Here is a 56,115-nt window from a genome sequence, read left to right on the forward strand (position 1 = left end):
AACATCGCCTACGTGAAGGACGGCGTGCCCCTGCGTGGCGTGGTCTATGCCCCCGCGCGGTCCCGGATGTTCTACACGACCGAAGACGGAAATGCCGTGGAAGAAGTCGGCGATTTCGACATCGACCGCCCCGGCCGCATCACGCCGATCTGCGTGAACGCGGAACCCGACAACGCGGCGCTGATGGTCGTGGCCTCGAAAAGCCACCGGGATCAGGCGACGGACGACTACATCAACAAATACGCCGTGAAAGACATGACCAGCGCGGGATCGTCGCTCAAGTTCTGCCTTGTCGCCACCGGCGAGGCGGACATCTATCCGAGGGTCGGCCGGACGATGGAATGGGACACGGCTGCCGGACATGCGGTGCTTCTAGGTGCCGGCGGCAAGGTCGTGCGCTTCGACAACCACGAGCCGCTCACCTATGGCAAGCCCATTTTCGAGAACCCGTTCTTCATCGCCTGCGCACCCGACGTGGAGCTCAAACCCGCCTAGATGTCGGTTCTCGTCGTCATTCCGGCCCGCTACGCGTCGACCCGCTTTCCCGGGAAACCCCTGGTCGCGCTGACCGGTGCGACCGGGATCGGCAAGTCGCTCATCCAGCGAAGCTGGGACGCGGCCTGCAAGGTCGAGGGCGTCGACCGCGTCGTGGTCGCGACGGACGACGGTCGCATCCGTGATGCCGCCCGTGCTTTCGGGGCCGAGGTGGTGATGACGTCGCCATCCTGTCACAACGGAACCGAACGCTGCGCCGAGGCTTTCGACGCGCTCGGCGCGCGCTACGACATGGTCGTCAATTTCCAGGGCGACGCCCCGCTCACCCCGCCGTGGTTCGTGGAAGACCTGCTGTCCGGCCTTGGTGCGCACCCGAATGCCGAAGTCGCCACGCCCGTGCTGCGTTGCTCCGGCCGCGCGCTCGCGGAGTTCCGCGAAGACCGCCGCAATGGCCGGGTCGGGGGGACGACGGCGGTCATGGGGATCGAACGACAGGCGCTTTATTTCTCGAAGGAAGTGATCCCCTTCACCTCGGACGACTATGCGCCCGAAGCCCTCACCCCCGTTCACCATCATGTCGGGGTCTATGCCTATCGCCCCGCGACCCTCGCCGCTTACCCGCGTTGGTCGCCGGGGCCGCTGGAACAACTCGAAGGGCTCGAACAGCTCCGGTTTCTTGAACGCGACCGCCCGGTTCTCTGTGTCGAGGTGGAAGCGAAAGGGCGGCAGTTCTGGGAGCTTAACAATCCCGAAGACGTGCCAAGGATAGAGACTATTCTGGCGGAACAGGGCGAAGAATGACCATTCCCGCTGTATCGGTCATCGTCGTGAGTCGAGGCCGCCCGACACTCCTGCGCCGTGCCGTTCTTGGCCTGTCGCAGGTCTGGTATCCGAACTTCGAGATTGTCGTTGTCGCCGATGGCCCAGGATGTGCCGCGCTGGAACATTGGCAGGGCAGTATAAAGCTGATCCCCTTCGATGACGCGAATATTTCGGTGGCGCGAAACCTCGGACTCCGACACGCCGCCGGGGAGGTCGTCGCCTTCCTCGACGACGACGCGGTCCCGGAACCCACCTGGCTCGGTCATCTCATTCCCGGCTTCGTGGACCCGGACATCGTACAGGCCGGCGGCTTCGTTCGCGGTCGCAACGGCATCAGCTTTCAATGGATGGCGCAGGCGGTCAACGGTTCGGGCGTCACTCTTCCCTTGGAAATCCCCGGCGACCGAAGCGTCGTGGCAAGACCGCCGGCGGGCTTCGTGGCGAAGACGGAAGGCACCAATATGGCCTTCAGGCGGGACACCCTCGCCGCCTCGGGCGGGTTTGACCCGGCATTCCGCTTCTACTTCGATGAAACCGACGTGAACCTGAGACTTGCGCCGGGAAAGACCCTCATCGCGCCCCGGGCGCAGGTGCATCATGGGTATGCGGCCTCGGACCGTCGGGATGGCCAGCGACGGGTTCTGGACCTCTTCGAAATCGGCGCATCGACGGCCGTCTTCCTGCGCAAACATGCGCCGGGAGCGGACATTCCGCCCCATCGCGAGGCGCAGCGAACGCGCCTGATCGGCCAGATGATCGAAGGCCGGATCGAACCAAGGGACGTGAAAACTCTCTTGGCCACCTTCGATGCCGGGCTGGCCGAGGGCGCGACGCGACCGATCGTGCCGCTCGCGCCCATCGGGCCCAGCGCGACGCCGTTCCTGCTCATGGCCGCAGCCGAAAACCGGGCGCATCGGGTCCTGGCCGGGCGACCGTGGCAGGTCCGACGCTTGCGTGATACGGCGGCCGAGGCCCCTTCGGGCACGGTTACAACCGTCTTCAGTTTCTCTCCCACGGCGCGCGCGCATCGGGTGCAGTTCCACCCTGATGGCTATTGGCTCCAACGAGGCGGAATCTTCGGTCGCTCCGATCGGTCGCAGCCGCCGTTTCGGTGGCAAAGCTTCGGCAAAAGGCTGCTCGAAGAAAAGGCACGTGTTGCCAAACTGCGCAATCCATAGGCAATTGCGACGGAACGCAGGTGTCTCCAGTGCGTGCGTGGCATAACCTGCGGCACGACACGAGCCTTTGTTCACGTTGTCCCGGAGGACTGCTAGGCAAAATGGACCGAATTCAGATGCAGGGGGTTTCGATGACCAACAAAGTGACCAAAGCAATCTTTCCCGTGGCTGGACTGGGCACCCGGTTCCTGCCGGCCACCAAGTCGATCCCGAAGGAAATCATGACCCTCGTGGACCGTCCCCTGATCCAGTATGCCATCGATGAAGCCCGCGCCGCCGGGATCGAGGAGTTCATCTTCGTCACGTCGCGCGGCAAGGGCTCGCTCGAAGATTATTTCGATCGCGCCCCGATCCTCGAGGAGGACCTGAAGGCCAAGGGCAAGGACAAGCTTCTCGACATTCTGAACGCCACAAACATGCCCTCGGGCGCCATCGCCTATGTCCGGCAGGCCAAGGCGCTGGGCCTCGGGCACGCGATCTATTGCGCGAGCCGGCTGGTGGGCGACGAACCCTTCGCGGTCATTCTGCCGGACGACGTCATCGCCACCGAGGGCAAGTCCTGTCTGCAACAGATGGTCGACGCCTACGAAGAAACCGGCGGGTCCATGGTGGCCTGTATGGAGGTGCCCGAGGACAAGGCCTCGGCCTATGGCATCCTCGATGTCGACAGCGACGCTGGGCGGCTCGCCAAGGTGAAGGCCATGGTGGAAAAGCCGGCGCCGGGCACGCAGCCCTCGAACCTCGCCGTGATCGGGCGCTATATCCTGACGCCGGATGTGCTGAAGAACCTTGGTGGGTTCAGGAAGGGCGCCGGGGGTGAGATCCAGCTCACCGACGCCATCGCCGACGAAATCACCCAGGGTCGCCACGTACACGGCTACCGCTTCGAGGGCACGCGATACGACTGCGGCTCCAAGGCTGGTTATCTTCAGGCGACGGTGGCTTTCGGGCTGGACCGGCCCGAGCTTCGCGGCGAGCTGATGGAGTTCCTGCAGGACATCGTCAGCGTGAAGCTGGCCGCCGAGTAGGGCCCCTTGTCCGCCGCGAGTGCGCGACTACTGGACCTGTCCCGGCTCGTGTCCCGGGCCGGGAAGGGGCGGCATACCGGTATCGACCGCGTAGAAGGCGCCTATCTGTCGCGTCTTTTGACCGAGGATACGCCGCTCTTTGCGCTGGTCCGGTCCTCGCTTGGCTACACGCTCTACGACCGGGCCGGGGTGGAGGCGTTTGCGGCGCGATTGCTTCACGGCGCGGACTGGGGCCGGCCCGATTTTCTGTCGCCCTTCATGATCCGGGCGAGCCGGGACCGGCGCCGTGTGCTGGCCGATCTCCGGCGGCTGGCCATTGGCTGGAGCCGGGATCGCGGGCTGGCCCGGATGATCGGGAAGAGCCTCGCGCCCGGCTATGTCTGGATCGCGGTCGGGCACAGCGACCTGCGGGCCGAAACGATGCAGGCCGTGAAAAACACGGGCGGACGCATTGCCGTGATGATCCATGACACCATCCCCATCGACCGGCCCGAGGTGCAGACCGAGGCGTCGGTCAAACGGTTCCGTGGGATCGTGAAGCGTGTGGCGCAGAGCGCCGATCTTGTGATCCATACGGCAGACGCGACGCGCGCGCTGACAGAGCGCTGGTTCGCCAAGTCAGGGCGTGTGCCCGAGGGGATCACGGCGCATTTGGGGATCGTGCCGCCGCCTGTGGATGAAGGGGCGTTGTCCCCCGATTTGCGCAATATCAGAGACTATTTCGTCGTGTTGGGCACGCTCGAGCCGCGCAAGAATGTGGCGATGCTTCTGGAAGTCTGGGCGGAATTGTCTAATCGGCTCTCCGACGACCGGATGCCGGTGCTCGTCATCGTGGGGGCGATGGGGTGGCTGCGAGATCATGAAAAGGCGCGCATCGCGGCGGGGCAGGACCATGTCATCCATGCGGGTCCGCTTGCCGACGGGGCCGTCGGTGCCCTGCTGTCACGGGCGCGGGCGCTTCTCATGCCCTCCGTCACCGAGGGCTTCGGATTGCCGCCCGGCGAGGCGCTTGCGCTGGGTTGTCCGGTGATCCTGTCGGAACTTCAGGTATTTAGAGAAGTGTTTGGAAACAATCCCGTTTACCTGACGCCCAGTGACTTGTATTCTTGGGCGGCAGAAATTCAGGCGCTCACGGAACAAGAAGGCCGCAAAACGGTCGAGAACGTGCAGCTTCCCACATGGGAAGATCACTTCAAGACAGTCTTAAGGTCTTTGTAATACTGGACCATTTCAGGCCGCCGCGAGATAGAAGAGGCGTTATTGGGCATTGTGCGGACATACCGGCTCCGGCTGCTGCGAAAGCGGTGGCGCATCCGGGCGTTTCGCAAGCGCCGGGAGCTTCGATCGGTTGTCGACCGCACGGAAACAATCAGGCCGCGCGACATCCTCGTTTTCTGCACCCTGCGGAACGAAAAGGTCCGACTGCCCTATTTCCTGCGCTACTACCGCGACATGGGCGTCGCGCATTTCTTTTTCGTCGACAATGGCAGCGATGACGGCACCCGCGAATACCTCGCCGAACAGCCCGATGTCTCGCTCTGGAGCACGACGGCGAGCTACAAGCGGGCGCGGTTCGGGATGGACTGGATCAATTGGCTCCTGCGGCGTCATGCGCATGGACATTGGTGCCTGACCGTCGATCCCGACGAATTTCTCGTCTATCCCTTCTGCGACACACGCAAGCTGCGTGCCCTCACCGACTGGCTTGATGCCTCTTCGATCAAGAGCTTTGGGGCCATGCTTCTGGACATGTATCCGAAGGGCCCGATGGGCGGGCAGCCCTATTCCGCCGGTCAGGACCCCTTCGAGATCGCCAACTGGTTCGACTCCGGCAACTACATGATCGAGAAGAACAAGAAATTCGGGAACCTCTGGATTCAGGGCGGTCCCCGGGCGCGCATGTTCTTTCCCGACACACCGGCTCGGGCACCAGCCTTGAACAAGATCCCGCTCGTGAAATGGTCGCGCGGCTATACCTATGTGTCCTCGACCCACAGCCTTCTGCCGCGCGGTCTGAATCTCGTTTATGACGAATGGGGCGGAGAAAAGGCCTCTGGCTGTCTGCTCCACGCGAAGTTTCTGGACACTTTCGCAGCGAAGGCGGCCGAAGAACTGGACCGCAAGCAGCATTACGCGGCGAGCCATGAATACAAGGCCTATGCCAACCGCCTTTCCGACGATCCCGACCTGTGGTGCAAGTGGTCCGAGAAGTACATCAACTGGCGCCAGCTCGAGATTCTCGGGATCATGTCCAAGGGGAACTGGGCATGAGCGTCGGCTTTGCCATGCTGGTCCACACCTCGCTGAACCGCGCGGCACAGGTTGCCCGGCATCTCGCCCGCAACGATTGCCCCGTTGTCATCCACGTCGACAAGAAGGTCGCGCGGCGAAAGCATGCCGAATTCGTGGCAAGCCTTTCCGACCTGAAGAACGTGCGCTTCTGCCGACGCTACAGCTGCGAGTGGGGCACCTGGTCCCTGGTCGAGGCATCGCAGGCGGCGACCGAGATGGTGCTCAAGGATTTCCCCGAGGTCCGGCATGTCTTTCTCGCCTCCGGGTCCTGCCTGCCGTTGCGACCGATACAGGAGCTGAGGGATTATCTCGCCGAGCGGCCTATGACGAATTTCATCGAAAGCGTGACGACCGAGGACGTTCCATGGACCGTCGGCGGCCTCGATATCGAACGCTTCGTGCTGCGGTTCCCGTTCTCCTGGAAGAACCGTCGGCGCGCCTTCGACTGGTATGTGAAGTTTCAACGCCGGATCGGCTTCAAGCGGCGCATCCCCGATGGGCTCGTGCCCCATCTGGGCAGCCAGTGGTGGTGCCTTACCCGCCAGACCCTGACCGCCATTCTCGAAGACCCGGACCGCGCCACCTATGACCGCTATTTCAAGAAGGTCTGGATTCCGGACGAAAGCTATTTTCAGACCCTGGTGCGGCTCTATTCCACCAACATCGAAAGCCGGTCGCTGACGCTCTCCAAGTTCGATTTTCAGGGCAAGCCGCACATTTTCTACGACGATCACATGCAGCTTCTTCGCCGGTCCGACTGCTTCGTCGCCCGCAAGATCTGGCCCCATGCGGAAAAACTCTACGCCGGGTTCCTGTCGGATGATGCATCGATCTTCACCGGGGCCGAGCCGAACCCGTCCAAGATCGACCGAATTTTCTCGAAGGCGGTCGAGCGCCGCACCAAGGGTCGGCGCGGACTTTACATGCAGTCGCGGTTTCCCAACGAGAACTGGGAAAATGGACTGACCTCGTCCAACTACTCCATCTTCGAAGGTTTTGCCGAACTCTTCGAGGATTTCGAGGACTGGCTGTCGCGGGTCACCGATTGCCGGGTCCACGGGCATCTCTATGCGCCTGAGCGGGTCGAATACGGTGGCAAACAGACGGTATTTGCCGGCGCCCTGACCGACAGCGCCGATCTGCGAGACTACAATCCGCGCGCGTTCCTTACCAATGTCATCTGGAACACGCGGGGCGAACGGCAGGCCTTCATGTTCGGGCCGCGTGACAATCAGGATATCTCTTGGGACGTGGCCAAGGACCCGAACGCCCAGATCAGCGTGATCTCTGGTGCATGGGCCGTGCCGCTGTTCTACTCCAATGCCAATTTCTCGGACATCCGGCGCGAAGCCGCGAAGTTGCAGCGCACCGAGGCCGAGCATCTTGAAATCCTTCAATCGGTCTGGACCAAGGCGCGTGTGCGGATCTGGACGCTCGCCGACTTCATTGAGAACCCGATGGAGCCGCTCCAGACCGTGATTGACGAAATCGGCGCCCGTCAGGCCAGCCGTCTGACCGAAGCGCCTCGCATGAAATCGCTCGAAGGCTTCGGCCAGTTCCTGCAGAACCTCAAGAACCAGGGCATGCAGCCGCATCTCATGGGAGATTTCCCGGTCGGTACCCCGATCAAGTCCGAGCGGCGCAAACCCGGCAAACCCTATCTGGTAAAGTGATGTCCCGGCCTTTCGACTATTTCGTCATACTCGCGGAAATGCGGACGGGTTCGAATTTCCTCGAATCCAACCTCAACGAGTTTCCGGGCCTCCAGTGCTATGGGGAGGCCTTCAATCCATACCTGATCGTCGACCCCGAGAAGACCGATCTCTTCGGCATTACCCTCGCCGCGCGGGATGCCGATCCGCTGCGTCTGATCGACGCGATGAAGGCGAACACCGAAGGTATCCCCGGCTTTCGGCTGTTCAACGACCACGACCCGCGCGTCTTCGATCACGTGATGAACGACCCGCGCTGCGGCAAGGTCATCCTCAACCGTAATCTCGTGGATGCCTGGGTGAGCCAGCGGATCGCCTGGTCGACAAAGCAATGGCAGTTGAATGACCACACCGACGCCAAGAAATGGAAGGTGAAGTTCGATCCGAAGGACTTCAAGCACATGTATTTCCGGGTGAAGGACCGCCAGCGCGAGATCGCGCGGCGGCTTCAGGTCACGGGGCAGGCCGGGTTCTACATCGACTACGACGACATTCAGGACCTGCGCGTCATCAACGGGCTCGCCCGCTTTCTAGGCGAAACGACCGAGCTTCCGAAGTTTTCGGACAAGTTCAAGAAACAGAACCCGGAACAGCTTGCCGACAAGGTCCGGAACTTCGAGGCGATCGAAGCGACCGTCAACGACATCGACCGCTATGACCTTGGCTCGCTCCCGAATTTCGAGCCGCCCCGTGGTGCCTCGGTCCCGAGCTACGTGACCGCCGCGAAATCGCCGCTCTGTTTCATGCCGATCCCCGGTGCGCTGGACGACGACGTGCGGAACTGGCTCGCCGCGCTGGATCAGGTCGACCCCGAAGCGCTTGGCGCGGGTTTCACGCAAAAGGAACTGCGGCAGTGGAAGAACCACAACAAGGGGCACCGCAGCTTCACGGTCATCCGGCACCCCGTTGAACGCGCGCATCGGGTTTTCTGCGACTATGTGCTCAACGAAACGCCCCGCACGATCTGGCCACTCCGCCATGGGCTGATCGAGAAATACAAACTCCCCATGCCGTGGCACACTCCGGTTGGTGAAGGTTATGACGTCGTTCAGCATCGGCACGCGTTTCTCGGCTTTCTCCAGTTCGTGACCGGGAGCCTGAACGGGCAGACCGCGCATCCCGTGGAACTCGCCTGGGCGACGCAGGACAACATCGTGCGCGGGTTTTCGGAATTCGTCGCGCCGGATCACCTTCTGAGGGCGGATCGGATCGAAGAAGGGCTCGCGCTCATATCCATGGAGATTGGGGTGGAGCCCTGCGACATGGCCCCGCGGAGCGAAGAAGGCCCCTTTGCGCTCTCGGCTATCTATGACGAGGACGTCGAGCGCGCCGTGCGCACGGCCTATGCCCGCGACTACATGGCCTTTGGCTTCCCGCGATGGGACCGGAAGATGCGAGGATAAGGTAATCGCCCGGGGCGATCAGGCGGCGCGCGTCGCCTGATCGTCGGTCAGGATCGTATGGAGCGTTTCCGGATCGGTGTTCGCCCGCAGCTTGGCCATGACGCCCGGATCGCGCATGGTGCGCGACACCAGCGCGAGCGCCTTCAGGTGCTCCACCCCGGACCCGTCCGGCGCGAAGAGCGCGAAGACGAGGTCCACCGGCTGCCAGTCGACGCTGTCGAAGTCCACCGGTTTCTCGATACGAAGAAAGGCACCGACAACATGATCGAGGCCGGGCATCCGGGCGTGCGGAAGCGCGATGCCGTGGCCGACGCCCGTCGGACCAAGGTTCTCCCGTTCCTGCAAGGCGGCGAAGGCAGCCGACGCATCAAGCCCATAGGTCCCGGCGACGATGTCGCCGAGATCCTGAAACAGACGTTTCTTGCTTGAAACGTTCGCGACCACCTTCACGGCGGCGGGCCGAAGGATACTGGATAGCTGCATAAGTCCCACTGTTCACCCGGCCATTGCTCGATGCCTCTGTCAGGCCGTGCCGGGATCAATCCAACCAATGTTTCCGTCTTCGCGGCGGTAAACGACGTTCACGCCATTCGATTTTTCGTTGCGGAACACGAGCACCGGCGCATGCGCCAGTTCCATCTGCATCACCGCTTCGCCGACCGAGAGCGACGGGATCCGTGTTTCCATCTCTGCGATGATCATCGGGTCCATGCTGTCGGTATCGGGTCCGTCGGCCCCATCTTCCGAGGCGAGGATATACGAGGAACCGCCGAAAACTTCAACCGGATCGAGTCTGGACTGGTGATGGTTCTTCAGGCGACGCTTGTAACGGCGCAACTGCTTCTCCATCTTCTCCGCGCATTGATCGAAAGCGGCATAGATTTCGGTCGCATGGCCCTTTGCCTGCGCGGTGAGCCCGGTGGACAGGTGCACGACCGTTTCGCAGACGAACTCATGCGCGACCTTGGAAAACGTGACCTGCGCATCGGTCGGACGCTCTGCATATTTCTGCACCACACTCCCAAGCTCGTCCTTCACATGGACCTGCAACGCATCGCCGATGTCGATTTGTTTGCCGCTGATCAGATATTGCATGGATGGCTCCTTCTTCGTTGGGAGGGGTTCAGACAAGATGCAGGCGTGCGCCCGAATAGACGTGAGATTTCATTGGTCTATGGAAGTCACGCGATCCGAGGGGTTCGGATCTGGCCCATGCGGCATCCAATTTGGCGCGGCATGTAGGGGTTTGCGCAGCGTCGTGCATCCCCATCATTCAGCGCTTGAAATCTTGCGTTGTCAATTCTCGGCACCGTCGCGGGCCTAATGAGCGAAAATGTCGATCTCCGGCCATCCGGCCAGATCGAGCCTGGCCCGTGTCGGAAGGAAGTCGAAGCAGGCCTGCGCCACCTCGCTGCGGCCTTCGCGTGCGAGCCGCGCATCCAGCTTCTCGCGAAGCCGGTGCAGGTAAAGCACATCTGACGCAGCGTAATCGAGCTGGGCCTCGGTGAGTTCCGCGGCACCCCAGTCGGATTGCTGTTGCATCTTGGAAATGTCGATTCGCAGAAGCTCCTCGCAAAGGTTCTTCAACCCGTGCCGGTCGGTATAGGTGCGCACCAATTTCGAGCCGATCTTGGTGCAGTAGACGGGTGCGGCCAGCACGCCGAAGGCATTGAGCAGCGCCGCGATATCGAAGCGACCGTAATGGAAAAGCTTCAGCGTGTCGGGGTCCGCGAGCATCTTCGCGATGTTGGGCGCCTCGGTCTGGCCCTTTTCGATCTGGACGACATGGGCGTGACCGTCGCCACCCGACATCTGGACGACGCAAAGCCGGTCGCGGTGCGGGTTGAGGCCCATGGTTTCGCAGTCGATGGCCACGACCGGCCCAAGCGACAGTCCGTCGGGAAGGTCATGCTTGTAGAAATGGTTCGCCATTCGGATCGCCTTTCGTATCGCTATTCCAGAGCATCGAATTTCGTGCGCATCTCGCGCAGTACCGGCAGGACGGCCCGCACCTTTTCTTGTCCGATGGACCGGACCACATCGCCGATGATCGGGGTGATCACGGCAAGCGCGGCGTCCCGCGCCTTGCGTCCGGCGGGCGAAATCGTGACCTGTTTGCGCCGCGCGTCGTCCCAGTCGGGGTGGATATGGATATGACCGGCCCATTCGAGCTTGTTCAAGGTATTGGTCATCGCGCCGCGGGTCACATGGAACGAGCGGGCAAGCTGGGCCGGGCTTTTTGCCTCGCCAGCCCGCGCGAGGTGATTCAGGACCGAGAAATGCGACAGCTCCATGCCTTTGGGCAGCGCCTTGGACAGGGCGGTGCGCGCCAGCTGGTCTGCCATGAACATTTCGCTGAACAGGGCGACCGAGAGCGAGTCGTTGGTTGAATCGGTCATACGGGTCCTTCGAAGTCTCGGTCGTGCGACAGGCTGGGAATGCGTCTGCGTGATCTATCTACCTCGGACAGGTCGAGTTCAACCATGCTGACACCCGTCTCGGTGCCCGCATCCAGAAGCACCTCGCCCCAAGGCGCAACGACGAGAGAGTGGCCATGGGTCGCGCGTTTCGCCGTGTTCTGGCCCGTCTGCGCCGGAGCGAGGATGAAACACCCGGTTTCAATGGCGCGGGCGCGGAGCAGAACCTCCCAGTGGGCGGGTCCGGTTCCGGTCGAAAAGGCCGAGGGAACGGTGATGACCTGCGCCCCCGATTGTGCCAAAGCCCGGAAGAGGCGGGGAAAGCGAAGGTCATAACACACCGTCATCCCCATCGCGCCCAAGGCTGTGCGCGCCAGAACGGCGCGGGTCCCGGGACGGTAGCCGGCACTCTCGCGATAGCTTTCCGTTTCGGAGACATCGACATCGAACATGTGGATCTTGTCGTAGCGGGCCACGATCCGCCCCTGCGGATCGATCAGGATGGATCGGTTCGCGAAGCGACCGTCAGGATCGTCGGTCTTGAGCGCGAGCGAGCCGATCAGGAGCCATTTTCCCAGCCGGGCCGCATCAGCTCGCAGGGCCGCAAGCGTCTCGTCGTCTTCCTCCCGGCGCAGAACCTCGTTCTGTCGCGTCCGGCTGGTCGAGACGCAATTTGTGACCTCCGGCGTCAGGATCAGATCTGCCCCGGCGTCTGCTGCGTCCTGCACGAACCGACGCGTGATGACGAGGTTCTGTGCGGGGTCCTCGCCCGAGCAGAGTTGAACGAGCGCCGCCTTCATCAGGCCGCGAGCATCGGATCGAGCTTGCCGTTCCGGTCGAGTTCGAAAAGATCGTCGCACCCGCCGACATGGTGCTCGCCGATCCAGATCTGGGGAACGGTGTGGCGTCCGCTTCTTCGCATCATTTCCTGACGCTTTGCGGGGTCATGGGCAACGTCGATTTCCTCGAAGGCGATGCCTTTCTTCGATAGAAGGCGTTTCGCGGCGTGGCAGAAGCCGCAAAGCTGGGTGGTGTAGATAGTGACAGGCTTCATGTAGAGTTCCTTTCGGGATTACCCTCTACTTAAGCATCCCGGACCACCCGTGCCAATGTGGCGATGCAAACCTGTTTGGCGCCTGCCAAACGCGCCGCTTCCGTCGCTGCGGCCAGCGTGGCGCCCGATGTCATCACATCGTCCACAAGGAGCACGTCGCGCGAGGAGAGGGCAGACCCGAACTTCGGATGCGGTCGGATCGCGCCCTCGAGATAGGCGAAGCGCTGATCGAAGCTCTTGCCTTCCTGCGTGTCGCCGCCCTTGACGCGCACAAGCGCCCGCGTCTCGACCTTCAGGCCGGACGACCGGCCCATCGCCCGTGCCAGTTCCGCGGCCTGGTTGTAGCGGCGTTTCAACAGGCGCCGCCAATGGGCCGGGACCGGCACGATGATCATCTCGTCGGTCAGGACCGGAGCGGCGGCACGGGCGATCCAGCGCGCCGCCGGGATCGCGATGTCGGGCCGATCCGCGTGCTTGAGGGACAAGACGAGCCTGCGCCCGTTTCCCTTGTAGAGAAGGGCCGTTCGTCCATGGTCCCAAGGCCGCGCGATGGTGAGGCAATCGTCGCAACAATCGGTCTGGCCGTCGCCTTCACCCACAAGGGGCGCGCCGCACAGGTCGCAGGCGTGGCCCGTGACGAAATGAGTCTCGCGCCAGCAGGCCGCGCAAAGCCCGCCGTCATCGTTCACGGGTTCCCCGCAGCTCGCACATTGCGCCGGGTAAACCGCGTCGATCAACCACCCTGCCACACGGCCCGCAAGCGATTGCATATTCCGCGCCTCCATCTATGGTCTCGCGCCATGACGCGCCTGACCGATCCCGACCGCCTTGACCGCATTCGCGCCCGCGCCACCGCGGAGGGCATGTTCCTGCAAGAGGCCGCGGCTCTCGAAGTCGAGGATCGCCTGAACGAGGTTAACAGGACGTTTACGTCTCCAGCCGTCGTGACCGGATTCCCCGAGGTTTGGTCGCGGGTCTTTCCCGACGCAAGGATCGTGCCGGATACCGACACGCTCGATCTCACCCCCGGCGCGCATGACCTCGTCATACACGGGCTCACGCTTCATTGGGCGAACGATCCCGTGGGTCAGATCATTCAGTGCCACCGCGCTCTGAAGCCGGACGGGTTCTTCCTGGGCGTCATGTTCGGAGGCCAGACCCTTGCCGAACTTCGCGCGGTCATGGCCGAAGTCGAGGTCGCGCGCACCGGCGGGCTGTCACCCCGCGTGCTCCCGATGGGTGAAATCCGGGATCTGGGCGCGCTCCTTCAGCGGGCAGGCTTCGCGCTCCCCGCCGCGGACTCCGCACCTCGCACCGTGACCTACCGTGACGCCTTCGCACTCCTCCACGATCTGCGGGCCATGGGCGAGGGGAACGCCATGACGAACCGCGCCGGTTTCACGCCCCGCACCTACTTCGCCGAGGTTGCCGCCCGCTATGCTGACAGTTTTCCGGCGGAACAGAGTCGCATCGCGGCCACTTTCGAGATGATCTTCCTCGCCGGATGGGCGCCCCACGCAAGCCAGCAGAAACCGCTTCGCCCCGGATCCGCCGCGGCGCGCCTGGCCGAGGCGCTGGGCACCGATGAAACCAAACTGCCGCGAGAGCCGTAAAGGCCGGGACACCAAGGGACCGACATGCTGAAGCCAGAAAACCACCCCGCCATTCCCGCGCCCAAAGTCGGCGTGCTCTTCGCCAATCTCGGGACGCCGGATAACTACGACTACTGGTCGATGCGCCGTTACCTGAGCGAGTTTCTCTCCGACCCGCGGGTCATCGACCTGCCGAAATGGAAATGGCAGCCAATCCTTCAGGGGATCATCCTGTCGTTCCGACCCTTCACGTCCGGCAAGAACTACAAGTCGATCTGGAACCACGAGGCCGGGGAAAGCCCGCTCATGACGATCACCAAAGCGCAGACGACCGCGATGGCCGAGAGCCTGCAGGGCCTGTTCGGGGATCAGGTGATGGTCGATTTCTGTATGCGCTACGGCAACCCCTCGACCGCGTCCAAGGTCCGGGCGATGGTCGAGGCCGGATGCCAGAAGATCCTCTTCTTCCCGCTCTACCCGCAATATTCCGCGACCACGACCGCCACCGCGAACGACAAGTTCTTCACAGCCCTCGCAGGCGAACGCTGGCAACCCTCGGTGCGCACGGTGCCCGCCTATTTCGACCGGGAGGATTATATCGAGGCGCTCGCGCAATCGGTCCTGCGCATCTTCCCGACCGAGGCCGACGCGCCCGAGCGCCTGATCTGCTCCTATCACGGGATGCCCATGCGCTACCTCACCGCCGGCGACCCCTACCATTGCCAGTGTCACAAGACGACGCGGCTCCTGGCCGAGCGGCTGGGATGGACGCCGGGGCGGATCGTGACAACGTTCCAGTCGATCTTTGGCCGCGACGAATGGCTCAAGCCCTACACCGTGGTCGAGGTCGCCCGGCTGGCCAAGGAAGAGGGTATTCGCCGCATCGCCGTGATGGCGCCCGCCTTTTCCGCCGACTGCATCGAAACGCTGGAGGAGGTGGACGGGGAAATCCGCGAAGCCTTCGAACACGCGGGGGGCACGAGCTTTACCTATATTCCCTGCCTCAACGACGACGCGGAGCATATCGCGGCGCTGACGAATGTGGTGGCCGAGAACCTGCGCGGGTGGATCGACTAGGCCGGGTCAGAACTCCCAGCCATGGCCCCGGCAGGTGGCGAGGATCGCGTCGCCAGCACCGGGTGCGTCGGCCTTGATCGCATTGAGCTGGACGAACCAGAAAAGATAGGCCGCGAAATCCGGCACATCGGTTTCGGCCCGCCGGAACGCCTCGTCCACGCCCAGGGCCGCGACACTCGGCATGACGTGATGGAAATCGGATTTTGCGAACAGCACCGCAGGCTTTTCAAAGAAATAGCCTGACAGCGCGGCGGTGGAGTTCATCGTCGCCACGAGGTCACAGGTGCGCAGCGCCTCGTCCATGCCCCCTGTTTGCAGCGTCACGCGGGCGTCCGCTCCGGCAATCGCGGTGACCGCCGCGATCTCGGCCTCGGAATAGATCTCGCCCGGATGCAGGCCCAGCAGGATGCGCCGGTCCCCGGCCTGCGCCTGGACCGCGCCGATCATCTCGACGGGCGACATGGTCTGGAAAGACCGGTGATCGAGGAGCCGCCCTTGCAGCGGCACGTAGATCATCCCGAGCTTCTCGGCCCGCTCCGGCAATTTCCGGAAAATCCATTTCCGCCAGTCCGCAAACCACTTTTTGGCCAGAACAGGGTCTGTTTCGGCAGGATCGAAGGCGCGTTGGGCCACCGCAAACTCCCACCGCTCGGCCACCTTCTCGATCCGCCAGAAGGGGTAGTAGTAAGCCTTGCGCATGGTCAGCGATTTCTCGTGAAACGGCTCGTCCATGAGGAACATCGAATAGCCGTTGCGCGCGCCCGACTTCATCCGCTCGTCAAAGCTGTTCTTGCGCAACTCGACGCGGAAACCCTCGGCCTCGAAGGCCTCTGTCATCACGCGCACGAAGCCAAAGGTCCCCGCCCGCGCCGAGGCGAGCATGTTGGGATCGAGGTAAATGCGCAGGATGCGGGGTTCGGCCATGGCGGGAGGCTACTCGGCGCTCGTTCCAAGGTGAAGTGGTTGTCGGCGGGAGAACGGGGGGCCATATATCCCCTCGACCGAAGGAGGCATTATGGCAGACAACGATTTTCCCGGCTGGCACGGCACCACGATCATCGGCGTGCGCAAGGGTGGCGAAGTGGTCGTCGCGGGCGACGGGCAGGTGAGCCTGGGCCAGACCGTGATCAAGGGCTCCGCGCGCAAGGTGCGCCGGCTGTCCCCCGGTGGCTATGACATCGTGGCGGGCTTCGCGGGATCGACGGCGGATGCCTTTACGCTGCTTGAACGGCTCGAGGCCAAGCTCGAGGCCACTCCCGGCCAGCTTGCCCGTGCGAGCGTGGAGCTGGCCAAGGACTGGCGCACGGACAAATACCTTCAGAAACTAGAGGCCATGCTGATCGTCACCGACGGCGCGGACCTCTTCGTCATCACGGGTGCGGGCGATGTGCTTGAGCCCGAACATGACGTGGCTGCGATCGGGTCTGGCGGCAACTTCGCTCTCGCCGCTGCCCGCGCCATGATGGACACGGACAAGGACGCCGAGACGGTCGCGCGCTCCGCCATGGCCATTGCCGCCGACATCTGCGTTTACACCAACGGCAATCTGACCGTTGACAAGATCACGAAATAAGAGGCGGACATGACCGACCTGACCCCCCGCGAGATCGTGAGCGAGCTCGACCGTTTCATCATTGGCCAGAAGGACGCGAAACGCGCCGTCGCCGTCGCCCTGCGCAACCGCTGGCGGCGCAAGCAGCTGTCCGACGACCTGCGTGATGAGGTTTATCCGAAGAACATCCTGATGATCGGGCCCACCGGTGTCGGGAAGACCGAGATTTCGCGTCGCCTGGCCAAACTCGCCCGCGCGCCCTTCATCAAGGTCGAGGCGACCAAGTTCACCGAGGTCGGCTATGTCGGGCGCGACGTGGAACAGATCGTTCGTGACCTTGTGGACAGCGCCATCGTGCAGACCCGTGACTGGATGCGTGAAGACGTGAAGACCGCTGCCGAACACAACGCCGAGGAGCGGGTCATTTCCGCTGTCGCCGGTGACGGGGCGCGTGAACAGACGCGCGAGATGTTCCGGCGCAAGCTCCGCTCGGGCGAGCTGGACGACACGGTGATCGAACTGGACGTCGCGGACACCGGTGGCGGTATGCCGATGTTCGACATTCCCGGCCAGCCCGGCATGAACATGGGCATGATGAACCTGTCCGACATGTTCGGCAAAGCCTTCGGCGGGCGCACCGTGCGCAAGAAGATGACCGTCGCCGAGAGCTATGAAGTGCTCGTCGGGGAAGAGGCTGACAAGCTTCTCGACGACGAGGCGGTGAACAAATCCGCGCTCGAGGCCGTCGAACAGAACGGCATCGTTTTCATCGACGAGATCGACAAGGTCTGCGCCCGCGCAGATGTGCGCGGCGGCGATGTGTCGCGTGAAGGCGTGCAGCGCGATCTGTTGCCACTGATCGAGGGCACGACGGTGTCCACGAAACATGGCCCGGTGAAGACCGACCATATCCTCTTCATCGCGTCAGGCGCGTTCCATATCGCGAAACCCTCCGACCTTCTGCCGGAGCTTCAGGGGCGGCTGCCGATCCGCGTGGAATTGCGTGCTCTGACCGAAGAGGATTTCGTGCGCATCCTGACCGAAACGGACAACGCTCTGACGCGGCAGTATACCGCGCTCATGGGCACCGAGAATGTCGAGGTCGGTTTCACGGAAGACGGGATCGCTGCGCTTGCCGCCATCGCCGCCGAGGTCAACACCTCGGTGGAAAACATCGGCGCGCGCCGGCTTTATACCGTCATGGAGCGGGTCTTCGAGGAGCTCTCCTTCGCCGCGCCCGACAAGGCCGGCGAGAAAATCACGGTCGACCGGGCCTTTGTCGAGGCCAACCTTGGCGCTCTTCTGGAGAAATCGGACGTGAGCCGCTACATGCTGTGATCGGGTGTCCCGTCGCGATCGTAGGCATTCTCGGAAATGCCAGGTGATTCGCGGCGGCCTGCGAGACCTGCTCGCTCTTCAAGCGAGAGTCGGGTTCTAGCGCGCTTGCCAATACAACCTCAGGGTGATTCCCGTCTGGTCGGAATTTGTGAGCCTCTGCAAACATTTAGGATAACCGGGCGGTCCAATTAAGCCGCCGTCGGACTGTGAGTTCGCCTGCGACCTTTTCAGCACAAGCGAAACAACCCTTTGACAACAAAGGAGCAGGCACTAAACCTTAGGTAGAAAACGCGGGTCGGCGTAAGGTTTGAGTGGAGGCACAGATGGAGTCTGGTGACGTATTGCGTCCGGGTGGCGCATACCATGACGCGGATCTGGCACCCCAGTCGCACCTGACTGGGCCACCGATCGTTCACAATTACGGGTTGTATTCCACCGTCGGGAAACGCGCGCTCGACCTGCTGCTCGCGGGCCTCATGCTGCCCGTGGTCCTGCCCATCGTCGCCATCCTCTGGGCCTTGACCCGGCGTGACGGGGGCGTTGGCTTCTTTTCGCAACCCCGCATCGGGCGCTGTGGCCGGGAGTTTCGCTGCTGGAAGATCCGGACCATGGTTCCAGATGCCGAGGCCCGCCTCGCGTCTTGTCTCGCCAATGATCCTGCCCTCGCGGCGGAGTGGCGCGAAACGCGCAAGCTTGCCCGCGATCCGAGGATTACCCCGCTCGGCCACTTCCTTCGCCGCAGCAGCCTCGACGAATTACCCCAGATCTGGAACGTGATCCGCGGCGATATGAGCTTCGTCGGGCCCCGCCCGGTCGTGCACGAAGAGATCGAGCGCTACGGGCGGTTCCGCCACGCCTATTTCTCTGCCCGTCCGGGCATTACCGGACTATGGCAGGTCAGCGGGCGAAACCGGGTCAGCTATGCGCAAAGGGTGCAATTCGACGTCGACTATGTCAGCCGATCATCGTTGCTCCTCGATCTGACGATCATCCTGCGCACCGCTGCGTCCGTCGTGTCAGGCACGGGTCAGTAGATCGGTTAGACGGCACCGTGGCAGTGCTTGAACTTCTTGCCCGAACCGCAGGGGCAGGCGTCATTGCGTGACGGATTGCCCCAGGTCGAGGGGTCGCTTTCGTCAAAGCCATCCCGCGGCTCGCCGGGTTCGGACGGGCCGGAGGCATGCGCTTGATCCGCGGCAGCGGCCATTGTGGCCTGTTGCTGCTGCATTTGCGCCAGCATGGCCTGACGTTCCTCTTCCGTCATGGGCCGGACCTGACCGAGCTTCTGGGTCACGTCGCAGCGCAGACCGTCGAGCATCCCCTCGAAAAGCTGAAACGCCTCGGACTTGTACTCATTGAGCGGATCGCGCTGGGCATAGCCCCGGAACCCCACCACGGACCGCAGGTGTTCGAGCGTCAGGAGATGCTCGCGCCATTTCGCGTCGATGGTCTGGAGCAGCACCTGCTTTTCGATCGAACGCATGGTTTCAGGGCCGAAGGCTTCGGCCTTGTCGGCCATCTGCTTGTCGGTCGCTTCCGCAATCCGTTCGCGCATCGCATCATCGTCGACGCCTTCTTCCTCGCCCCAGGTGATGATCGGCAGATCTGCGTTCAGGACTTCGATGCTCTTGGCATAGAGACCTTTCAGGTTCCACTGGTCGGCATAGGACCGGGCCGGCATGTGTTCGGACACGAGGTCTTCGATCACCTGATGACGCATGTCGCGGGCGACCTCAGACAGATCCGAGGTTTCCATAATCTCGCGCCGCTGGCCGAAGATCACCTTGCGCTGGTCGTTCATCACGTCGTCGAACTTGAGAAGCTGCTTGCGGATGTCGAAGTTGCGGCCTTCGACCTTGGCCTGTGCGCGTTCGAGCGACTTGTTCACCCAAGGGTGAATGATCGCCTCGCCTTCCTTCATGCCCAGCCCCGACAGCACCTTGTCCAGACGCTCGGACCCGAAGATCCGCATGAGGTCATCCTCGAGCGAAAGGAAGAAGGACGAGCGCCCCGGATCGCCCTGACGACCCGAACGACCGCGAAGCTGGTTGTCGATCCGGCGGCTTTCATGGCGTTCGGTGGCGAGAACATAAAGACCGCCAGCCTCGAGCACCTTGGCCTTTTCGTCCGCAACCTCGGCTTCCGCCTGCGCGCGCAGCGCCTCGGGGTCGGCGTCGGGATCGGCATCCAGCGCATCCTGCACCTTCATTTCGACGTTGCCGCCAAGCTGAATGTCGGTGCCGCGACCGGCCATATTCGTCGCGATGGTCACGGCGCCCAGACGACCGGCTTCCGCAATGATCTTGGCTTCCTGTTCGTGCTGGCGCGCGTTCAGGACGTTGTGCGGGATCCCTTCCTTGGTCAGGATATTCGCCAGCACCTCGGATTTCTCGATGGATGTCGTGCCAACAAGCACCGGCTGGCCCTTTTTGTTGGCCTTGATCACCTCTTCGATGATCGCCGCGAACTTTTCCTCGGTGGTGCGATAGACCGCGTCGTGTTCGTCCACGCGGGCAATCGGACGGTTCGTCGGCACTTCGACCACGCCCAGCTTGTAGATCTCGTCGAATTCTTCCGCCTCGGTCAGCGCCGTCCCGGTCATGCCGGCGAGCTTGTCGTAAAGCCGGAAGTAGTTCTGGAACGTCACGGAAGCGAGCGTCACGTTCTCGGGCTGGATCGCGACGCCTTCCTTGGCCTCGATGGCCTGGTGCAGACCGTCGGACAGGCGACGCCCGGCCATCATGCGTCCGGTGAACTCGTCGATCAGCACCACTTCGTTGTTGCGAACGATATAATCCTTGTCCTTCTGGAAGAGCTTGTGAGCCCGAAGACCCTGGTTCACGTGGTGAACGACCGTCGTGCTTTCGGGATCGTAAAGCGTCTGACCCTCCGGCAGGATGCCCGCTTGATGAAGACGCTCTTCGAGGAAGTCGTTGCCTTCGTCGGTGAAGGTCGCCGAGCGCGCCTTTTCGTCGAGCGTGAAGTGCTCTTCGGTCAGTTCCGGGATGATCCGGTCGATGACCACGTAAAGCTCCGACTTGTCCTGGCTCGGGCCCGAGATGATCAGCGGCGTCCGCGCTTCGTCGATGAGGATCGAGTCCACTTCGTCGACGATGGCATAGTGATGGTGCCGCTGGTTCATGTCCTCGATCCGCGACTTCATGTTGTCGCGGAGATAGTCGAACCCAAGCTCGTTGTTGGTGGCATAGGTGATGTCGGCGGCATAGGCGCCTTTCTTCTCGGCGTCCGGCTGCTGCGGATAGACGACCCCGGTCGTCATCCCGAGATGGGCATAGACCTTGGACATCCAGTCGGCATCCCGCTTGGCGAGGTAATCGTTCACCGTGACGATATGCACGCCCTTGCCTGTGAGGGCGTTGAGGTAGGCGGGAAAGGTCGCGACGAGCGTCTTGCCTTCGCCGGTCTTCATCTCGGCGATATTGCCCTGATGCAGGAAAATCCCGCCGATAAGCTGGGTGTCGAATGCCCGAAGGCCAAGCGCCCGGCGTGCGCCTTCGCGGCAGTTCGCAAAGGCTTCCGGCAGCAGGTCGTCAAGGCTCTCGCCCTTCGCGAGCCGCTCCTTGAACTCGGCGGTCTTGTCGATCAGTCCCTGATCGGACAGCGCCTTGAACTCTTCCTCCAGAGCGTTGATCTTTTCCACCACCGGGCGCGTCGCCTTGATCTTGCGATCGTTCGGCGTGCCAAAGACCTTCTTGGCGATTGTTCCAAAACCCAGCATGTGCTCTCCGCTCGATGCGCCGTTCCGCGCCTGACATTCTCTTGATCTCGCAGGGGTTCTTGCCGCGCCACGCGAGGCCCCATATCAAGGGCACCAAGATGGCCCCGAAAAGGACCCTAGCGATGTAGGCTCCGGGGCTCGGATAGTCAACGATGCCGGGGAATCCGGCACAGGTTCGGCGCCTGCCGGACCCAAACAAGGAGGTCTTATGACCCATATACCCACCCGCACCTCGATTTTCGCGGCTACGCTCCTGTCCGCGTCGCTTTCCCTGCCCACATGGGCACAGGACACCACGACGCCGGATGCGGAAAGCCCGGCTGCCGAAACCGCACAGGGTGCGACTGAAACCGAAACGCCTGCGGTCGACGTGTCGCCCTCGATGGTCATTGCTTCGGTGAACGGTGAAGACATCACGCTTGGCCACGTCGTCGCTGCACGTGGCGAACTTCCGCAGCAATATCAGCAACTTCCTGACGAAGTTCTACTTCCCGGGCTTGTCGACCAGCTCATCCAGCAGACGCTTCTGAGCCAGGCCATCGACGATGTGTCCGAGCGCGTGCAGATCGAACTCGACAACACCAAGCGGATGCTGGTCGCCGCCGAGCAGATCGAAAGCGTGATCTCGGATGCCGCCACAGAAGAAGCGATCCAGTCCGCCTATGACGCGCAATATGCCGACGCCGAGCCGACGGACGAATGGAACGCGTCGCATATCCTCGTCGAGACCGAGGAAGAGGCCGCCGATCTCGCAGAGCAGGCTCGGGCAGAAGGTGCCGATTTCGCCGCGCTGGCCCAGGAGTTCTCGACCGGGCCTTCCGGCCCCAATGGCGGCGAACTTGGCTGGTTTTCCGCCGGCATGATGGTTCCGGAGTTCGAAACCGCCGTCTCCGGCATGGATGCGGGCGCCGTGTCCGACCCGGTCCAGACCCAGTTTGGCTGGCATGTGATCAAACTCAACGAAGTGCGCGAAAAGGGCGCTCCCACACTGGATGAAGTCCGTGAACAGATCGTGGCCGAGCTTCAGTCCTCGGCCGTGGAAGACGCGATCGCCGAGCTTATGGAAGGCGCGGACATCCAGCGCACTGAACTGACGGACGTTCCGCCTTCGGTCCTCTCCGATCCGTCGATCTTCGAATAACCGTCATCTGGGAAAGCCATCATGGGCAAGAAAAAGAAGCTGAAGAAAGAGCTCAAGGCTCTGAAGGCAGAGCTGGCCGTTGCAAAGAACCACAAGCACAAGGTCGCCCCCCTTGCCCCCAAGGACGGCTTTCCCAAACTCCCCGTGATCGACGGCGTTCGTTTCGCGGCGGTGCAGGCCGGGGTGCGCTATCCCGGCCGCTATGACGTGATGATGGCGCTCTGCGATCCGGGCACGACCATCGCGGGCGTCTTCACCCGGTCGGCCACCCGGTCGGCCAACGTCCTCGATTGCCAGGCCAAGATCGGCTCGGCCTCCGACGGCGGCGCGGCGATCATCGTGAATTCGGGCAACTCTAATGCCTTCACCGGGTCTTCCGGTGAAAACGCCGTGGCCGAGATTTCCAAGACGGTGGCCGAGGTCACCGGTGTGGCCGAAAACAGGGTCTATACCGCCTCGACCGGCGTCATTGGCGAACGCCTTCCCTACGATCGGATCACCGCCAAGATCGGCGATCTGAACGCGGCGCTCGATCCGGCCGGCATCGAATTCGCCGCGCGGGCGATCATGACGACTGACACCTTCCCGAAGGGCGCTATGGCCGAAGTGAAGGTCGAGCGCGGCACGATAAAGATCGCCGGCATCGCCAAGGGGTCGGGCATGATCGCGCCGGACATGGCGACGATGCTGGTCTACATCTTCACCGACGCCAAAGTGGAACGGAAAGTGCTTCAGGCGTTCCTTTCCGGCCTCATCGACGAGACCTTCAACTCGATCACGGTGGATTCCGACACCTCGACCTCCGATACGCTCATCCTCGCGGCGACCGGTGCCTCGGGCGTCGAAATCCCCCCCGACTGCGACGCTTTCGAGGCGGGCCTGCGCTCCGTCATGATGGATCTGGCGCATCAGGTGATCCGGGACGGCGAAGGCGCGACGAAGTTCGTCGAAATTCGTGTGACCGGTGCGAAATCCGGAAAGGACGCCCGGACACACGGGATGTCGATCGCCAATTCGCCCCTCGTGAAGACCGCCATCGCTGGTGAAGACCCGAACTGGGGCCGGATCGTCGCCGCCATCGGCAAATCCGGGGCTGCGGCGGATCGCGACAAGCTGTCGATCCGGTTCGGCGACATTCTCGTGGCCGAGAAGGGCTGGGTGTCGCCGGACTACCGGGAAGATCAGGGGGCCGACTACATGCTCGGCGAGGACATCGTGATCGGCGTGGATCTTGGGTTGGGCAACGGCGAAGCCACCGTCTGGACCTGCGACCTGACGCACGCCTACATCCAGATCAACGCGGATTACCGATCGTGACCAAAGTCGTTCTCGTCTCGGCCGTCGCGCTCGTAGACCGCGACGGTCGCGTCCTGCTGGCGCAAAGGCCGGAGGGCAAGTCCATGGCCGGGCTTTGGGAGTTTCCCGGCGGCAAGGTCGAAACGGGCGAAACGCCCGAAGCCGCCCTGATCCGGGAGCTGAAGGAAGAACTGGGCATCGACACCTGGCACTCCTGCCTCGCGCCGCTGACCTTCGCCTCCCACGCCTATGAGTCCTTCCATCTGCTCATGCCGGTCTTCGTCTGCCGCAAATGGGAAGGCACCCCGCACCCCAAAGAAGGCCAGACCCTGAAATGGGTCCGCGTTGCCGACATGCGGGATTATCCCATGCCACCTGCGGACATTCCGCTGGTGGCGATGATGCGGGACATGCTCTAGGAAAAGACCCTAACCCTTCGCCCCCTGTCCGCGGGCGTAGACATCTTCATAGCGCACGATGTCGTCCTCGCCGACATAGGCCCCGGTCTGCACCTCGATCAGGACCATGGGCACCTTGCCCGGGTTCTCCATGCGGTGCACGGACCCCAGCGGAACATAGACCGACTGGTTCTCGGTAACGAGTTGAACCTTGCCGTCCACGGTGACCTTCGCCGTGCCTTCGACCACGATCCAGTGTTCCGAACGATGCACGTGGCTTTGCAAGGACAGGGATGCGCCGGGGTGGACCATGATCCGCTTCACCTGAAACCGTGACCCGACGGCGAGGCTTTCGAACCAGCCCCAGGGCCTGTGATCCTTGGGAAACTGCGTCGCCTGATCGGTCCCTTTTGCCTTCAGCGCATCGACCGCGAGCTTGACGTCCTGCGCGCGGTCCTTGGATGCGACCAGAACGGCGTCGTTCATCGCCACGGCGATGATCCCGTCCAGACCGATGCCGACCACCTCGAGCCGTTCGCTGTCGGCGCGTAGAAGCGTGTCCTTGCAGTCGATGGCGGTCGTCGATGCCGACTGGACCACGCCGTTCACATCCGGCCCGGCCTCGCGCCAGACCGCGTCCCAGCCGCCCAGATCGGACCAGCGCGTTCCGAGCGGAACGACGGACAGGTTGTCTGCCTTTTCCATGACGGCGTAGTCGATCGAAATGCTCTCGGCCCCACTCCAGGCCTCCGGGTCGAGACGCAGGAAGCCGAGGTCGACCGCGGCGCCTTCAAGCGCGTCGGTCACTGGGGCCATCAGGTTTGGACAATGCGCCTTGAATGCCGCGACAATGTCGGCGGCCTTGAACAGGAAGATCCCTGCGTTCCAAAGGAACGTGCCGGCGGCGACGAAACGCTCGGCCGTTGTCTGATCCGGCTTCTCCGCAAAGCTCGACAGTTTGACCGCCGCCCCCGATCCGTTCGGTTTTTCCGACAGCTCGAGATAGCCATAACCGGTTTCCGGGCGATCTGGCGTGATCCCGAATGTCACGAGGTCCCCGGACGTGACCGCCGAGATCCCCTTTTCGACCGCCGCGTGAAAGGCGGCTTCGTCGGGAATGACGTGATCGGAGGGCGCGACCAGCAGCAGCGCCTCCGGGTCGCCCGTCAGGGCGTGAAGCGCGGCGGCAAGCACGGCGGGCGCAGTATTGCGGCCTTCGGGCTCGATCAGGATTGCGCCGGGGTCGATGCCGACCGACTGTAGCTGTTCGGTGACGATGAACCGGAAGTCCGAATGGGTGACGATGATCGGGCGGGCAAAGCTCAGGTCGCCGTGGGTGCCTGACAGCCGGCGCGCGGAGGCCTGAAACAGGGTCTCTTCACTGGTCAGTGGCACGAATTGCTTCGGGTAGCTCTTGCGGGAAAGCGGCCAGAGCCGGGTGCCCGATCCTCCACACAGAAGCACGGGCGTAATGGAAATCGGCATTCTCTTATCCGGTTGGTTCGTTGTCGCGGCAGACTCCTTTACCGCGTGTCCGGGGTCAAGGCCGGACTGGCCGGGTAGCCTTGGGGAAACTGGACGATCACGGGGGCTGCCGATTGTTCTTTCGGTTCGGGCCGGTCAAGATGGTGCGGGTCCGGTAAGGGGAGGACGCAATGAATTTGTTCGATCGTTGGCGACAGCGCTGGGCCCGAGCCACGCCCGCCGATGAACGCCCCGGGAGCGACAGGGTCTTCGACGCCGCCATCGCGCCCGACCGGCCCCTTGCGGTTATTGGCGATGTGCACGGCATGTCCGGGCTTCTCGACAGGCTTCTCGACCGTCTTGGGCGGGACTTCCCCGAGGCGCATGTGGTGACCGTGGGCGACTATATCGACCGAGGCGATGGCAGTCGGGGGGTGATCGAACGGCTTAGACCGATGGCAGAGGCCGGGACAGTGACCTGCCTCATGGGAAATCACGAAGTGATGCTCTTCGAGTTCCTCGCAGCACCCGATGGCGATGCCAAGACGTGGTTGAGCCGCGGTGGCCTTCAGATGCTCGCGAGTTATGGGGTTGGCGGCGTGGTGGCATCATCGGACGCCGCCACGCGACGGGACGCTGCCCGGCGACTTCAGGCGGCGATGGGATCCGAGGTCGACTGGCTCCGGACTCTGCCGCTGACCTATCGCTCCGGAAACGTCCATGTCGTTCATGCCGCGGCCGATCCGAACCGCGCGATGGACCGCCAACAAAAGGATGCACTGCTTTGGGGGCATCCTGACTTCGACCGGATCGACCGTGCCGACGGTCAGTGGGTCATCCATGGTCACAGTGTCGTGGATAGGGTCGAGGCCCGACGCGGCCGCATCCCGGTCGATACGGGTGCCTATGCGACCGGGCGCCTCTCCGCAGCAGTTGTGACTCCTGCCGGTGATCTGGAGGTTGTGGAGGTCTCGGCCTGAATCTGAACGACCACCGTGCCGTCCTTTCAGGGCCACCGGGAGCGAAATCGCTTCAACAGACAACTATAGGGTGATAACCGTTAACCAATACAATTTTGGGTTGGAAAATGGTTCGGTCGGCTCTGCTCACAGGTGTGCTCCTGTTACTCGCATCCTGCGGCGCGCTGACGTCGCCGGTCGTCGTGGAAGAAACCACCGCGGTTGGGGAGGTCGTGATCCTGACGATGGACGCGAACACGATCCGCGCCGCAAATGCGACGGGCTATGAACCCCGAACGCTCCCGGCGATCTTCTCGCGCACCGCCGGTGTGGCTGGTGTGGGCGTGGGAGTCGGCGCCTTGCCCCCCGGTGCCTACGATCCCGAGGACCGGCCTGAAGCGCTGACCACACGCCTCCCGCCCGCCTATGCGCCGGGTCCCTACCGACTTGGCGTTGGCGACGTGCTCCTCCTCGCCACACCGAGCGGTATCGGGACCATGGAACAGTTGAGCGGCCTTCTCGCGGCGCAACACCAGAGGCAGGGATACACCGTGCAGGACAGCGGCGCGATTTCGATCCCGGATGTCGGGCGGGTTCAGGTGGCGGGACTGACGCTCGATGACGCCGAAAGCGCGGTCTTCAATGCCTTGGTGGCGCAACAGATCGAACCAGCCTTTTCGCTCGAAGTGGCGGAATTCAAGTCACAGCGCGCCTCGATTGGCGGCGCGGTGCGCAACCCCATGGTCCTGCCCTTGACCCTGTCGCCCTTGACCCTGGCCGAGGCCGTCGCTGCGGCGGGGGGTATGACCGCGCCCGAGCGCGATTACGCCTCGATCCGGCTCTATCGCGACGGCGAACTCTATCAGATCCCGGTGGAACGATACCTGGGGTCGGCCGACCTTCAGAAGATCGCGCTGAAAGCCGGGGATGCGGTCTTCATCGACATCGAATATGATCTGGCCAGCGCCGAGGGATACTTCGCCCAGCAGATCGAACTGAGCAAACTGCGCCAGTCAGCGCGGACCTCGGCCATGGAGCAGCTTGCGACCGAAGTGGAATTGCGGCGACAGGAGCTCGAAGAAGGCCGCGCCAATTTCAACGCGCAGGTCGCGCTGGACGCGGTCGAGCGTGACTATGCCTATATCGCCGGTGAAGTGGGTCGTCAGGGCCGCTTCACCCTTCCGTTCGACCACAAGGCCACGCTGGCGGACGCGCTGTTCAGTCAGGCCGAAGGGGTGCCGAATGCGACCGGCAACATCGGCGAGGTCTATGTGCTGCGTGGCACCGGCGACGGGCGGGGCATTCAGGCATGGCACCTCAATGCGAGCAACGCCGCGAACCTCGTCCTCGCGACGCGTTTCGAGCTGCGGCCCAACGATGTGATCTTCGTTTCGGAGAAACCGCTCACCGGTATCAGCCGGCTTCTGGGCCAGGTCGCGCTCTCTGTCGCCGCCGTTGGCCTGTAGTCGCCTGCACGCGCGCTATGGGCGGATGCTTCGCCAAAAGAAAAACGCGCCGCCCGAGGGCAGCGCGTTTTCGTTCCAGTCGTACGGACAGGATCAATCGAGCGTGCGCTCGACTTCTTCCCGCTCGAAGATCTCGATGACGTCCTTCGGGCGGATGTCGTCGTAGTTCTCGAAGGCCATACCGCATTCCTGACCCGAGATGACCTCGGACACCTCGTCCTTGAAGCGTTTGAGCGTCTTGAGCGTGCCTTCGTGGATAACCACGTTGTCGCGCAGGAGGCGCACGCCGGCAGAGCGGCGGGCAACGCCCTCGGTGACGAGACAGCCGGCGACCTTGCCGACGTTCGACACCTTGAACACCTCTTTGATCTCGGCGTAACCGATGAACTTTTCGCGCACTTCGGCGGACAAGAGGCCCGAGGCCGCCGCTTTCACGTCGTCCACGAGGTCGTAGATCACGCTGTAGTAGCGGATTTCCACGCCCTTCTGGTTCGCCGACTGGCGGGCCGAGGCATTGGCACGGACGTTGAAGCCGATAACCGGCGCGCCGGAGGCCTCCGCGAGTCCGACGTCCGTTTCCGTGATCGCACCAACACCGTAATGCAGCACGCGCACGCGCACCTCGTCGTTGCCGATCTTTTCCATCGCCTGAACGATGGCTTCGGCAGAGCCCTGCACGTCGGCTTTGACGAGAATCGGCAGCTCGGCGACATTCTCGTCCGCCTTGGCCTTGGCCATCATCTGTTCCAGCGTGGTCGCGGCACCGGCAGCGGCACGTTTGTCCTTGGCGGCCTGATGGCGGTATTCCGCGATCTCGCGCGCCTGCGCTTCGGTTTCCACGACGTTGAGCACGTCGCCGGCTTCCGGCGTGCCGTTGAGGCCAAGCACCTCGACCGGAACCGACGGACCCGCGACCTTCACCCGCTCGCCGTGGTCGTTCTCCATGGCGCGGACCTTGCCCCACTGTTCGCCGACGACGAAGATGTCGCCCTGCTTCAGCGTGCCGTTCTGGACGAGCACGGTCGCGACCGGGCCCCGGCCCACGTCGAGCTGCGCCTCGATTACCGCACCCAGAGCGGCCCGTTTCGGGTTCGCCTTGAGTTCGAGGATCTCGGCCTGAAGCGCGATGGCTTCCAGCAGGTTGTCGAGCCCCTGGCCTGTGTGGGCCGAGACTTCGACGTCCTGCACATCACCTGACATCGCTTCCACGATCACTTCATGCTGGAGCAGCTCCGTGCGCACGCGGTTCGCGTCGGCAGCGGGCTTGTCCATCTTGTTGATCGCCACGATCATCGGCACTTTCGCCGCTTTCGCGTGGTTGATGGCTTCGATCGTCTGCGGCATGACCGAGTCATCGGCGGCAACAACGAGCACGACGATGTCCGTCACCTGCGCGCCGCGGGCCCGCATCGACGTGAACGCCGCGTGGCCGGGCGTGTCGAGGAAGGTCAATACCGCGCCCGAGTCCGTCTTGACCTGATAGGCGCCGATATGCTGCGTGATGCCGCCGGCTTCGCCAGCCGTCACTTTCGCGTTCCGGATCGCATCGAGGAGCGAGGTCTTGCCGTGGTCGACGTGACCCATGATCGTCACGACCGGCGGACGGTTCATCAGGTCTTCGGCCTTGTCCTCGACGGTGTCGATCACCTGTTCGACGTCGCTGTCCGACACGCGGACGATGTTGTGGCCGAATTCTTCGATGATGAGTTCCGCGGTGTCCTGGTCGATTGTCTGGTTCTGCGTGACCATCATGCCCATGTTCATGAGCGATTTCACGACGTCCGCCACACGCTCGGCCATACGGTTGGCGAGCTCCTGCACCACGATGGCCTCGGGCACCTGAACGTCGCGCACGACCTTCTCGCGGCTGTCACCGCCACCCATCGCCTTCTGGCGCATGCGTTCCTGTTTGCGCTTCATCGCCGCGACCGAGCGCTGACGCCCGCCTTCGCCACCGGTGAGCGCCTGGTTCACGGTCAGCTTGCCGGACCGGCGGTTGTCGTCGCGGCCAGCCTTGTTCCGCGCATTGCGATCGTCCGCCGGAGGGGTGGCGACGCGTTCACGGTCGGGCTTGCGCGGGCCGGATTTGGCCCCACGGGCCTCGGCAGCCTGCGCCGCAGCCGGATCGGCGGGCGCCTCGGCAGGCTTCGGCTTGTTCTTGGCCTCTTCCTTTTCCTTGCGGCGACGTTCGTCTTCTTCCGCCTTCTTCGCGGCGGCTTCGGCGCGTTCCTGTTCTTCGCGCGCCTTTTCCTCGGCTTCCTGCCGACGACGCTCGCGCTCTTCCTCGCGGGCTTTTTCCTCGGCTTCGCGCTGACGCGCTTCCTGCGCCTCGTTGGCCTTGGCGGCCGCGAGCGCCTTCATCCGGCGTTCAAGCTCGGCGTCCGAGATCCCGGCGGGACGATTGGACGGGTCCGTGGCCGGCGAAGAGCCGCCACCCGCGCCGCCACCCGCACCGGGTTTCGGCACGACGACGCGCTTGCGCTTCGTCTCGACAACCACGTTCTTGGTCCGTCCATGGCTGAAGCTCTGCTTCACGGAACCCGAGCGGGGTCCGCCACCACGAAGGCCAAGGGGCTTTTTACCGTCCGTATCGTTCATCTATTCTTCGTACCTTTCCGACGGGCGGTCCCGCCGTCGTCTTTTCCGCGCATGCCCGAGAGCTTTGCGGCTTCCTCTACAACACGTTTCGTGAGTCCACCAGCCGCGAGCGCGCCATGTATCACATGTTCACGTCCGAAAGCCAAACCCAATTCATCCGCGGTCAGACAGCCGATAAAGCTGTCGCGTCCCGGCGGGGGGCGGAGTTTCGTCTTGCCCCGTTCCGATCCATCACTTGCCTGGAGGAGAACCTGGGCCTGTTCCTTGGCGAGCCAATCCTTGACCTTCTCAAACCCGGCCACGGCGCTGCCTGCTTTCCGAGCCAAAGAGATAAGGTGCACCACGCGATCTGCAAGGCCCTGTTCGACCGAAGCCTCGAGATTCTCCGGCACCGTCACCGGCGATTTCGCGCCGCGATGGAACCCGCCGCGTTTGCGCGCCGTGGCAAAGGCGGCCGGTGTCGCGGTGATCCACAGGCCCCGGCCAGGCAGTTTCTCCAGAAGGTCCGGCACGATCACCGAGTCCGGGCTCACCACGAGACGGATCAGACCCTCCTTGGGTCCGACCTCGCCGGTGGCGATGCACCGGCGTTCGGGCTCGCTCCGATCCTTCTCTTGTCCGCCGCGGCTCATGCCATCGTTCTCCGTCCGAAACCCGAGACCTGAACTCAGGCCTCGGCTTCCTCCGTCGTTTCACCTTCTTCGCCGTCCTCGTCCGATGCGAGATCGGCCGGATCGACCCAGCCAAGCTGGATACGCGCGGTCATGATCATGTTCTGCGCTTCGTCCAGACCCACGTCGAAGGGCTCGAGAACGCCGTCGTCCTTGTGACGCTCGCCGTTTTCGGTGGTCCAGCCGCCGGCCAGTTCCCAGTCGGCGCAGGTGGCGAAGTCCTCGAGCGTGAAGACGCCGTCCTTGGCCAGCGCCTCGATCATCTGGGGAGTGAGCCCCTCGAAGCCGACGAGGCTGTCCTGAACGCCCAGCGCGCGCGCGTTTTCAAGCGCCTTGCGGTTCTGTTCCTCGAGGAAATCGCGCGCCCGTGCCTGAAGCTCGTTCGCCGTATCCTCGTCCACACCGTCGATGACCAGAAGCTCGTCCACTTCGACATAGGCGACTTCTTCGAGGTTGGTGAAGCCTTCGGAGACCAAGAGCTGCGCGAAGAATTCGTCCAGATCCAGCGTGTCCATGAAGAGCTTGGTGCGCTCGGCGAACTCCGCCTGACGACGCTTCGATTCCTCTTCCTCGGTCAGGATGTCGATATCGAGCCCGGTGAGCTGCGAGGCGAGACGCACGTTCTGACCGCGACGACCGATGGCGAGCGACAGTTGCTCGTCCGGCACCACGACCTCGATCTTGCCAGCGTCCTCGTCGAGCACGACCTTGGCCACTTCGGCCGGCTGGAGCGCGTTCACGAGGAAGGTGGGCACGTCTTCGTTCCACGGAATGATGTCGATCTTTTCGCCCTGAAGCTCGTTCACCACGGCCTGCACGCGGCTACCGCGCATACCGACGCAGGCGCCGACCGGGTCGATGGACCCGTCGTAGGACACCACGGCGATCTTGGCGCGCGATCCCGGGTCACGGGCAACAGCCTTGATCTCGATGATGCCGTCATAAATCTCCGGCACTTCCATTTTGAACAGCTCCGCCATGAACTCCGGCGCAGTGCGCGACAGGAAGATCTGCGGACCGCGGGTCTCGCGACGCACATCTTTCACGTAGCAGCGGATGCGGTCGTTCGGGCGATAGGCTTCGCGACCGATCTTTTCGTTGCGGCGCAGGATTGCCTCACCCGCGCCGACATCGACAATGATGTTGCCGTATTCTTCGCGTTTCACGATGCCGTTGATGATCGTGCCGGCGCGATCCTTGAACTCTTCATACTGACGATCACGCTCGGCTTCGCGGACCTTCTGAAGGATGACCTGCTTGGCCGATTGGGCGGCGATACGACCCATGTCGACGGGCGGCACGGTTTCGCGGAATTCGTCACCGATCTGCGGGCCACCGGCTTCCTTGGTGTCGATGACTTGGCCGTCGCGGGTCCAGTATTGTTCACGGCCCGGAGCGGAGGGCTCGAAATAGGGCTTGGCCTGCTCGACGGTCATCTCGGCCTGATAGTTCTCCAGCACCTCTTCCTCGACCACGGTGCGCACGCGGGTAAAGGTCGCGCGGCCCGTCTTGCGGTCGATCTTGACCCGGATGTCCATCTCGGCGCCGTAACGGCTCTTGGCGGCACGGGCGAGGCTTTCTTCCATCGCTTCGATGACCAGACCGGGGTCGATCATCTTCTCGCGCGCGACGGCTTCGGCCGTCTGGAGAAGTTCAAGCTGGTTGGCAGAGGTAATGGCCATCGTTATTCCTCCTCGGACCCTTCGTCCGTTTCGATTTCATCATATTGAGTTTCGTCGATCAGCCCGGCGTCCTTGCGGGACTTGAGCATCTCGGCAATCAGGTCGTCCGTGAGGACGAGTTTCGCGTCCGACAGCAGGTCGAAGGTGAGCCCGATGGTCACCGGGGTGCCGTCGTCCTCGATCTCGATCAGCACTTCGCCGTCCTCGGTGCCCGCGAGCGTGCCCTTGAACCGCTTGCGCCCGTCGATAAGCTCGCTGGTCTCGATCTTGGCGAGCCAGCCGTTCCAGGCGTCGAAGTCCTTGTAGCGCGTCAGCGGCCGGTCGATCCCGGGCGACGACACCTCGAGCGTATACTCGCCTTCGATCGGGTCTTCGACGTCGAGCGTCGCACCGACGGCGGTGGTGATCTCGGACAGATCGTCGACCTCGATCCCGCCCTCGGGCTTGTCGGCCATGATCTGCAACGTGTTCGATTTGGTCGAGCCCATCAGCCGCAGCCGGACAAGCTCATACCCCATATCCTCGATCACCGGGCGCACGATTTCGGCGAGCCGGCGGTCGATGGCGGTCTTGGCGACGAGGTCGTTCATGGGTTCCTTTCGGGAGCCTGCGTTCAGGCACAAAAAAACGGGCCAGCGGCCCGTGCATCTTTCCGGTGGGGCGTCGGGTTTGGACCCCAGCGCCTCCGCTGTTGAGGGCGATATAGGGGGGTTCGGGTGAGTCTGCAAGGAAAATTGGCCAGGGCGGCAAAACGTGACGTAGACTTTGAGCCGGAACGCGCCAAGCGGTCCGGCGTTGGTCGCGAGAAACAGGACGAAGAGCCGATGCCCAGCGCCTTTGAAGACCTCCTCATTCCCCGCCCCGAGGGGCTCTACTGCCCGCCCGGCGAATTCTACATCGACCCGATGCAACCCGTGGCGCGGGCCATGGTGACTCATGGTCATGCCGATCACGCGCGGTCGGGGCATGGGGCGGTGATGGCGAGCACCCAGACGCTCGACATCATGGCGATCCGCTATGGCGAGGATTTCGCGGGCGAGCGGCAGGAGGGGACGGCTGATCCGGTGGAGGTGAACGGCGTGAAAGTGAGCTTTCATCCGGCGGGCCACGTGCTGGGAAGCTGTCAAATCAGGCTCGAACATGGCGGAACCCGTGCTGTTGTGTCCGGCGATTATTCCCGCGTCGCGAACCCTGCCTGTGCGCCTTTTGAGCCTGTCCCCTGCGATCTGTTCATCACCGAGGCGACCTTTGCCCTGCCGGTGTTCAAGCATCCCAAACCGTCCGACGAGATTGCCAAGCTCATCGCCTCGGTCCGCAATTTCCCCGACCGTCCGCACCTCATTGGCGCCTATGCGCTGGGCAAGGCGCAGCGGGTGATCATGCTTTTGCGCGAGGCCGGGTGGGACGCGCCGATCTATGTCCACGGGGCGCTGCAACGGCTCTGCGACTATCACATCGAACAGGGCGTGCCGCTGGGCGACCTGCGCCCCGCCACGATGGACAAGGCCGAGGCGAAGGGGCTGCGGGAAGCGATTGTCATCTCGCCCCCATCCGCCTTTGCCTCGCCTTGGGTGCAGCGCTTCGTCGATCCGGTGATCGGCTTTGCCTCTGGCTGGATGCAGATCCGGGCGCGGGCGCGACAGCGGGGGGTCGAGCTTCCGCTCGTCATCTCGGACCATGTTGATTGGCCCGACCTCACGGGCACGATCCGCGAGTTGAACCCGACGGAGTTCTGGATCACCCATGGGCGAGACGATGCGCTCATGCGCTGGGCCGAGTTGGAGCAGCGCCGCGCACGCCCCCTGCATCTGGTCGGATATGAGGAGGAGCCGGAATGAAGGCCTATGCCGCCCTCCTTGAACGCCTCGCCTTTACCAACGGTCGAAACGCGAAACTGGCTTTGTTAGAGACGTATTTGCGCGATGCCCCCGACCCGGACCGTGGCTATGCTTTGGCGTCCTTGACCGGGGAACTCAACTTTGCCGGGGCCAAACCTGCCCTCCTGCGTGCGCTTGTGTCCGAACACGTGGACGCCGAGCTGTTCACCATGTCCTACCACTACGTCGGTGATCTGGCCGAAACGATTGCGCTTATCTGGCCGGGTCAAGGCACCGCGCGGGAGGTTCCGCTGTCCGAGGTGGTCGAGGCGCTGAACAAGGCGTCGAAATCCGATACGCCGGGGCTCATTGCCGATTGGCTCGACGCGCTTGACCCATCGGAACGGCTCGCGCTGCTCAAACTGATGACGGGCGGGATGCGCGTGGGCGTGTCGGCGCGGCTGGCGCTCACCGCGCTGGCCAACACGGGCGATGTGCCGCTCGACGACATTCTGGAACTTTGGGCCGGGTTCAAACCGCCATACGCTTCGCTCTTTGCGTGGCTTGCGGGCGGACCCAAGCCGGAACCGACGATCAAGGCCCCGTTCCGCCCCGTGATGCTGTCCACGCCCCAAGACCTCGACGGTCTGCGCGCGCTCGATCCGGACGACTACGCCGCCGAGTGGAAATGGGACGGGATCCGGGTGCAGGCTGCCGCCGATGGTGACGAGCGGCGGCTCTATTCCCGAACGGGCGAGGATATTTCGGCGGCGTTCCCCGACGTTGTCGAGCGGATGGACTTTACCGGCACGCTAGACGGCGAGCTTATCGTCCGGCGCGAAGGCGAGGTCGCGCCCTTCGGTGACCTGCAAAAGCGGCTCAATCGGAAGACCGCTGGCAAGGCGCTGCTGAAATCCCATCCCGCCGCGCTGCGCCTTTATGACGTCCTCGTCTGGCAGGGCGAGGATCTGCGCGATCTGCCCTTCGACGACCGCCGCGCGCGGCTCGACGCGGCTGTTGTGACGCTCGACCCCTACCGCTTCGACGCCTCGCCGATTCTGCCCTTCGACACATGGGATGACCTCGCCGCGCTGCGGGGCGATCCGCCGTCTCCGGTGATCGAAGGCGTCATGCTGAAGCGCAAGAATAGTGTCTACTCTGCTGGAAGACCGCGTGGCCCGTGGTTCAAATGGAAGCGCGACCCGATGATCGTGGACGCCGTTCTGCTTTACGCGCAACGGGGGCACGGCAAACGCTCGGGCTTCTATTCCGACTTTACCTTCGGGGTGTGGGAGGGTGATCGACTGGTCCCGGTGGGCAAGGCCTATTCCGGTTTCACCGACGAGGAACTCAAGCGGCTCGATAAATTCGTGCGCCAGCACACCATCGAACGCTACGGTCCGGTGCGCTCGCTCTCGCCCGATCTCGTCGTTGAGGTCGCCTTCGAAGGACTCAATCGCTCGACCCGGCACAAGTCCGGCATCGCCATGCGCTTTCCCCGGATTTCGCGGATCAGGTGGGACAAGCCCGTGGCCGAGGCCGATACACTCGCCATGCTCGAGGCGATGCTGCCCTAGAGTTTCCGGGCCACGACGAAGAGCGTCAACTTCGACCCGGGTGTCTCGTCCACAAGGATCTCGAAGCCGGCGTCGCGGATCATCTGACGAAACCTGTCCCGCTTCAGCATCGCGACATGGGGTGCCTTGCCGATCAACTGGCCAAGCGGGAGCAGCAACCGGGCCAGCCAGACCTCGCCCACCATCGCCGACGAACTGACAAAGACCCCGCCGGGGGTGAGGACCCGCGCAATCTTGGCAATCGTGGCGGCGGGGTCGGGGACCAGGTGCAACAGCGACAGGGCCAGCACGGCGTCAAAACTGCCGTCCGCCAAGGGCATCTCGTCGAAATTGCCCTGCTCGAACCGCATGTTGGGCGGGATCGGACCCTCGGCCTTTCCCAGTCGGATCATCTCGCCCGACAGATCGGTGGCCAGATATTCGGCCACCAGCGGCGCATGACGCCGCGCCGTATTTCCAGACCCGCAGCCGATTTCCAGCACCCGCATGTCGGGCCGCAGAAACCCTTGCGTCACCGCGACCTTGTGCTCATAGGCCGCCACGTCGCCAACAGGTCGGAGAATGTATTTCGCGGCCGTGCCGTCCCAAAAGGGCGTCTGGTCGTGAACCTGTTTCACAGCCCCAGCGTGCTCCGCTGTCTAGCAAGCTTGTCTGTCGTGCGCACAAGTTCGGCCGCGATGCCCGGCTCGCTGACCGCATGTCCGGCGCGCGGGATCATGCGGAACTCGCTCGTGGGCCACGCCTGATGCAGCGACCAGGCCGCTTCCGGCGGACAGATCATGTCGTGACGCCCCTGCACGATGGTGCCGGGCACATGTGCGATCCGCCGCATGTTCGTAAGAATCTGCTGGTCGTCGCCAAGGAACACCCGGTTCACAAAATAATGGTTCTCGAGCCGCGCGAAGGCGAGCGCATAGTCCGCCGGACTGTCGATCATCGCCCCGTCATTCTCGATGCTGGCGAGGGCATTCTCCCAGGCCGCCCAGACGCGGGCATGGCGCAGCTCCTCGCTGCGGTCGCCAGAGAACAGCCGGTGATGATAGGCCTCGATCAGGTCGCCGCGTTCACCTTCGGGGATCGGCCCCACGAAGCGTGACCAGAGATCGGGCCAGAACTGGCCCGCGCCGCCGCCATAGAACCACTGGAACTCTCGCTCGGTTGCGAGGAAGACCCCCCGCAGGACAAGCCAGGCCGCCCGTTCCGGATGCGCCTGCGCATAGATGAGCGCAAGCGTCGCGCCCCAGCTTCCGCCGAAGACGATCCAGCGGTCGATGCCGAACGTATCCCGGATAAGCTCGATGTCGCGGACGAGATGCCAGGTGGTGTTCGCGGTGACGCTGGCATGGGGTCTGGATCGCCCGCACCCGCGCTGATCGAAAAGGATGATACGATACTTGTCAGGATCGAAGAACCGCCGCATCGCAGGCGAACAGCCGCCCCCGGGACCGCCATGAAGCACGACCACCGGAATACCGTCCCTCGCGCCGCATTGTTCGACATAAATGGTGTGGCCATCACCGACGTCGAGCATCCTTCGGTCTAAGGGCTCGATCGGAGGATACAATTTCCCCCCTGCGGTGTTTTTTCCTGCGGCCTGTTCCATCGGAACCCTATATAGGGGGCAACCACACGCCCCGCCATGAAGAAAGAGAGTAACATGACGTCAGCGGAAACGACAGTCGATCCGGCCGAAGTCGCCAAGTTCGAAGCCATGGCCGCCGAGTGGTGGGATCCGAACGGAAAGTTCAAACCCCTGCACATGATGAACCCCGTGCGCCTCGACTATATCGTGGGCCAGATCGCCGCCGAACACGGTCGCGACCTGACGGCGGACAAGCCGTTCGAGGGGCTGCGTATTCTCGATATCGGCTGCGGCGGCGGGCTCCTGTCCGAACCCATGGCGCGGCTGGGCGCAAGCGTTGTCGGCGCCGATGCGGCGGAACGCAATATCCCCGTGGCGCAGGTCCATGCCGAACAGTCCGGCCTGTCCATCGACTACCGGCACACCACGGCGGAAGCCCTGGCCGAGGCCGGCGAGCAATTCGACGCGGTCCTCAACATGGAAGTGGTCGAACATGTGGCCGATCCCCTCGCATACCTGACCGCCTGTCAGACGCTCTTGAAGCCGGGCGGGATCATGTGCTGCTCCACCATCAACCGGAATCCGAAGAGCTTCATGGTGGCCATCGTGGGTGCCGAACACATCATGCGCTGGTTGCCTAAGGGCACCCATGAATGGGACAAGTTCATCACGCCGTCCGAGCTCGAGGACCTGATCACCCGCAGCGGTCTTCGCGTCGTGGACAAGAAGGGCTTCGTCTTCAATCCGGTGCTCTGGTCCTGGTCGATTTCCTCGCGCGACCTGTCGGTGAACTACGTGACAGCAAGCGTTAAGCCTGCCTGAAACAGGCTCTGATCCAGCCCAAGTCCTCTGTTGCTCCCTTGCCACTTGGCGCGGGTGCGCAGCGCGGGTATCACCCTCTCCTGATCAGAGAGGAGACGCCCCGTGAGCCACGCCGATACGCGCATCCATCAGACCATCGCGACCGAGATTTCGGCGGGCGCGGGCCAGGTCGCTGCCGCTGTCAAGCTGCTGGACGAGGGCGCGACGGTTCCATTCGTGGCGCGGTATCGCAAGGAGGTCACGGGCGGGCTCGACGACACGCAACTGCGCACGCTTGCCGATCGCCTCGCCTATCTGCGCGAGCTTGAGGCGCGGCGCGTCACGATCCTGAATTCGATCAAGGAGCAGGGGAAACTGACCGACGACCTCGCCCGCGCCATCGCCGGGGCCGAGACAAAGGCGACGCTCGAGGACATTTATCTTCCCTACAAACCCAAGCGGCGCACCAAGGCGATGATCGCGCGGGAAAACGGGCTTGCGCCGCTACTCGACGCGATCCGGGGCGATCGCCACGCCGACCCGGAAACGCTCGCGCAGGCTTATGTGACCGGCGAAGTCGCGACGCCGAAAGAGGCGCTCGACGGCGCCTATGAAATTCTCGCCGAAGAGATGGCCGAGAACGCTCCCCTGCTTGGCCGCCTGCGCGACTTCATGCACCGCGAAGCCCTCATCACGGCCAAAGTTGTGTCCGGCAAGGAAACCGAGGGCGCGAAGTTCTCGGACTACTTCGACCATCGCGAGCGCTGGGCCGATATTCCCGGCCACCGCGCGCTTGCCATCCTGCGCGCAGCGAAAGAAGAGGTCGTCACGATCAACATCGCCCCCGATCCCGAAACCGGCGCGGACAAAGCGACAGGGATCGTCGCGCATGAGATCGGCATCACCGGCGACGCGCCGGGCGATGTCTGGCTGCGCAATGCCGCCGCGCGCATCTGGCGCATCAAGCTGTCGCTCACGATGTATATGGACCTGCTCGCGGACCTGCGCCGCCGCGCGCATGAAGAGGCGATCACGGTCTTTGCCCGCAACCTGCGTGACCTGCTGCTCGCCGCGCCTGCCGGTGCGCGCCCGACGCTTGGCCTCGATCCCGGCATCCGCACGGGGGTCAAGGCGGCGGTGGTCGATGCCACCGGCAAAGTGCTCGACACCGCGACGATCTATCCGTTCCAGCCCAAGAACGACATTCGCGGGTCCGAGGCCAAGATCATCGAACTCATTCGCAAACATGGGATCGAACTGATCGCCATCGGTAACGGCACGGCGAGCCGCGAAACCGAACGCCTCGTGGCCGACACGATCAAGCTGCTGCCTGACGGCCCGAAACCGACCAAGGTGGTGGTGAGCGAAGCCGGTGCAAGTGTCTATTCCGCCTCGGAACTGGCCGCGCGGGAGTTTCCGGACCTCGACGTGAGCCTGCGCGGCGCGGTGTCCATCGCCCGCCGTTTGCAGGACCCGCTCGCCGAACTGGTGAAGATCGAACCCAAGTCCATCGGGGTTGGCCAGTATCAGCACGACGTCGATCAGACCCGCTTGTCGCGCGCGCTCGAGGGCGTGGTGGAAGACGCCGTGAACGCGGTTGGCGTCGATCTCAACACCGCATCGGCCCCGCTCCTCGCCCATGTTGCCGGTCTTGGCCAGCGTCTCGCAGAAGGCATCGTCGCGCATCGCGACGCAACGGGCGCCTTCCCCTCCCGCAAGGCGCTGCTCAAGGTCGCGGGGCTGGGTCCCAAGGCCTTTGAGCAGGCGGCGGGTTTCCTTCGCATCACCGGCGGGACCGAACCGCTCGACGCCTCTTCGGTCCATCCCGAAGCCTATGACGTGGCGCGCAAGATCGTCGCCTCCTGCGGACGCGACCTCCGGCAGATCATGGGGAACGGCGGGGCACTGAAGGGCCTCAAGGCCGAGGATTTCGTGACCGAGACTTTCGGCCTTCCCACGGTGCGCGACATTCTGGCCGAACTCGAAAAGCCCGGCCGCGACCCTCGGCCCGAATTCAAGACCGCGAGCTTCGCGGAGGGCGTCGAGGACATCAAGGACCTGAAACCGGGGATGCGGCTCGAGGGAACCGTCACCAACGTGGCCGCCTTCGGTGCCTTCGTCGACATCGGCGTGCATCAGGACGGCCTCGTCCACGTGAGCCAGCTGGCCGACCGTTTCGTCAAGGACCCCCATGAGGTGGTGAAGGCCGGCGACGTGGTGCGCGTGACCGTGACCGAGGTGGACATCCCGCGCAAACGCATCGGCCTGTCCATGCGCAAGGACGCGGGCGCAGCGGGTGGTCAGCGGCAGGACCGGGGTCCGTCCGCGAAGGATCGCAGCGGTCCCAAGGGCGACAGGCCCAAGAGCGCGCCGCATGGATCCAAACAGGCCTCACGGGACGCCGGGAACAACGCCTTCGGGGCGGCGCTGGCGGCAGCGATGAAGGACAAGCGCCGCTGACGTACGCCGGGCGTCCGCCGGAACCGCGGAACCCCTGACGGCGTTTATCGCCGCAGGAGGATCCGCGATGAGCTTTGCGATCGGCGACAAGGTTGAATGGGACTGGGGAACAGGCACGGCCAGGGGCCATGTCGAAAAGCGCTATACCTGGAAGGTCACCCGAAAACTCCAGGGATCCGAGGTGACGCGCAACGGTTCGGATGATGATCCCGCGCTCTATATCGAAACAGACGACGGCAACGGCGTGCTCAAACTCGCCTCCGAAGTGCGCGAGGCGTGATCGTGGGCCGGGGGCTGATCTATTATCCCGACAGCAGGCCGGGGATCACCCGCAAGAAGCACGGTCGCGGGTTCACCTATAAGGGCCCCGATGGCACGACCATCGCACGAGGACCGGAACGCGCCCGGCTCGAGGCGATGGCGATTCCCCCCGCCTATGTCGATGTCTGGATGACCCCGCGCGAGAACGGTCATCTCATGGCAACGGGCTACGACGCCCGGTCCCGCAAGCAATACCGCTACCACCCCGACTGGTCCGAGGCGCGAGCCCAGACCAAGTTCAACGACCTCGCCGCCTTCGGCAGATGTCTTCCGACGATCCGGCGCCGGGTGGCGCGTGACCTCGACCACAGCGCAGGCGAGCGTGAATTCGCGCTCGCCACGGCGCTTGCGATGATCGACAAGCTCGCGCTCCGGGTCGGGGACAAGACTTACACAAAGGAAAACGGCTCTTACGGTGCGGTGACACTTTGCCGGCGGCATCTCAGGACGAGGAAGGGCGACATGCAGGTGGTGTTCACCGCGAAAGGGGGCAAGAACGCCCGGGTCGCCGTGACCGACAAACGCCTGATGAAGGCGCTGGAATCCGCCCGCGACCTTCCCGGGGCGGAACTGATCGGTTGGGTCGACGATGACGGCATTGCGCGCGGCATCTCGTCATCGGCTGTGAACGACTATCTCGCCGAGGCGGCAGGTGTCGACGGCATCACGGCCAAGACATTTCGCACCTGGGCCGGGACGCTCGCGGCGTTCCGCGCCGTGACCGAAGAGGGCGCATCGACGATCAAGTCCCTGTCCGAGGCGGCAGCGGAGCGGCTTCAGAATACGCCGACCATCGCGCGCAACAGCTATGTCCACCCCAAGGTTGTCGCGCTCGCCGGAACGGATGAAAAGCTCCCAAAGCCCGTGCGGCTTCCTGGACTTGTCACAGGCGAAGGGGCCTTGCTCGCCTTTCTGGAAAGCTAGCACCGGGCTGGATTAGACACTGTTTTGCCCGGCGAGCATCACGGTGCGGTTGCGAGCGTTCCAGATCTCCTCCGCCATGTGCCAAGCGGTCTCGGGACTCGTTGCACGTCCCATCGTGCGCAGGGTGACAGCCATGGTCCCCACGACGGATTTCGTCGCGTAGGGGTCGTCATCCTCACCGGCCCAGACCCGCTCAAGTCTCGCGACGTCCATCTCTTCGTCCGCAGGCGCATGACCATCGTCGAGCGTCGCGGGCCAGGTTTCGATCTCTGGGGCGTCGGCACCATGTGTCGTCCAGACCGGACAGGGCTTGTTCGGCCGCATCTCGATCTCGCCGCCATCACCGCGAAACACCGCGAGGTTCGGGATGCCGAGGACCTGTGCGGCCCCGGAATGGATGTCGAGGAACCCGCGATGGAAGATGCCCTGCATCACCGTCGGCGCATCGAAGGGATTGAGAAGGCGCGTGAAGCTGTTAACGGGCGACCTGAGGCCCAGCACCGGTTTCAGCTCGATCAGATCGCGCAAGACCGGCGACATGACGTGGAGCGGCAGATAGGTCAGCCCCTGCGTCTCGACCTGGTCCGCAGCCTCCTCGAAACTCCCCGCCATGGGGAGGCCTAACTGCGCAAAGACCCGGTTGGTATAGACCCGCCCCGGCGTATGTTCTTCCGAGCCATGCACCACGACACGCAGACCCGTGCCCACAAGTGCAAGGATCGACAGGATGAACCACGGCAGCTGGACCCGCTTGCCTGCGTAGCTCGACCAGTCGATGTCCACCCGCGGCAACACCTCCGGACGCTGCATGGCAGCCCTTGATCCGGTGACGAAGCCGGCGATTTCGTCAGGCGTCTCTTCCTTCAAACGCAGAAGCATGAGGAAGGCGCCGATCTGTTCCGGCAGCGCCTCGCCCCGCAGGATCATCGCCATCGCGTCCCGCGCCTCGTCGAAGGTCAGGGGTCGGCTCTTCGTCTTGCCCCGTCCCAGGATCGCGACGAAGGGGGCGAAAGGGTGGGGGTTGTCCGGCGTGAAGGGGCGCTGCAAGTTCATGTTGCCCATGATACGCTGCGTCGCGGCGACGCGGTAGGGCCAACAAACATGCGGTTTCGCGCATTTGACATGGCCTCGACATTGCCCGACATGGAACAAAACGCTCATGCGGGGACGCGGACATGGATTTTCTGCCCATCTTTCTCGAGGTCGCGGGCAAACGGGTGGTGGTCGACGGCGGCACGACGGTTGCCGCGCGACGGGTGGAACGCGCGCTGAATTGCGGTGCCTTCGTCACTGTCTTCGATCCGGAACCCGGCGACGAAGTGCGCGCCTTTCTCGGGCATGCGAACCTGACTCATGAGCCGCGACTGCCAGTGGAAGCCGACTTCGCCGGTTGCCTCGTCGCCTATGGCGCGTCCGAGGAGCCGGACCGGGACGAACGCCTGCATGCCTGGGCCAAAGCCGCAGGGGCTCTGGTCAATGTCGCCGACGAAAAGCATCTCTGCGATTTCATCACGCCGTCCATCGTCGAACGCGATCCGATCACCATCGCGATTTCTACCGGCGGCGCGGCACCTGTGATCGCCCGCATCCTGCGCGCCCGGATGGAAGCGATGTTGCCCGCCGCCTATGGCCGGCTCGCCAAGTTCCTCGCCGATTTCCGGGGGCGCATCTACGAATCCGTGCCCAACGCCCGCAACCGGCGACGATTCTGGGAAAACCTGATCGAGGGCCCGGTGGGCGACGCCTTTCTCGCGGGGGAAGAGGGGCTGGCCGAGGAACGGCTGGTCGCGGAACTGGCCCGGGGCGACAACGCCGATCTGAAGCGCGGCGAGGTCTGGCTTGTCGGTGCCGGGCCGGGCGATCCCGACCTCCTCACCTTCAAGGCGTTGCGCATGATGCAGCACGCCGACGTGGTGCTTTTTGACCGCCTCGTCGGCGACGGGATCATCGACCTCGTGCGCCGGGATGCCGAGCGCATCTACGTGGGGAAGAAGCCCAATGAGCATACTCTAACGCAGCCCGAAATCACCGGTCTCATGATCGAGCGCGCCAAGCGGGGCGAACGTGTGCTGCGGCTCAAGGGCGGCGATCCCTTCATATTCGGGCGCGGCGGGGAAGAGCTCGAGGATGTGGCCGAACACGGCATCCCGGTCGAGGTCGTGCCGGGCATCACCGCGGCAGCCGGCTGTGGCGCGGCGGCGGGTATCCCCCTCACCCACCGAGATCACGCGCAAAGCTGTGTCTTCATCACTGCGCACGGGGCAGGTGGCGTGATCGACCATGACTGGACCCGCTACGCGCGCAAGGGCCAGACCGTCGTGGTCTACATGGGGCTGAATGCCATCGGCGCCGTGGCACAGGCCGCGTTGTCCCAAGGGGTCGATGCCGCCATGCCCGTCGCCGTGATCGACAACGGAACGCGGCTAGACCAACGCGTGATTACGGGGACCCTCACCGACATCGACGCGAAGGTCCGCGACGCCCAGTTGCCCGGTCCCGCGCTTATCGTCATCGGCCATGTGGTCACGCTCCATGGTGCGCTGGGCGTCAAGGGATCCCGATCCGAGGCGACCATGGAAATCAAGGCAGGCGCGACGCTCTGAGCGCCAAATCTGGCTCTATTCCAGCGGAATAATCATCGCCGCGATCACCGGCGAGGTGTCCGGCCGTTGGCCGCGCCACCAGTCGAAAGCCTCGGCGGCCTGTTCGACGAGCATGCCGACGCCGTCTGCGACCTGCACCCCCCGCGCCTGCGCCGTGGCGAGAAACGGCGTCAGCCCCTTGCCGTAAACGAGGTCATAGGCGAGCCGCGCGCCCTCGAACACCGTGTCGGGGAGCGGGGGTTTCTCGCCGGTGAGGCTGGTGGTCGTCGAGTTGAGGACGATGTCGAAGAACCCGGTCACGTCCGCGTAACTCACCGCTTCGATCCGACCGCGACCGGACAGCATGTCGCGGATCGCCTCCGCCTTGGCGACGGTCCGGTTGGCGATGGTGACGCTCTCGGCGCCAGCGGCCAGAAACGGCGCCACCGCGCCGCGCGTGGCACCGCCAGCCCCGGCAATCAGGATACGGGCCCCGGATAGGGGAATACCGAGGTTTTCGGAGATGTCGCGCACCAGGCCGACGCCATCGAAGTTGTCGGCAAGAATCCGGTCGCCTTCGAATTTCAGCGCATTCGATGCCCCGCAGAGCCGCGCGGCTTCCATGGGGTGCGTGGCAATGTTCCGGGCCTCCACCTTGAACGGCACCGTCACGTTGACACCCATCCCGCCTGCGTCGCGAAAGGCGCGGATCGCATCGGCAAACCCATCGAGCGGCACTTCCATCGCCTCATAGGACATGTCTTCGCCGAACTGGCGGGCGAAAGCGTCGTGAATGAAGGGCGACTTGGTGTGGCCGAGGGGGTTGCCCAGCACCGCGTAACGGTCGGTCATGCGAGAAGCGTCGCCATGCGCCGAAGGGCCAATTCATACCCCTGCGTGCCCAGCCCCGCGATCACCCCGTCTGCGCGCAGCGAGACATAGGAGTGATGGCGAAACGCCTCACGCTTGTGCACGTTCGAGATATGGACCTCGATCACCGGACCCTCGAAAGTGTTGAGCGCGTCCAGAATGGCGACGGAGGTATGGGTGTAGGCCGCCGGGTTGATCACGATGCCCTGCGCCTCGTCGCGGGCACGGTGAACCATCTCGACGATCTCGCCTTCGTGGTTCGACTGGAAGAGCGCGGTCACGAGCCCGAACTCGGCACCGACACGCGCGCAGGCCGCTTCCACGTCGGCCAGAGTCTCGGCACCATAGATCTCGGGCTGGCGTTTTCCCAGCAGGTTGAGGTTCGGTCCGTTCAGGATATGGATCGTCTTCGCCATGCGCGCCTCCCGTTTGAAACGCGCATAGCACGGGTTTTCCCTTAGCGTCAGCCACTTGAGGCGGTTTTTCGCGCCACCCGTTGCATTTTCTCAGAACCACCGCCCGATTGCGATCAGGTTGACCGCAGGCGCAACCGTGTTGGACCCGGCTAGGTCGAAGGTCTCGATATCGACGCTTCCAGTCGTCGCCGCCCCGACCGTCACCACGGCGGGCGTCGAACCGACCACCGTCGCCGTGATGCAAAAGCCGGCATCGGCAAAGGTCGCAGGAAGCGTCCATGTCGCGGCCGACCCGCTCACGCTCGCGAAGCCCGGCATGTGGCAAGTTAGCGTGCCGTCGGCGAGCTTCGTATAGCTCCCGTCTGCGTTCGACCCGGTTTCGATCACCGCATTGCCCGCCGAAGGGACCGCGTTCACGGTGCCGACCATGTTGGACGTCGTGACGACGCCCGCGCCCGGCGCGACCGACAGCACCTCGTCCCAGGCCGCGCCATCGCTGCTGACCTTGATCGTGAAGACATCGCTCCCGGCAAGGCCCATCTCCGCCCGTCCCGACCAGTTCGTCTGGAACAGGAGCGACGCGGTATCCGTCGCAGCCGACTTGTTGATCTTGAGTTGATGCCCGGCCCCCTCGTGCGACAGGAGCGTCGCGGGCGCGGACACGGCCAGCCTGTTGGTGGCGTCCGACGTCGTGTTGATCCCGATACCGGGCAGGTTTTCGCGGTCGAGGTCGCGCCATGTCGTGCCGTCATGCACCTTCACGGCCCGCTCGCCCGCGACGACCGCCAACCAGCCGGCCCTCGGAGTCAGGAAATCCCAGGCGCTGTCGAACCAGGTTGCGATTTGCCCTTCGTGGCCACTCCAGAGACCCGTGGCCGGATTGCCGATTCCGAAGGTTGCGCCTTGCGCAGGGGTCGGGGGCGGTGTCGTAGCGTCAAGTGCCTCGACCGTAAGTTGTGTAATCACGTCCAGAACGCGGAGGCCTTCGTTGTGGGTCACATGTTTCTGGGCCTGCGCGGGCTGAATGAGCGGCAAGTCGAGACGCGGGGTCGTTTGCGACATTTTTATCACCTCGTGGAACTTTCTCCGGGTCTTAATCATTAAGGTCCGAGGATGCGTGAACTTACCAGTTTGTTCGTTAACCCTTTGTTAACGTTCGTGGGCCGTCCAATTCGCGCTTCGTAAAATGGCGGGACTAAGATATTGATCGCAATAAATTATCCGCCAACGGTCAGGAAACTCATACTTGCGATGCAGGATATGGATGGTAACGTACTCAACGAGAGGGCGAGTTTTCGTTAAGAGAGCAGAGACAAAAATGAAGGACGAAACACTGCGGAAATCCTGGAAACAGGACGCTGAGGGCGTGAAACATGACATCCTGATGGTGGCAATGGCCGAGTTCGCCGAGAACGGTCTCGCCGGCGCCCGGATCGACGAGATCGCGGCCAAGACCAAGACCTCCAAGCGAATGATCTATTACTACTTTGGCGATAAGGACGGCCTTTACCTTGCCGCGCTCGAAGCCGCCTATGGCCGGGTGCGCGAAGGCGAGCACGAGGTCGAATTCGAGGCGCAGTCCGTCGAAGAAGCGATGGCCGAGCTTGTGCGGCGCATCTTCGATCATCACCGCAAGAATCCGGACCTGATCCGCATGGTGATGAACGAGAACGTCAATCGCGCGCAGTACCTTAAGAAGTCCGACTACATACGCGACCTAAACCTGACTTCGAAGCACCGGCTTCAGAACGTGCTTGAAAGAGGGCAGGCCGAAGGCGTCTTCCGGGCCGATGTGGACCCGATGTTCCTGCACTGGCAGATCCAGGCGCAGAGCTTTTACAACATCGCGAACCGGCCGAGTTTCTCGGTCAAGTTCGGACCGGAGCTGTTTACGGACGACGCTCAGGAGAAAATGCGCGAAACCATCGTCGAATCGACCCTGCGGTTCCTGCGCGCCTGACCATTTCCTGTCCCCTGTCAGACACCGGCAATCCCGGCGCGGTGCTGGGCCATGCGCGCACGGATGACCCTGTCCCGGTCCATCTGGGCCACGCCGTCCCTCTGCGGCTCGGTGCGTCTCACGCCGGGTGACATCGCGGTGCTTGCGGTCGTAAGGTCCGGGTGCATCCCGGCGGCGACCGCGCCGCAAATGGCGGTTCCTAAAAGCACGCCGTCAACGGCATCGGGCACGATCACGCAGCGGCCGGTCGCATCGGCTACCGCCTGCGTGAAGACGGGGCTCCGCATCATGCCGCCCACCGCTGCCACCGGTAGGTCCGGCGCGACCCGCTCCATGATATCCGCGATGGAAAGCGCCACCGCGCCCGCCGTGCGCCAGTAGTAGGCCGCGAGCGCATCGGGACCGCGGTGCGTCGGCATCCCGTGCACCACCGCTTTCAGCGGCGCTTCCTTCACCGGCCCGCGCAGCCCACGTTCATCGGGCAGAACGTGAATGTCGGCGCCGAATCCGACGCCAATCTCCTCACGCTTTCGCGCGATCCGGGACAGAACCTGATCGTGCGAGCGTGGCGCCCCTTTGGGCCAGCTTTCGATGACTCGGTCCAGAACGGCACCCGCATCGGCAAGCCCAGCCTCGACGGTGCGTGTGCCCGGGGCCATCACATCGGTGAAGGTGCCCCACCAGCCGTCGAGCGATGGGGTCATCGCCCGGTGTGCGATGACGCTCGCAGAGGTGCCTGCGATGAGTGCCACGGCCTCCGGCTGGATCGCCCCGCAGCCCAGCGCACCGGCGTATCCGTCGATCATCCCGCTCGAGACGCACAGACCCTCGGGAAGCCCAAGGTCTTCCGAGGCCGAGGCGCAGAGCGTGCCCGCCCGGGCCGCAACGGGAACCGCTGACCCGCATTCTTCCGGTAGACCGGCGCGCTCGCGCAAGTCGTTCAACCCTACGGCGCGGAGCAGGTCCTCGTCCCAGCCGCCCCGCTCGACTGCGAAGGGCCATTTCGCGACAAGCGACGACAGCCCCCGCACCGGCATGCCCACCGCGCGACTTACCAAGTGATCGGTCAGATCCTGCGCCTGGCCCAACTGCGCCCAAAGCTCCGGGCGCTGACGTTGCAGCCACAGTAGCTTCGGCACCTGCATCTCCGGCGACATCGCGCCGCCGAGCGCGTCGACCGACGCACCCCCGGCCCGAGTGCACGCCTGTGCCTCGGCGACACCGCGTCGGTCGAACCAGGCGATCGTGTCCTGCCCCGCGTCGTCCAGCACCAGCGGCGTTCCGTGGACTCCGGTCAGGACCAGCGAACAGGTCGCGTCGATCGCCAGTGCTCCGACGTCGGAGGGGTCAATGCCGGCGCAGGCCCGCCGCACGACGACGGCTACGGCGCGCCAGATATCTGACGAGCGGTAGCTTCCGTCGGCGTCATGATTGGAAAACAGCGGGAAAGCTACGACTGCACGCCTCTCCATCTTGCCCCGCAGGTCGAACAGAGCCGCCCGCGCCGAGCGCGTCCCCACATCAACTGCGCAAATCCAACGGGACATCTTTCCTCCGGGCCCGGACGCCAAGATGTCTCGGCGCGCTGATCAGATCAAGCGATCAGCGCGCAGATTAGCACCCATGCAACCGCGCCTGAAGGGGGCCCGCCCTCCTGAGGGGCGTTCAAAGCGCCACCTCAGCCGCCGATGAGGTCGCCGCCGTTCGGATGAAGCACCTGACCCGTCATGTAGGAGCTGTCCTCGCAGGCGAGAAACAGCATCGAAGGCGCCACTTCGTTGGGCTGGCCGGGCCGACCAAGCGGCGCGGACTTGCCGAACTCCTCGACCTTCTCTGGCGGGAAGGACGCCGGGATCAGCGGGGTCCAGATCGGCCCGGGCGCGACGCCGTTCACCCTGATGCCGTCCGAGGCGAGCTTGGACGACAGGGCGCGGATCATGGACAGGATTGCGCCCTTCGAGGCCGAATAGTCGACTAGCAAATCCTGGCCCCGGTAGGCGGTGACAGAGGTTGTGCAGACAATCGACGCACCCCGCTTCAGATGAGGCAGCGCCGCCTGGATCGTGAAGAACTGCCCGGCGAGGTTCGTTCGAAAGGTCCGGAACAGCTGCTCTTCGGAGATATCGGTGACGTCTTCCCGCGCATGTTGCTCGGCCGCATTCGCGACAACCACGTCGATCCGTCCGAACGCGTCCAACGTCTTCTTGACGATCTCTCGACAGAAACTCTCTTTTCCGATGTCGCCGTCCAGAAGCAGCGCCTGACCACCTTCCTCTTCGATCTTGGAGCGTGTGACCTCCGCATCCTCGTGTTCGTCGAGGTAGGCGATGGCGACCTTCGCACCCTCGCGGGCAAAGAGGATGGCTGTCGCACGTCCGATCCCGGAATCGCCGCCGGTCACGATCGCAACCTTGCCCTTCAGCCGGCCGGACCCGGCATAGCGCGGCATATACTCCGGCTCCGGCGACATGCGTTCTTCACGGCCGGGCTGGCGGTCCTTCGTCTCAAGAGTGTCGAGGTCTTGGCTGCTCATGGTCAAACTCCAGTCGTTCAGGAAGGAACCCGGCCGGCCAGGACCGGGTTCCTCGATTGTCAATGTTCGGGTTCGGTGATCCACGTCAGGACTTCAGCTTCCCGCCCGTGGTCGTTGAGGTCTGGTCCGCGCCAGATGAAACCCGCAGGTTGTTCTGCACATGCGTCACGCCGGAAACCCTGTCGGCGCAATCCTCGGCCCAGCGCTTCTCCGCCTTGGAAGAGACCGTGCCGGTCAAGGTGACTTCACGATCCGACACCGATACCTCGATCTCCGAAGCATCGAGCCTGTCTGAATCCGTCAGCTCGTCATTCACGTCTTCCTGGATCCGGGAATCCGACCGTTGATAGTTCTTCGGACCCCGGCCACGCTTGTCGTTGTCCCGTCGGCGTTCCGCGTCGTCGTCACCGAACCAGGACTTGACCTCGTCGGCGGCACGGTCGCCCCAGTCGCGTTCGTGCAGCGAGCCGCGATCCTCGCGCCCAAAGCCCTGCGATCCCCGATAATCGCGGCCATAATCGCGCCTCGTCCCACCGCGTCCGGCCCCGCGCCCCCAGTTGTCGCGCGGGTCGAGGTAATCATATCCCCGAAACGTGCCGGGATCCCGCTGGGCGCGGAAGTCGTCATCCTCGTATCCGCCCTGATAGCCATCGTCGTCGCGACGCTGCCATCCGCTCGGCCGCCCATACTGCTGGCGCTGCCCGGCGCCCTGCCGGTCGTAGCGATCATTCCGGTCGTTGTCCGAATACCGGCTGGCGGACCGGTTCCAGTCGCCCCGAGCGCGTCCGTCGTTGTCGTAGTCATGGCCGCCTCCCCGGGAAAACTCATCCTGATACCGGGCCCGGTCACGTTCCTGTCTGTCATTGTCATAGCGTGCCATGTGCAAAGCTCCTTGCTGCAAGTGGTCTGATCTGGCGAGACGCTGACGCTTCCCGAGTCACCAACAGGCGAGGACCCATCGGGTTTCAGGCGGCATGGAGGCAAGCCGTTTCCAGCCGGAATGGAACGGGAGCGCGGGCTGAAAACGGCCGCCGGGGGAGCAAGAAACCAAACCGTTAATCTGGTTGGATGACGCGCCCGAAACCGCGGTCAGAATGCGGGTGGATCGACAGACGCGATTCGGCCTCGGGGGTCGGAGGAACTGATGTCGAGACCAGGAAGGCCGGCGCGCCATTTGATGGTTAAGGGCATAGCTTCAGAAGGAAAGAACCGCCAAACCCGATGCCACCTTGTCGAGAAGCAGGTCTGGCGGCCTGATGTCGTGACGGATTGGCAGCCTCGGGAGCAACGTCAGTCCCGGTGCTCCGGCAGGTTCTTCAGGTCGTCCTTCGTCATTGGTGTCGTGGCGTGGATCTTCCCGTTCGGATCGCGCATGAAGTTCAGACGCGAGACGTCCACTGCCACCGGCTTGGCGCCGATCCCAAGGAACCCGCCGACATCCACGACGGCTTGGGCGGTCGGACCGGTCCCGTGGAAATGGGACACGTCGCCAATGTGATGATCGTCGGGTCCGTAGACGTTGACCCCCTTGAGGTTTCCTTCATTCAACTCCTCGGGGCGAAGCGGGGTGTGCTGGCTGTGGTCCATGTGAGCCTCCTCTCGAACCAGTGTCTGTTACAGCAGAACAACGGGATCTTCGGCGCGCGGGTTCCGGCGATGCCGCCCCGCCGACCCGTCCATGCGCGGCTATCCGCCTTGGGCGGTGAAGACGTCAGCCTCCGTCGGCGACCTCGCCCAGATTGTCAGCTTTCTCCGCGCCCCTATTGCCCATCGGCTTCTCCGGGCCGACGGTCGTGTCGATCGCGGTCTGTGCTTCGATCTCGGCGTTGAGCTCGGCCCCCATGAGAATGATGTAGGCCGAGATCCAGAGCCAGACGAGCAGGATGATGACCCCGGCCATACTGCCGAAGGATTCGTTGTAGCTGCCGAAGTTGCTGACGTAGATCGAAAAACCGACCGAGGCGATCAGCCAGACCGCGCACCCGACGACCGCGCCGGGCGAGAGCCACGTCCATCTTGCCCGATCCCGGGAGGGTCCGAAGCGATAGAGAAGCGCAAAGCCGAAGATCGTCATCAGGCCGAGGATCACCCATCGTCCGAGCGCGAGAAGGGAGTCGAGCCATCCGGGCAATGCGACGAGGTTGAGGGCGGCCGGGACGGCGAGCGTCGCTACAAGTCCGAGGATCAGCCCGACGATCAGGAACAGCGTCAGGGCGAGCGTCCAGAGTGTCCGCGAGATGAACCCTCGGCCTTCTTCCTCGTCATAGGCGACGTTGAGCCCCTCCATCAGGCTGCCCATGCCCTTGGAGGCCGAATAGATCGCCAGGAGAAGGCCGATCGCGAAGGCCAGCCCAAGTCCCCCTTCCCGGGAACCCGCGACCTCCACCGCCTGATCGAGGATGATCCGCGCCGCGTCCTGCGGCATCACCTGTGTCAGCGTTTCCAGTTGCGCCGTCACCTCGGGCGGCTCGAGCACCAGCCCGCCAAGCGCCATCAGCGCCGTTATGGCCGGAAAGAGCGCCAGAAGCGCGTAATAGGCGACGCCGGCTGCGATCAGCCCGACGTGGTCCCGGGCCATCTCCGACTTGAGCCGCAGGGCGATGTCCTTCCACCCTTTGGCCGGGATTTGCGTTGGTGTGCGTGCGTGTCTGCCGCGGGCCATCGAACCTCTCTTTCGTGTTGCCCGATCCGCAGGAGCCCGCGGATCGGGCCTGGTCTCAGGTGCCGGATTTCGGCGACTTGCCGACCTTGCCCAGGTCCTGTTTCTCGGCCTCGGTCTTGGCGGCGTCCGCGATGCGCTTGCCGGTGGACTTGGCCTTGTCCTCTGCGGCCTGCTCCACGCTCGATCCGGAAACGGCTTCGTCGGCTTCCGCCTTCATCTCGCGCGCAGCCTGCCGGGTTTCGTCGGTGACGGCCTTGGCAACCTTGCCGAGCTTTTCCCGTTCCTCTTCGAAGATGCGTTCAGCCTCGGCCATCAGATGGTCGCTCTGCTCGCCGAGATATTCGTCCTCGACACGGCTGCGGGGCAGGGCCGCGCCCAGGGCCGCGCCAAGCGCGACGGCCAATGCACCCGCGACCAGAGGCTGCTGCTCGAAGATGTCCACCGCCTGCCCACGCGCCTGCCGCGCATAGTCCGCCGCCGCGTCCCGGGCTTCCAAAGCACGCCGGCGGGCCTCGACCACGCGATGACGCGCGTCCTCCGTCAGATCTTCGGTGCCCTGTGCCAGCCGGTCACGAAGCGCAGAAGCGCGTTCGGAGGCGGAGGAGGCGAGCCCCTGCGCACCTTCCTTGACCGGCGTGCCCGCGTCCCGGGCCTTCGTCGCGACGCTCTTTGCCTTGTCGGCCACGCTCGATCTTGTCTCGCGAACGCTTCCCGAGACATCCGAGGCCGTATCGGACATCCTGTGGCCGGCATCCCTTGCGGTCTGGCGAAGGCCGTACGCGGCGCTCCTGTGGTCATCACGATCGTCACGGGCCCAGTCGGGCGTGCCCTCGGCCGAACCGTAACGGCCGGAGTAGAGCGGCTGGCCAGCGAGGCTTCTGGGGCGGTGGTCCGGGTCGCGGTCGTAGCGATCATCGGCCACATAGCCATAGCCGCGCGGTTGCACGCGATCCGCGCTGTTGCGATAGCCGCGATAGTTGCGATAGCCGTCGTGCCGGTAACTGTCGGACCGCTTGTCCATCATGAGCCAGGCGAGCCCGACCCCGGTCAGGGCCAAGGCGACAGGGTTCCGTTTGACGGCGTCGGACACCGACCGACCAAGGTCACCGCCATGTTCGCGGAAGGAATCCGTGACCTGACGGGCAATGGATTCGACCGAGAACCGATCCTGCAAATCGTCCAGCGTGTTCGTCAGACCTGCGCGTTCGCGTTCGATGTCGCGTTCGATGTCTTCGGGGGAGCGAGTGTCATTTGTCATCGTAAACTTCCTTCACGGCCTGAGCGTCGCGTTTCACGTTCCTTGCGGTCCGCGTCGGTGCGAGGCTGCTGAGTTTCAGGTCATTCGTGCCCTTTTGCAGCATCACATAGGCGATGACCGCAAAGACCACGCCCACGATCAGGGCAGACCAGCCGCCGGGAATGCCGGCTTCGGTCAAGGCGGCGACTAGTGCGGCAGAGAGGATATTGAGCGCCGTCAGGGCAACGACGACGGCGCCGACGATCATGCCGATGGCGACCCCGGCACTCTTCAGGTTCTCGTTGACCTCCGCACGCGCCAGATCGACTTCGCTGCGGACAAGGGAGCTGACATGCGCGAGCGCGTCGCTCAGCAGGCTCCCTGCGGATTTGTTCGGATCGTTCGTCATACTGTGCCTCCTTTCACGGGTGTCGTGCCGGCCGGGGCGGAGGGTCCGCCGTGGCCGGTCGCTTGCGTGGTTGGCGCGGGAGAGCTCTGCCGATCACGGTAGCCGGAGGGAGTCCCTCCCGACCTTGGCGAGCGGTCCCCCGAGGCCTTGGCGAAGCGCGTAGCCGCAAAGCCGATCAGCGCGGCACTTCCGAGAAAGATCATCGGATTGCGTCTGGCGAAGTCATTGACGGCGCCGACCATCTCTCCCAGGTCCTTGTCTCGCACCGCGTCCGACGCATCCGCGAGCGAGTCCGCGATCTGGCTGAAGGTGCGCTCCTGCGGCGACCCGCTCCGCAACTCGTCTGCCGCGGTCCTGAGGGCGGATGCGACGTCCTTGACCTCGTCTGCCGCAGACACCTTGGCTTGACCCGCGTAGGTTTGCGCATCGCTGGCGACCGACCGCGCCAGGTTCTGGGCCTGCTCCTTGGTGGCATCGGAGACCGACGCGGCGGTCTCCTTGGCGTCCTGGGTGATCGAGGTGTCGGTGTCTGGTTTTCCTTTGTGTTCGGGCATCATGTTATCCTCCTTGGATCAGGCGCTGGACTTGGA

General features: G+C 63.8%; 54 protein-coding genes (1 of these 54 running past the window's edge). 26 read left to right on the forward strand and 28 right to left on the reverse strand.

All coding sequences use genetic code 11. From position 1 onward, the window contains the following. The 8 genes from cysQ to KJP29_RS18845 all read left to right on the forward strand — a co-directional run. Positions 1-495, forward strand: the 3' portion of a protein-coding gene (gene cysQ / locus KJP29_RS18810; protein WP_218465168.1) for a 3'(2'),5'-bisphosphate nucleotidase CysQ. Its footprint begins 306 nt before the window's first position; only the last 495 of its 801 coding nucleotides appear in the window; the start codon falls outside the window, past its left edge; its stop codon occupies positions 493-495. Further along, complete coding sequence (locus KJP29_RS18815; protein ID WP_218465169.1) at positions 496-1,296, forward strand: 3-deoxy-manno-octulosonate cytidylyltransferase; 801 nt, start codon at positions 496-498, stop codon at positions 1,294-1,296. It abuts the gene before it with no gap. Further along, the gene (locus KJP29_RS18820; protein ID WP_218465170.1) at positions 1,293-2,495 is read left to right on the forward strand and encodes a glycosyltransferase family 2 protein; all 1,203 of its coding nucleotides are present in this window, start codon (positions 1,293-1,295) and stop codon (positions 2,493-2,495) included. Before KJP29_RS18815 ends, KJP29_RS18820 begins: the two co-directional genes overlap by 4 nt. Positions 2,496-2,626: 131 nt before the next feature. Next, positions 2,627-3,523: a UTP--glucose-1-phosphate uridylyltransferase gene (locus KJP29_RS18825; protein WP_218465171.1), complete on the forward strand. Its 897-nt coding sequence runs from the start codon at positions 2,627-2,629 to the stop codon at positions 3,521-3,523. Positions 3,524-3,529: 6 nt separating this feature from the next. Further along, the gene (locus KJP29_RS18830; RefSeq protein WP_218465172.1) at positions 3,530-4,741 is read left to right on the forward strand and encodes a glycosyltransferase family 1 protein; all 1,212 of its coding nucleotides are present in this window, start codon (positions 3,530-3,532) and stop codon (positions 4,739-4,741) included. A gap of 42 nt (positions 4,742-4,783) precedes the next feature. Beyond that, the gene (locus KJP29_RS18835) at positions 4,784-5,794 is read left to right on the forward strand and encodes a glycosyltransferase family 2 protein (protein ID WP_218465173.1); all 1,011 of its coding nucleotides are present in this window, start codon (positions 4,784-4,786) and stop codon (positions 5,792-5,794) included. Beyond that, positions 5,791-7,488 carry a beta-1,6-N-acetylglucosaminyltransferase gene (locus tag KJP29_RS18840; protein WP_218465174.1) on the forward strand — a complete coding sequence of 566 codons (1,698 nt, stop codon included), beginning with the start codon at positions 5,791-5,793 and terminating at the stop codon, positions 7,486-7,488. The genes KJP29_RS18835 and KJP29_RS18840 overlap by 4 nt, the downstream gene beginning before the upstream one ends. Next, positions 7,488-8,930: a nodulation protein NodH gene (locus KJP29_RS18845; RefSeq protein ID WP_218465175.1), complete on the forward strand. Its 1,443-nt coding sequence runs from the start codon at positions 7,488-7,490 to the stop codon at positions 8,928-8,930. The genes KJP29_RS18840 and KJP29_RS18845 overlap by 1 nt, the downstream gene beginning before the upstream one ends. 18 nt (positions 8,931-8,948) lie before the next feature. On the opposite strand, the gene KJP29_RS18850 is transcribed toward KJP29_RS18845, so the two are convergent. The 7 genes from KJP29_RS18850 to KJP29_RS18880 form a co-directional block, all read right to left on the reverse strand. Next, complete coding sequence (locus KJP29_RS18850) at positions 8,949-9,413, reverse strand: PTS sugar transporter subunit IIA (protein ID WP_218465176.1); 465 nt, start codon at positions 9,411-9,413, stop codon at positions 8,949-8,951. A gap of 39 nt (positions 9,414-9,452) precedes the next feature. After that, positions 9,453-10,025: a ribosome hibernation-promoting factor, HPF/YfiA family gene (hpf, locus tag KJP29_RS18855; RefSeq protein WP_218465177.1), complete on the reverse strand. Its 573-nt coding sequence runs from the start codon at positions 10,023-10,025 to the stop codon at positions 9,453-9,455. Between the two features lie 225 nt (positions 10,026-10,250). Continuing rightward, entirely contained in the window at positions 10,251-10,862 is a 612-nt protein-coding gene (locus KJP29_RS18860; RefSeq protein ID WP_218465178.1) for a ribonuclease D, read from the reverse strand. A gap of 20 nt (positions 10,863-10,882) precedes the next feature. Continuing rightward, positions 10,883-11,329 (reverse strand): MarR family winged helix-turn-helix transcriptional regulator, encoded by a 447-nt coding sequence (locus tag KJP29_RS18865; protein ID WP_218465179.1) that lies wholly within the window; start codon positions 11,327-11,329, stop codon positions 10,883-10,885. Then, positions 11,326-12,147, reverse strand: coding sequence for a carbon-nitrogen hydrolase family protein (locus tag KJP29_RS18870; protein WP_218465180.1), 822 nt, complete (start codon positions 12,145-12,147; stop codon positions 11,326-11,328). Before KJP29_RS18870 ends, KJP29_RS18865 begins: the two co-directional genes overlap by 4 nt. Then, positions 12,147-12,401 carry a glutaredoxin 3 gene (grxC, locus tag KJP29_RS18875; protein ID WP_218465181.1) on the reverse strand — a complete coding sequence of 85 codons (255 nt, stop codon included), beginning with the start codon at positions 12,399-12,401 and terminating at the stop codon, positions 12,147-12,149. The genes KJP29_RS18870 and grxC overlap by 1 nt, the downstream gene beginning before the upstream one ends. Before the next feature lie 29 nt (positions 12,402-12,430). Next, complete coding sequence (locus tag KJP29_RS18880; protein WP_218465182.1) at positions 12,431-13,171, reverse strand: ComF family protein; 741 nt, start codon at positions 13,169-13,171, stop codon at positions 12,431-12,433. Between the two features lie 30 nt (positions 13,172-13,201). Here KJP29_RS18880 and KJP29_RS18885 point away from each other — a divergent pair, with 30 nt between their 5' ends. Next, positions 13,202-14,014, forward strand: coding sequence for a methyltransferase domain-containing protein (locus KJP29_RS18885; RefSeq protein WP_218465183.1), 813 nt, complete (start codon positions 13,202-13,204; stop codon positions 14,012-14,014). Between the two features lie 24 nt (positions 14,015-14,038). Further along, complete coding sequence (hemH, locus tag KJP29_RS18890; RefSeq protein ID WP_218465184.1) at positions 14,039-15,070, forward strand: ferrochelatase; 1,032 nt, start codon at positions 14,039-14,041, stop codon at positions 15,068-15,070. A 6-nt stretch (positions 15,071-15,076) separates the two neighbouring features. Here the strand turns inward: hemH and KJP29_RS18895 are convergent, their stop codons facing one another. Next, positions 15,077-15,994, reverse strand: coding sequence for a hypothetical protein (locus tag KJP29_RS18895; RefSeq protein ID WP_218465185.1), 918 nt, complete (start codon positions 15,992-15,994; stop codon positions 15,077-15,079). 91 nt (positions 15,995-16,085) lie between these two features. On the opposite strand from KJP29_RS18895, the gene hslV reads away from it, so the two are divergent. From hslV to KJP29_RS18910, 3 genes are all read left to right on the forward strand, one after another. After that, positions 16,086-16,643, forward strand: a complete 558-nt coding sequence (gene hslV, locus KJP29_RS18900) for an ATP-dependent protease subunit HslV (protein ID WP_218465186.1) — start codon at positions 16,086-16,088, stop codon at positions 16,641-16,643. 9 nt (positions 16,644-16,652) lie between these two features. Beyond that, positions 16,653-17,960 carry an ATP-dependent protease ATPase subunit HslU gene (hslU, locus tag KJP29_RS18905; protein WP_218465187.1) on the forward strand — a complete coding sequence of 436 codons (1,308 nt, stop codon included), beginning with the start codon at positions 16,653-16,655 and terminating at the stop codon, positions 17,958-17,960. A 323-nt stretch (positions 17,961-18,283) separates the two neighbouring features. Then, positions 18,284-18,994, forward strand: coding sequence for a sugar transferase (locus tag KJP29_RS18910; protein WP_218465188.1), 711 nt, complete (start codon positions 18,284-18,286; stop codon positions 18,992-18,994). Positions 18,995-18,999: 5 nt separating this feature from the next. On the opposite strand, the gene secA is transcribed toward KJP29_RS18910, so the two are convergent. Beyond that, positions 19,000-21,699 (reverse strand): preprotein translocase subunit SecA, encoded by a 2,700-nt coding sequence (gene secA / locus KJP29_RS18915; protein ID WP_218465189.1) that lies wholly within the window; start codon positions 21,697-21,699, stop codon positions 19,000-19,002. A gap of 208 nt (positions 21,700-21,907) precedes the next feature. Here secA and KJP29_RS18920 point away from each other — a divergent pair, with 208 nt between their 5' ends. The 3 genes from KJP29_RS18920 to mutT are packed head-to-tail and all read left to right on the forward strand — an operon-like array spanning position 21,908 to position 24,555. Next, on the forward strand, positions 21,908-22,840 hold the full coding sequence (locus KJP29_RS18920) for a peptidylprolyl isomerase (RefSeq protein WP_218465190.1): 933 nt from the start codon (positions 21,908-21,910) through the stop codon (positions 22,838-22,840). A 21-nt stretch (positions 22,841-22,861) separates the two neighbouring features. Beyond that, positions 22,862-24,157 (forward strand): bifunctional glutamate N-acetyltransferase/amino-acid acetyltransferase ArgJ, encoded by a 1,296-nt coding sequence (argJ, locus tag KJP29_RS18925; protein WP_218465191.1) that lies wholly within the window; start codon positions 22,862-22,864, stop codon positions 24,155-24,157. After that, on the forward strand, positions 24,154-24,555 hold the full coding sequence (mutT, locus tag KJP29_RS18930) for an 8-oxo-dGTP diphosphatase MutT (protein ID WP_218465192.1): 402 nt from the start codon (positions 24,154-24,156) through the stop codon (positions 24,553-24,555). Before argJ ends, mutT begins: the two co-directional genes overlap by 4 nt. Positions 24,556-24,564: 9 nt before the next feature. Here mutT and KJP29_RS18935 read toward each other — a convergent pair whose 3' ends face one another. After that, positions 24,565-26,019, reverse strand: a complete 1,455-nt coding sequence (locus KJP29_RS18935) for a mannose-1-phosphate guanylyltransferase/mannose-6-phosphate isomerase (RefSeq protein ID WP_218465193.1) — start codon at positions 26,017-26,019, stop codon at positions 24,565-24,567. Between the two features lie 170 nt (positions 26,020-26,189). On the opposite strand from KJP29_RS18935, the gene KJP29_RS18940 reads away from it, so the two are divergent. Both KJP29_RS18940 and KJP29_RS18945 read left to right on the forward strand, forming a co-directional pair. Continuing rightward, the gene (locus KJP29_RS18940; RefSeq protein ID WP_218465194.1) at positions 26,190-26,978 is read left to right on the forward strand and encodes a metallophosphoesterase; all 789 of its coding nucleotides are present in this window, start codon (positions 26,190-26,192) and stop codon (positions 26,976-26,978) included. A 107-nt stretch (positions 26,979-27,085) separates the two neighbouring features. Beyond that, positions 27,086-28,423 (forward strand): polysaccharide biosynthesis/export family protein, encoded by a 1,338-nt coding sequence (locus KJP29_RS18945; RefSeq protein WP_218465195.1) that lies wholly within the window; start codon positions 27,086-27,088, stop codon positions 28,421-28,423. Between the two features lie 93 nt (positions 28,424-28,516). Here the strand turns inward: KJP29_RS18945 and infB are convergent, their stop codons facing one another. Genes infB through rimP form a run of 4 tightly spaced genes read right to left on the reverse strand, consistent with a single transcriptional unit; the run spans position 28,517 to position 33,964 of the window. Beyond that, the gene (gene infB / locus KJP29_RS18950) at positions 28,517-31,021 is read right to left on the reverse strand and encodes a translation initiation factor IF-2 (protein WP_218465196.1); all 2,505 of its coding nucleotides are present in this window, start codon (positions 31,019-31,021) and stop codon (positions 28,517-28,519) included. Beyond that, a complete protein-coding gene (locus KJP29_RS18955) occupies positions 31,018-31,653 on the reverse strand; it encodes an RNA-binding protein (protein WP_218465197.1) in 636 nt (211 codons plus the stop codon). The genes infB and KJP29_RS18955 overlap by 4 nt, the downstream gene beginning before the upstream one ends. 35 nt (positions 31,654-31,688) lie before the next feature. Then, positions 31,689-33,374, reverse strand: coding sequence for a transcription termination factor NusA (gene nusA, locus KJP29_RS18960; RefSeq protein WP_218465198.1), 1,686 nt, complete (start codon positions 33,372-33,374; stop codon positions 31,689-31,691). Between the two features lie 2 nt (positions 33,375-33,376). Continuing rightward, positions 33,377-33,964 carry a ribosome maturation factor RimP gene (gene rimP / locus KJP29_RS18965; RefSeq protein WP_218465199.1) on the reverse strand — a complete coding sequence of 196 codons (588 nt, stop codon included), beginning with the start codon at positions 33,962-33,964 and terminating at the stop codon, positions 33,377-33,379. 234 nt (positions 33,965-34,198) lie between these two features. On the opposite strand from rimP, the gene KJP29_RS18970 reads away from it, so the two are divergent. Together KJP29_RS18970 and KJP29_RS18975 are read left to right on the forward strand one after the other, a co-directional pair. Then, positions 34,199-35,212, forward strand: coding sequence for a ligase-associated DNA damage response exonuclease (locus KJP29_RS18970; protein WP_218465200.1), 1,014 nt, complete (start codon positions 34,199-34,201; stop codon positions 35,210-35,212). After that, positions 35,209-36,768 carry a cisplatin damage response ATP-dependent DNA ligase gene (locus KJP29_RS18975; RefSeq protein ID WP_218465201.1) on the forward strand — a complete coding sequence of 520 codons (1,560 nt, stop codon included), beginning with the start codon at positions 35,209-35,211 and terminating at the stop codon, positions 36,766-36,768. Before KJP29_RS18970 ends, KJP29_RS18975 begins: the two co-directional genes overlap by 4 nt. Here the strand turns inward: KJP29_RS18975 and KJP29_RS18980 are convergent. After that, a complete protein-coding gene (locus tag KJP29_RS18980) occupies positions 36,765-37,385 on the reverse strand; it encodes a methyltransferase domain-containing protein (protein WP_218465202.1) in 621 nt (206 codons plus the stop codon). The two genes, KJP29_RS18975 and KJP29_RS18980, sit on opposite strands and share 4 nt — an antisense overlap. Then, positions 37,382-38,371 (reverse strand): prolyl aminopeptidase, encoded by a 990-nt coding sequence (gene pip, locus KJP29_RS18985; RefSeq protein WP_218465203.1) that lies wholly within the window; start codon positions 38,369-38,371, stop codon positions 37,382-37,384. The genes KJP29_RS18980 and pip overlap by 4 nt, the downstream gene beginning before the upstream one ends. A gap of 54 nt (positions 38,372-38,425) precedes the next feature. Between pip and ubiG the strand changes: the two genes are divergently transcribed. The 4 genes from ubiG (at position 38,426) to KJP29_RS19005 (ending at position 42,856) form a co-directional block, all read left to right on the forward strand. After that, positions 38,426-39,172, forward strand: coding sequence for a bifunctional 2-polyprenyl-6-hydroxyphenol methylase/3-demethylubiquinol 3-O-methyltransferase UbiG (ubiG, locus tag KJP29_RS18990; protein ID WP_218465204.1), 747 nt, complete (start codon positions 38,426-38,428; stop codon positions 39,170-39,172). A gap of 102 nt (positions 39,173-39,274) precedes the next feature. Further along, positions 39,275-41,611: a Tex family protein gene (locus KJP29_RS18995; protein ID WP_218465205.1), complete on the forward strand. Its 2,337-nt coding sequence runs from the start codon at positions 39,275-39,277 to the stop codon at positions 41,609-41,611. Positions 41,612-41,678: 67 nt separating this feature from the next. Beyond that, complete coding sequence (locus KJP29_RS19000; protein ID WP_218465206.1) at positions 41,679-41,891, forward strand: DUF2945 domain-containing protein; 213 nt, start codon at positions 41,679-41,681, stop codon at positions 41,889-41,891. Further along, positions 41,891-42,856 carry a DNA topoisomerase IB gene (locus KJP29_RS19005; RefSeq protein ID WP_218465267.1) on the forward strand — a complete coding sequence of 322 codons (966 nt, stop codon included), beginning with the start codon at positions 41,891-41,893 and terminating at the stop codon, positions 42,854-42,856. The genes KJP29_RS19000 and KJP29_RS19005 overlap by 1 nt, the downstream gene beginning before the upstream one ends. Positions 42,857-42,868: 12 nt before the next feature. Here the strand turns inward: KJP29_RS19005 and KJP29_RS19010 are convergent, their stop codons facing one another. Beyond that, a complete protein-coding gene (locus tag KJP29_RS19010; RefSeq protein WP_218465207.1) occupies positions 42,869-43,918 on the reverse strand; it encodes a glycosyl transferase family protein in 1,050 nt (349 codons plus the stop codon). 113 nt (positions 43,919-44,031) lie between these two features. Here KJP29_RS19010 and cysG point away from each other — a divergent pair, with 113 nt between their 5' ends. Then, the gene (cysG, locus tag KJP29_RS19015) at positions 44,032-45,459 is read left to right on the forward strand and encodes a siroheme synthase CysG (protein WP_218465208.1); all 1,428 of its coding nucleotides are present in this window, start codon (positions 44,032-44,034) and stop codon (positions 45,457-45,459) included. 15 nt (positions 45,460-45,474) lie between these two features. Here cysG and aroE read toward each other — a convergent pair whose 3' ends face one another. From aroE to KJP29_RS19030, 3 genes are all read right to left on the reverse strand, one after another. Then, complete coding sequence (gene aroE, locus KJP29_RS19020; RefSeq protein WP_218465209.1) at positions 45,475-46,290, reverse strand: shikimate dehydrogenase; 816 nt, start codon at positions 46,288-46,290, stop codon at positions 45,475-45,477. After that, entirely contained in the window at positions 46,287-46,724 is a 438-nt protein-coding gene (aroQ, locus tag KJP29_RS19025) for a type II 3-dehydroquinate dehydratase (protein ID WP_218465210.1), read from the reverse strand. Before aroQ ends, aroE begins: the two co-directional genes overlap by 4 nt. Before the next feature lie 90 nt (positions 46,725-46,814). Next, positions 46,815-47,786 carry a DUF2793 domain-containing protein gene (locus KJP29_RS19030; RefSeq protein ID WP_218465211.1) on the reverse strand — a complete coding sequence of 324 codons (972 nt, stop codon included), beginning with the start codon at positions 47,784-47,786 and terminating at the stop codon, positions 46,815-46,817. A 256-nt stretch (positions 47,787-48,042) separates the two neighbouring features. Between KJP29_RS19030 and KJP29_RS19035 the strand changes: the two genes are divergently transcribed. Then, a complete protein-coding gene (locus tag KJP29_RS19035) occupies positions 48,043-48,684 on the forward strand; it encodes a TetR/AcrR family transcriptional regulator (protein ID WP_218465212.1) in 642 nt (213 codons plus the stop codon). A gap of 17 nt (positions 48,685-48,701) precedes the next feature. Here the strand turns inward: KJP29_RS19035 and KJP29_RS19040 are convergent, their stop codons facing one another. The 8 genes from KJP29_RS19040 to KJP29_RS19075 all read right to left on the reverse strand — a co-directional run bounded on the left by KJP29_RS19040 (position 48,702) and on the right by KJP29_RS19075 (position 56,082). Next, positions 48,702-50,231, reverse strand: coding sequence for an FGGY-family carbohydrate kinase (locus KJP29_RS19040; RefSeq protein WP_218465213.1), 1,530 nt, complete (start codon positions 50,229-50,231; stop codon positions 48,702-48,704). A gap of 131 nt (positions 50,232-50,362) precedes the next feature. Next, entirely contained in the window at positions 50,363-51,217 is an 855-nt protein-coding gene (locus tag KJP29_RS19045) for an SDR family oxidoreductase (RefSeq protein WP_218465214.1), read from the reverse strand. 85 nt (positions 51,218-51,302) lie between these two features. Continuing rightward, positions 51,303-52,097 carry a BON domain-containing protein gene (locus tag KJP29_RS19050; RefSeq protein WP_218465215.1) on the reverse strand — a complete coding sequence of 265 codons (795 nt, stop codon included), beginning with the start codon at positions 52,095-52,097 and terminating at the stop codon, positions 51,303-51,305. Positions 52,098-52,507: 410 nt separating this feature from the next. Continuing rightward, positions 52,508-52,804: a PRC-barrel domain-containing protein gene (locus KJP29_RS19055; RefSeq protein ID WP_218465216.1), complete on the reverse strand. Its 297-nt coding sequence runs from the start codon at positions 52,802-52,804 to the stop codon at positions 52,508-52,510. A gap of 124 nt (positions 52,805-52,928) precedes the next feature. After that, positions 52,929-53,879: a YihY/virulence factor BrkB family protein gene (locus KJP29_RS19060; RefSeq protein WP_218465217.1), complete on the reverse strand. Its 951-nt coding sequence runs from the start codon at positions 53,877-53,879 to the stop codon at positions 52,929-52,931. Between the two features lie 55 nt (positions 53,880-53,934). Then, positions 53,935-55,137, reverse strand: a complete 1,203-nt coding sequence (locus KJP29_RS19065; protein WP_218465218.1) for a DUF3618 domain-containing protein — start codon at positions 55,135-55,137, stop codon at positions 53,935-53,937. Continuing rightward, positions 55,127-55,525: a phage holin family protein gene (locus tag KJP29_RS19070; RefSeq protein ID WP_218465219.1), complete on the reverse strand. Its 399-nt coding sequence runs from the start codon at positions 55,523-55,525 to the stop codon at positions 55,127-55,129. The genes KJP29_RS19065 and KJP29_RS19070 overlap by 11 nt, the downstream gene beginning before the upstream one ends. Further along, the gene (locus tag KJP29_RS19075; protein WP_218465220.1) at positions 55,522-56,082 is read right to left on the reverse strand and encodes a hypothetical protein; all 561 of its coding nucleotides are present in this window, start codon (positions 56,080-56,082) and stop codon (positions 55,522-55,524) included. The genes KJP29_RS19070 and KJP29_RS19075 overlap by 4 nt, the downstream gene beginning before the upstream one ends. Positions 56,083-56,115: the final 33 nt, after the last annotated feature.

It is taken from the genome of Maritimibacter sp. DP1N21-5 (genome assembly GCF_019218295.1).
Classification (GTDB): Bacteria; Pseudomonadota; Alphaproteobacteria; order Rhodobacterales; family Rhodobacteraceae; genus Maritimibacter.

What these genes read in the sequence shown, in the direction of transcription:
- KJP29_RS19040 (WP_218465213.1), bottom strand. Translation starts at nt 50,231, where the DNA reads ATGTCCCGTTGGATTTGCGCAGTTGATGTGGGGACGCGCTCGGCGCGG.
- KJP29_RS18895 (WP_218465185.1), bottom strand. Translation starts at nt 15,994, where the DNA reads ATGGCCGAACCCCGCATCCTGCGCATTTACCTCGATCCCAACATGCTC.
- KJP29_RS18820 (WP_218465170.1), top strand. Translation starts at nt 1,293, where the DNA reads ATGACCATTCCCGCTGTATCGGTCATCGTCGTGAGTCGAGGCCGCCCG.
- KJP29_RS18850 (WP_218465176.1), bottom strand. Translation starts at nt 9,413, where the DNA reads ATGCAGCTATCCAGTATCCTTCGGCCCGCCGCCGTGAAGGTGGTCGCG.
- KJP29_RS19065 (WP_218465218.1), bottom strand. Translation starts at nt 55,137, where the DNA reads ATGACAAATGACACTCGCTCCCCCGAAGACATCGAACGCGACATCGAA.
- KJP29_RS19075 (WP_218465220.1), bottom strand. Translation starts at nt 56,082, where the DNA reads ATGATGCCCGAACACAAAGGAAAACCAGACACCGACACCTCGATCACC.
- KJP29_RS19060 (WP_218465217.1), bottom strand. Translation starts at nt 53,879, where the DNA reads ATGGCCCGCGGCAGACACGCACGCACACCAACGCAAATCCCGGCCAAA.
- KJP29_RS18885 (WP_218465183.1), top strand. Translation starts at nt 13,202, where the DNA reads ATGACGCGCCTGACCGATCCCGACCGCCTTGACCGCATTCGCGCCCGC.
- KJP29_RS18840 (WP_218465174.1), top strand. Translation starts at nt 5,791, where the DNA reads ATGAGCGTCGGCTTTGCCATGCTGGTCCACACCTCGCTGAACCGCGCG.
- infB (WP_218465196.1), bottom strand. Translation starts at nt 31,021, where the DNA reads ATGAACGATACGGACGGTAAAAAGCCCCTTGGCCTTCGTGGTGGCGGA.
- KJP29_RS19050 (WP_218465215.1), bottom strand. Translation starts at nt 52,097, where the DNA reads ATGGCACGCTATGACAATGACAGACAGGAACGTGACCGGGCCCGGTAT.
- hslV (WP_218465186.1), top strand. Translation starts at nt 16,086, where the DNA reads ATGGCAGACAACGATTTTCCCGGCTGGCACGGCACCACGATCATCGGC.
- KJP29_RS18945 (WP_218465195.1), top strand. Translation starts at nt 27,086, where the DNA reads ATGGTTCGGTCGGCTCTGCTCACAGGTGTGCTCCTGTTACTCGCATCC.
- grxC (WP_218465181.1), bottom strand. Translation starts at nt 12,401, where the DNA reads ATGAAGCCTGTCACTATCTACACCACCCAGCTTTGCGGCTTCTGCCAC.
- KJP29_RS18940 (WP_218465194.1), top strand. Translation starts at nt 26,190, where the DNA reads ATGAATTTGTTCGATCGTTGGCGACAGCGCTGGGCCCGAGCCACGCCC.
- KJP29_RS19000 (WP_218465206.1), top strand. Translation starts at nt 41,679, where the DNA reads ATGAGCTTTGCGATCGGCGACAAGGTTGAATGGGACTGGGGAACAGGC.
- KJP29_RS18880 (WP_218465182.1), bottom strand. Translation starts at nt 13,171, where the DNA reads ATGCAATCGCTTGCGGGCCGTGTGGCAGGGTGGTTGATCGACGCGGTT.
- ubiG (WP_218465204.1), top strand. Translation starts at nt 38,426, where the DNA reads ATGACGTCAGCGGAAACGACAGTCGATCCGGCCGAAGTCGCCAAGTTC.
- KJP29_RS19045 (WP_218465214.1), bottom strand. Translation starts at nt 51,217, where the DNA reads ATGAGCAGCCAAGACCTCGACACTCTTGAGACGAAGGACCGCCAGCCC.
- KJP29_RS18865 (WP_218465179.1), bottom strand. Translation starts at nt 11,329, where the DNA reads ATGACCGATTCAACCAACGACTCGCTCTCGGTCGCCCTGTTCAGCGAA.
- KJP29_RS18955 (WP_218465197.1), bottom strand. Translation starts at nt 31,653, where the DNA reads ATGAGCCGCGGCGGACAAGAGAAGGATCGGAGCGAGCCCGAACGCCGG.
- KJP29_RS18815 (WP_218465169.1), top strand. Translation starts at nt 496, where the DNA reads ATGTCGGTTCTCGTCGTCATTCCGGCCCGCTACGCGTCGACCCGCTTT.
- cysG (WP_218465208.1), top strand. Translation starts at nt 44,032, where the DNA reads ATGGATTTTCTGCCCATCTTTCTCGAGGTCGCGGGCAAACGGGTGGTG.
- secA (WP_218465189.1), bottom strand. Translation starts at nt 21,699, where the DNA reads ATGCTGGGTTTTGGAACAATCGCCAAGAAGGTCTTTGGCACGCCGAAC.
- KJP29_RS18910 (WP_218465188.1), top strand. Translation starts at nt 18,284, where the DNA reads ATGGAGTCTGGTGACGTATTGCGTCCGGGTGGCGCATACCATGACGCG.
- KJP29_RS19030 (WP_218465211.1), bottom strand. Translation starts at nt 47,786, where the DNA reads ATGTCGCAAACGACCCCGCGTCTCGACTTGCCGCTCATTCAGCCCGCG.
- KJP29_RS18825 (WP_218465171.1), top strand. Translation starts at nt 2,627, where the DNA reads ATGACCAACAAAGTGACCAAAGCAATCTTTCCCGTGGCTGGACTGGGC.
- KJP29_RS18920 (WP_218465190.1), top strand. Translation starts at nt 21,908, where the DNA reads ATGACCCATATACCCACCCGCACCTCGATTTTCGCGGCTACGCTCCTG.
- KJP29_RS19070 (WP_218465219.1), bottom strand. Translation starts at nt 55,525, where the DNA reads ATGACGAACGATCCGAACAAATCCGCAGGGAGCCTGCTGAGCGACGCG.
- hemH (WP_218465184.1), top strand. Translation starts at nt 14,039, where the DNA reads ATGCTGAAGCCAGAAAACCACCCCGCCATTCCCGCGCCCAAAGTCGGC.
- argJ (WP_218465191.1), top strand. Translation starts at nt 22,862, where the DNA reads ATGGGCAAGAAAAAGAAGCTGAAGAAAGAGCTCAAGGCTCTGAAGGCA.
- hpf (WP_218465177.1), bottom strand. Translation starts at nt 10,025, where the DNA reads ATGCAATATCTGATCAGCGGCAAACAAATCGACATCGGCGATGCGTTG.
- KJP29_RS18935 (WP_218465193.1), bottom strand. Translation starts at nt 26,019, where the DNA reads ATGCCGATTTCCATTACGCCCGTGCTTCTGTGTGGAGGATCGGGCACC.
- KJP29_RS19035 (WP_218465212.1), top strand. Translation starts at nt 48,043, where the DNA reads ATGAAGGACGAAACACTGCGGAAATCCTGGAAACAGGACGCTGAGGGC.
- aroE (WP_218465209.1), bottom strand. Translation starts at nt 46,290, where the DNA reads ATGACCGACCGTTACGCGGTGCTGGGCAACCCCCTCGGCCACACCAAG.
- aroQ (WP_218465210.1), bottom strand. Translation starts at nt 46,724, where the DNA reads ATGGCGAAGACGATCCATATCCTGAACGGACCGAACCTCAACCTGCTG.
- KJP29_RS19055 (WP_218465216.1), bottom strand. Translation starts at nt 52,804, where the DNA reads ATGGACCACAGCCAGCACACCCCGCTTCGCCCCGAGGAGTTGAATGAA.
- rimP (WP_218465199.1), bottom strand. Translation starts at nt 33,964, where the DNA reads ATGAACGACCTCGTCGCCAAGACCGCCATCGACCGCCGGCTCGCCGAA.
- KJP29_RS19010 (WP_218465207.1), bottom strand. Translation starts at nt 43,918, where the DNA reads ATGGGCAACATGAACTTGCAGCGCCCCTTCACGCCGGACAACCCCCAC.
- KJP29_RS18975 (WP_218465201.1), top strand. Translation starts at nt 35,209, where the DNA reads ATGAAGGCCTATGCCGCCCTCCTTGAACGCCTCGCCTTTACCAACGGT.
- KJP29_RS18870 (WP_218465180.1), bottom strand. Translation starts at nt 12,147, where the DNA reads ATGAAGGCGGCGCTCGTTCAACTCTGCTCGGGCGAGGACCCCGCACAG.
- KJP29_RS18970 (WP_218465200.1), top strand. Translation starts at nt 34,199, where the DNA reads ATGCCCAGCGCCTTTGAAGACCTCCTCATTCCCCGCCCCGAGGGGCTC.
- pip (WP_218465203.1), bottom strand. Translation starts at nt 38,371, where the DNA reads ATGGAACAGGCCGCAGGAAAAAACACCGCAGGGGGGAAATTGTATCCT.
- hslU (WP_218465187.1), top strand. Translation starts at nt 16,653, where the DNA reads ATGACCGACCTGACCCCCCGCGAGATCGTGAGCGAGCTCGACCGTTTC.
- nusA (WP_218465198.1), bottom strand. Translation starts at nt 33,374, where the DNA reads ATGGCCATTACCTCTGCCAACCAGCTTGAACTTCTCCAGACGGCCGAA.
- KJP29_RS18845 (WP_218465175.1), top strand. Translation starts at nt 7,488, where the DNA reads ATGTCCCGGCCTTTCGACTATTTCGTCATACTCGCGGAAATGCGGACG.
- KJP29_RS18860 (WP_218465178.1), bottom strand. Translation starts at nt 10,862, where the DNA reads ATGGCGAACCATTTCTACAAGCATGACCTTCCCGACGGACTGTCGCTT.